The sequence below is a fragment of the Rhizobium sp. ZPR4 genome, from assembly GCF_040215725.1.
In the GTDB taxonomy this organism is placed as follows: Bacteria; Pseudomonadota; Alphaproteobacteria; order Rhizobiales; family Rhizobiaceae; genus Rhizobium; species Rhizobium rhizogenes_D.
This window is the reverse complement of record NZ_CP157967.1, coordinates 2707082-2762984: the sequence shown is the minus strand read 5'-3', so window position 1 is coordinate 2762984 and position 55903 is coordinate 2707082. Positions and strand designations below refer to the sequence as shown.

Annotated in this window: 57 protein-coding genes and 1 tRNA gene (2 of these 58 cut by a window edge); 34 read left to right on the top strand and 24 right to left on the bottom strand. The window is 60.2% G+C overall.

All coding sequences use genetic code 11. The annotated features are described in order from the left end of the window. From ABOK31_RS13535 to ABOK31_RS13495, 9 genes are all read left to right on the top strand, one after another. Positions 1 to 428, top strand: partial view of a UPF0262 family protein gene (locus ABOK31_RS13535; protein ID WP_174177096.1) — the 3' portion only. The gene continues 46 nt to the left of window position 1, outside the view; only the last 428 of its 474 coding nucleotides appear in the window; its start codon lies beyond the left edge, outside the window; its stop codon occupies positions 426 to 428. Positions 429 to 433: 5 nt separating this feature from the next. Next, positions 434 to 901 (top strand): low molecular weight phosphatase family protein, encoded by a 468-nt coding sequence (locus ABOK31_RS13530; protein ID WP_174177094.1) that lies wholly within the window; start codon positions 434 to 436, stop codon positions 899 to 901. Between the two features lie 143 nt (positions 902 to 1044). Continuing rightward, positions 1045 to 1263, top strand: coding sequence for a translation initiation factor IF-1 (gene infA / locus ABOK31_RS13525; RefSeq protein WP_004117876.1), 219 nt, complete (start codon positions 1045 to 1047; stop codon positions 1261 to 1263). 79 nt (positions 1264 to 1342) lie between these two features. Continuing rightward, positions 1343 to 1963 (top strand): Maf-like protein, encoded by a 621-nt coding sequence (locus ABOK31_RS13520; protein ID WP_349956354.1) that lies wholly within the window; start codon positions 1343 to 1345, stop codon positions 1961 to 1963. Positions 1964 to 1968: 5 nt separating this feature from the next. Then, the gene (gene yacG / locus ABOK31_RS13515; protein WP_075851761.1) at positions 1969 to 2184 is read left to right on the top strand and encodes a DNA gyrase inhibitor YacG; all 216 of its coding nucleotides are present in this window, start codon (positions 1969 to 1971) and stop codon (positions 2182 to 2184) included. Positions 2185 to 2380: 196 nt separating this feature from the next. Beyond that, positions 2381 to 2456 (top strand) — tRNA-Phe (locus tag ABOK31_RS13510). A gap of 337 nt (positions 2457 to 2793) precedes the next feature. Further along, the gene (locus ABOK31_RS13505; protein WP_174177088.1) at positions 2794 to 4740 is read left to right on the top strand and encodes a PrkA family serine protein kinase; all 1947 of its coding nucleotides are present in this window, start codon (positions 2794 to 2796) and stop codon (positions 4738 to 4740) included. 18 nt (positions 4741 to 4758) lie between these two features. Then, complete coding sequence (locus ABOK31_RS13500) at positions 4759 to 6030, top strand: YeaH/YhbH family protein (RefSeq protein ID WP_174177086.1); 1272 nt, start codon at positions 4759 to 4761, stop codon at positions 6028 to 6030. Then, positions 6030 to 7580, top strand: a complete 1551-nt coding sequence (locus ABOK31_RS13495) for a SpoVR family protein (RefSeq protein WP_349956353.1) — start codon at positions 6030 to 6032, stop codon at positions 7578 to 7580. Before ABOK31_RS13500 ends, ABOK31_RS13495 begins: the two co-directional genes overlap by 1 nt. Positions 7581 to 7583: 3 nt before the next feature. Here the strand turns inward: ABOK31_RS13495 and ABOK31_RS13490 are convergent, their stop codons facing one another. From ABOK31_RS13490 to ABOK31_RS13465, 6 genes are all read right to left on the bottom strand, one after another. Then, a complete protein-coding gene (locus ABOK31_RS13490; protein ID WP_349958949.1) occupies positions 7584 to 9035 on the bottom strand; it encodes a DHA2 family efflux MFS transporter permease subunit in 1452 nt (483 codons plus the stop codon). Positions 9036 to 9244: 209 nt separating this feature from the next. Further along, positions 9245 to 10123, bottom strand: a complete 879-nt coding sequence (locus tag ABOK31_RS13485) for a DUF6030 family protein (RefSeq protein ID WP_349956352.1) — start codon at positions 10121 to 10123, stop codon at positions 9245 to 9247. A 218-nt stretch (positions 10124 to 10341) separates the two neighbouring features. Next, complete coding sequence (locus ABOK31_RS13480) at positions 10342 to 11052, bottom strand: copper homeostasis protein CutC (protein WP_174177081.1); 711 nt, start codon at positions 11050 to 11052, stop codon at positions 10342 to 10344. Then, complete coding sequence (locus ABOK31_RS13475) at positions 11042 to 11968, bottom strand: ROK family protein (RefSeq protein WP_349956351.1); 927 nt, start codon at positions 11966 to 11968, stop codon at positions 11042 to 11044. The genes ABOK31_RS13480 and ABOK31_RS13475 overlap by 11 nt, the downstream gene beginning before the upstream one ends. A gap of 102 nt (positions 11969 to 12070) precedes the next feature. Beyond that, positions 12071 to 13423: an ATP-binding protein gene (locus ABOK31_RS13470; RefSeq protein ID WP_174177077.1), complete on the bottom strand. Its 1353-nt coding sequence runs from the start codon at positions 13421 to 13423 to the stop codon at positions 12071 to 12073. Continuing rightward, positions 13420 to 14079 (bottom strand): response regulator, encoded by a 660-nt coding sequence (locus ABOK31_RS13465; protein ID WP_174177075.1) that lies wholly within the window; start codon positions 14077 to 14079, stop codon positions 13420 to 13422. Before ABOK31_RS13465 ends, ABOK31_RS13470 begins: the two co-directional genes overlap by 4 nt. A 222-nt stretch (positions 14080 to 14301) precedes the next feature. Between ABOK31_RS13465 and ABOK31_RS13460 the strand changes: the two genes are divergently transcribed. The 9 genes from ABOK31_RS13460 to ABOK31_RS13420 all read left to right on the top strand — a co-directional run bounded on the left by ABOK31_RS13460 (position 14302) and on the right by ABOK31_RS13420 (position 24120). Then, on the top strand, positions 14302 to 14757 hold the full coding sequence (locus ABOK31_RS13460; protein WP_174177073.1) for an RbsD/FucU family protein: 456 nt from the start codon (positions 14302 to 14304) through the stop codon (positions 14755 to 14757). A 58-nt stretch (positions 14758 to 14815) separates the two neighbouring features. Beyond that, positions 14816 to 15769, top strand: coding sequence for a sugar-binding transcriptional regulator (locus tag ABOK31_RS13455; RefSeq protein WP_349956350.1), 954 nt, complete (start codon positions 14816 to 14818; stop codon positions 15767 to 15769). A gap of 146 nt (positions 15770 to 15915) precedes the next feature. Beyond that, on the top strand, positions 15916 to 17232 hold the full coding sequence (locus ABOK31_RS13450; protein ID WP_174177069.1) for a sugar ABC transporter substrate-binding protein: 1317 nt from the start codon (positions 15916 to 15918) through the stop codon (positions 17230 to 17232). A 147-nt stretch (positions 17233 to 17379) separates the two neighbouring features. Then, complete coding sequence (locus tag ABOK31_RS13445) at positions 17380 to 18252, top strand: sugar ABC transporter permease (RefSeq protein ID WP_174177067.1); 873 nt, start codon at positions 17380 to 17382, stop codon at positions 18250 to 18252. A gap of 1 nt (position 18253) precedes the next feature. Then, a complete protein-coding gene (locus tag ABOK31_RS13440) occupies positions 18254 to 19096 on the top strand; it encodes a carbohydrate ABC transporter permease (RefSeq protein ID WP_075851745.1) in 843 nt (280 codons plus the stop codon). Positions 19097 to 19107: 11 nt separating this feature from the next. Next, positions 19108 to 20112 carry an ABC transporter ATP-binding protein gene (locus ABOK31_RS13435; RefSeq protein ID WP_174177065.1) on the top strand — a complete coding sequence of 335 codons (1005 nt, stop codon included), beginning with the start codon at positions 19108 to 19110 and terminating at the stop codon, positions 20110 to 20112. A gap of 149 nt (positions 20113 to 20261) precedes the next feature. Then, positions 20262 to 21743: a mannitol dehydrogenase family protein gene (locus ABOK31_RS13430; protein WP_349956349.1), complete on the top strand. Its 1482-nt coding sequence runs from the start codon at positions 20262 to 20264 to the stop codon at positions 21741 to 21743. A gap of 98 nt (positions 21744 to 21841) precedes the next feature. After that, positions 21842 to 22516: an HAD family hydrolase gene (locus ABOK31_RS13425; protein WP_174177061.1), complete on the top strand. Its 675-nt coding sequence runs from the start codon at positions 21842 to 21844 to the stop codon at positions 22514 to 22516. A 20-nt stretch (positions 22517 to 22536) separates the two neighbouring features. After that, positions 22537 to 24120 (top strand): FGGY-family carbohydrate kinase, encoded by a 1584-nt coding sequence (locus ABOK31_RS13420; RefSeq protein WP_349956348.1) that lies wholly within the window; start codon positions 22537 to 22539, stop codon positions 24118 to 24120. Positions 24121 to 24125: 5 nt separating this feature from the next. On the opposite strand, the gene ABOK31_RS13415 is transcribed toward ABOK31_RS13420, so the two are convergent. After that, the gene (locus tag ABOK31_RS13415; protein WP_174177057.1) at positions 24126 to 24977 is read right to left on the bottom strand and encodes a MurR/RpiR family transcriptional regulator; all 852 of its coding nucleotides are present in this window, start codon (positions 24975 to 24977) and stop codon (positions 24126 to 24128) included. Positions 24978 to 25230: 253 nt separating this feature from the next. On the opposite strand from ABOK31_RS13415, the gene ABOK31_RS13410 reads away from it, so the two are divergent. After that, positions 25231 to 25953, top strand: a complete 723-nt coding sequence (locus tag ABOK31_RS13410; protein ID WP_349956347.1) for a sulfate transporter family protein — start codon at positions 25231 to 25233, stop codon at positions 25951 to 25953. On the opposite strand, the gene nth is transcribed toward ABOK31_RS13410, so the two are convergent. After that, positions 25950 to 26729 (bottom strand): endonuclease III, encoded by a 780-nt coding sequence (gene nth / locus ABOK31_RS13405; RefSeq protein ID WP_349956346.1) that lies wholly within the window; start codon positions 26727 to 26729, stop codon positions 25950 to 25952. The genes ABOK31_RS13410 and nth overlap by 4 nt on opposite strands. A gap of 22 nt (positions 26730 to 26751) precedes the next feature. Between nth and ABOK31_RS13400 the strand changes: the two genes are divergently transcribed. Next, positions 26752 to 27255, top strand: coding sequence for a DUF2244 domain-containing protein (locus ABOK31_RS13400; RefSeq protein ID WP_349956345.1), 504 nt, complete (start codon positions 26752 to 26754; stop codon positions 27253 to 27255). 111 nt (positions 27256 to 27366) lie between these two features. After that, a complete protein-coding gene (locus tag ABOK31_RS13395) occupies positions 27367 to 28239 on the top strand; it encodes a bifunctional helix-turn-helix domain-containing protein/methylated-DNA--[protein]-cysteine S-methyltransferase (RefSeq protein WP_349956344.1) in 873 nt (290 codons plus the stop codon). A 76-nt stretch (positions 28240 to 28315) separates the two neighbouring features. On the opposite strand, the gene ABOK31_RS13390 is transcribed toward ABOK31_RS13395, so the two are convergent. Continuing rightward, positions 28316 to 29305 (bottom strand): sugar-binding domain-containing protein, encoded by a 990-nt coding sequence (locus ABOK31_RS13390; protein WP_174177047.1) that lies wholly within the window; start codon positions 29303 to 29305, stop codon positions 28316 to 28318. Positions 29306 to 29808: 503 nt separating this feature from the next. Here ABOK31_RS13390 and tal point away from each other — a divergent pair. Then, on the top strand, positions 29809 to 30774 hold the full coding sequence (gene tal / locus ABOK31_RS13385; RefSeq protein WP_174177045.1) for a transaldolase: 966 nt from the start codon (positions 29809 to 29811) through the stop codon (positions 30772 to 30774). A gap of 120 nt (positions 30775 to 30894) precedes the next feature. Here the strand turns inward: tal and ABOK31_RS13380 are convergent, their stop codons facing one another. From ABOK31_RS13380 to ABOK31_RS13365, 4 genes are all read right to left on the bottom strand, one after another. After that, positions 30895 to 32052 carry a CaiB/BaiF CoA-transferase family protein gene (locus ABOK31_RS13380; RefSeq protein WP_174177043.1) on the bottom strand — a complete coding sequence of 386 codons (1158 nt, stop codon included), beginning with the start codon at positions 32050 to 32052 and terminating at the stop codon, positions 30895 to 30897. Between the two features lies 1 nt (position 32053). Continuing rightward, a complete protein-coding gene (locus ABOK31_RS13375; RefSeq protein ID WP_199088965.1) occupies positions 32054 to 32599 on the bottom strand; it encodes a MaoC family dehydratase in 546 nt (181 codons plus the stop codon). A 31-nt stretch (positions 32600 to 32630) separates the two neighbouring features. Continuing rightward, positions 32631 to 33467, bottom strand: coding sequence for an amidohydrolase (locus ABOK31_RS13370; protein ID WP_349956343.1), 837 nt, complete (start codon positions 33465 to 33467; stop codon positions 32631 to 32633). A gap of 65 nt (positions 33468 to 33532) precedes the next feature. Next, positions 33533 to 34324, bottom strand: a complete 792-nt coding sequence (locus ABOK31_RS13365) for an IclR family transcriptional regulator (protein WP_174177037.1) — start codon at positions 34322 to 34324, stop codon at positions 33533 to 33535. 179 nt (positions 34325 to 34503) lie between these two features. Between ABOK31_RS13365 and ABOK31_RS13360 the strand changes: the two genes are divergently transcribed. The 11 genes from ABOK31_RS13360 to ABOK31_RS13310 all read left to right on the top strand — a co-directional run bounded on the left by ABOK31_RS13360 (position 34504) and on the right by ABOK31_RS13310 (position 44625). Further along, complete coding sequence (locus ABOK31_RS13360) at positions 34504 to 35820, top strand: sugar ABC transporter substrate-binding protein (protein WP_174198180.1); 1317 nt, start codon at positions 34504 to 34506, stop codon at positions 35818 to 35820. A 185-nt stretch (positions 35821 to 36005) separates the two neighbouring features. Beyond that, positions 36006 to 36899, top strand: a complete 894-nt coding sequence (locus ABOK31_RS13355; protein ID WP_174177033.1) for a sugar ABC transporter permease — start codon at positions 36006 to 36008, stop codon at positions 36897 to 36899. A gap of 2 nt (positions 36900 to 36901) precedes the next feature. Continuing rightward, positions 36902 to 37768 carry a carbohydrate ABC transporter permease gene (locus tag ABOK31_RS13350; RefSeq protein ID WP_349956342.1) on the top strand — a complete coding sequence of 289 codons (867 nt, stop codon included), beginning with the start codon at positions 36902 to 36904 and terminating at the stop codon, positions 37766 to 37768. A 5-nt stretch (positions 37769 to 37773) separates the two neighbouring features. Beyond that, on the top strand, positions 37774 to 38871 hold the full coding sequence (gene ugpC, locus ABOK31_RS13345; RefSeq protein ID WP_349956341.1) for a sn-glycerol-3-phosphate ABC transporter ATP-binding protein UgpC: 1098 nt from the start codon (positions 37774 to 37776) through the stop codon (positions 38869 to 38871). A gap of 11 nt (positions 38872 to 38882) precedes the next feature. After that, positions 38883 to 39995: a mandelate racemase/muconate lactonizing enzyme family protein gene (locus ABOK31_RS13340; RefSeq protein WP_349956340.1), complete on the top strand. Its 1113-nt coding sequence runs from the start codon at positions 38883 to 38885 to the stop codon at positions 39993 to 39995. A gap of 13 nt (positions 39996 to 40008) precedes the next feature. Further along, on the top strand, positions 40009 to 40338 hold the full coding sequence (locus ABOK31_RS13335; RefSeq protein ID WP_174177025.1) for an L-rhamnose mutarotase: 330 nt from the start codon (positions 40009 to 40011) through the stop codon (positions 40336 to 40338). Next, positions 40331 to 41410 carry a Gfo/Idh/MocA family oxidoreductase gene (locus tag ABOK31_RS13330; protein WP_349956339.1) on the top strand — a complete coding sequence of 360 codons (1080 nt, stop codon included), beginning with the start codon at positions 40331 to 40333 and terminating at the stop codon, positions 41408 to 41410. Before ABOK31_RS13335 ends, ABOK31_RS13330 begins: the two co-directional genes overlap by 8 nt. 3 nt (positions 41411 to 41413) lie before the next feature. After that, positions 41414 to 41875 carry a MaoC/PaaZ C-terminal domain-containing protein gene (locus tag ABOK31_RS13325; protein ID WP_174177021.1) on the top strand — a complete coding sequence of 154 codons (462 nt, stop codon included), beginning with the start codon at positions 41414 to 41416 and terminating at the stop codon, positions 41873 to 41875. Then, entirely contained in the window at positions 41872 to 43005 is a 1134-nt protein-coding gene (locus ABOK31_RS13320) for an extracellular solute-binding protein (protein WP_349958947.1), read from the top strand. Before ABOK31_RS13325 ends, ABOK31_RS13320 begins: the two co-directional genes overlap by 4 nt. A 105-nt stretch (positions 43006 to 43110) precedes the next feature. Continuing rightward, the gene (locus ABOK31_RS13315) at positions 43111 to 43842 is read left to right on the top strand and encodes an SDR family oxidoreductase (protein ID WP_174177019.1); all 732 of its coding nucleotides are present in this window, start codon (positions 43111 to 43113) and stop codon (positions 43840 to 43842) included. Positions 43843 to 43950: 108 nt separating this feature from the next. Beyond that, positions 43951 to 44625 carry a DUF1345 domain-containing protein gene (locus tag ABOK31_RS13310; protein ID WP_234910317.1) on the top strand — a complete coding sequence of 225 codons (675 nt, stop codon included), beginning with the start codon at positions 43951 to 43953 and terminating at the stop codon, positions 44623 to 44625. 32 nt (positions 44626 to 44657) lie between these two features. On the opposite strand, the gene ABOK31_RS13305 is transcribed toward ABOK31_RS13310, so the two are convergent. From ABOK31_RS13305 to ABOK31_RS13265, 9 genes are all read right to left on the bottom strand, one after another. Continuing rightward, the gene (locus ABOK31_RS13305; RefSeq protein ID WP_075851721.1) at positions 44658 to 44831 is read right to left on the bottom strand and encodes a DUF1328 domain-containing protein; all 174 of its coding nucleotides are present in this window, start codon (positions 44829 to 44831) and stop codon (positions 44658 to 44660) included. Between the two features lie 360 nt (positions 44832 to 45191). Further along, positions 45192 to 46619, bottom strand: a complete 1428-nt coding sequence (locus ABOK31_RS13300) for a gamma-aminobutyraldehyde dehydrogenase (RefSeq protein WP_349956338.1) — start codon at positions 46617 to 46619, stop codon at positions 45192 to 45194. Positions 46620 to 46632: 13 nt separating this feature from the next. Continuing rightward, positions 46633 to 47448, bottom strand: a complete 816-nt coding sequence (locus ABOK31_RS13295) for an ABC transporter permease (RefSeq protein WP_349956337.1) — start codon at positions 47446 to 47448, stop codon at positions 46633 to 46635. Next, complete coding sequence (locus ABOK31_RS13290) at positions 47448 to 48056, bottom strand: hypothetical protein (RefSeq protein WP_349956336.1); 609 nt, start codon at positions 48054 to 48056, stop codon at positions 47448 to 47450. Before ABOK31_RS13290 ends, ABOK31_RS13295 begins: the two co-directional genes overlap by 1 nt. After that, positions 48046 to 49020 carry an ABC transporter permease gene (locus ABOK31_RS13285; protein ID WP_349956335.1) on the bottom strand — a complete coding sequence of 325 codons (975 nt, stop codon included), beginning with the start codon at positions 49018 to 49020 and terminating at the stop codon, positions 48046 to 48048. The genes ABOK31_RS13290 and ABOK31_RS13285 overlap by 11 nt, the downstream gene beginning before the upstream one ends. Then, entirely contained in the window at positions 49017 to 50003 is a 987-nt protein-coding gene (locus ABOK31_RS13280; protein WP_174177011.1) for an ABC transporter ATP-binding protein, read from the bottom strand. The genes ABOK31_RS13285 and ABOK31_RS13280 overlap by 4 nt, the downstream gene beginning before the upstream one ends. Positions 50004 to 50143: 140 nt before the next feature. Beyond that, positions 50144 to 51304: an ABC transporter substrate-binding protein gene (locus tag ABOK31_RS13275; protein WP_349956334.1), complete on the bottom strand. Its 1161-nt coding sequence runs from the start codon at positions 51302 to 51304 to the stop codon at positions 50144 to 50146. A 141-nt stretch (positions 51305 to 51445) separates the two neighbouring features. Beyond that, positions 51446 to 52066 carry a 3'-5' exonuclease gene (locus ABOK31_RS13270; RefSeq protein ID WP_349956333.1) on the bottom strand — a complete coding sequence of 207 codons (621 nt, stop codon included), beginning with the start codon at positions 52064 to 52066 and terminating at the stop codon, positions 51446 to 51448. 68 nt (positions 52067 to 52134) lie between these two features. Next, positions 52135 to 53043 carry a LysR substrate-binding domain-containing protein gene (locus ABOK31_RS13265; RefSeq protein WP_174177005.1) on the bottom strand — a complete coding sequence of 303 codons (909 nt, stop codon included), beginning with the start codon at positions 53041 to 53043 and terminating at the stop codon, positions 52135 to 52137. 195 nt (positions 53044 to 53238) lie between these two features. Here ABOK31_RS13265 and ABOK31_RS13260 point away from each other — a divergent pair, with 195 nt between their 5' ends. After that, positions 53239 to 54075: a hypothetical protein gene (locus ABOK31_RS13260; RefSeq protein WP_349956332.1), complete on the top strand. Its 837-nt coding sequence runs from the start codon at positions 53239 to 53241 to the stop codon at positions 54073 to 54075. A gap of 40 nt (positions 54076 to 54115) precedes the next feature. Here ABOK31_RS13260 and ABOK31_RS13255 read toward each other — a convergent pair whose 3' ends face one another. Together ABOK31_RS13255 and lysS are read right to left on the bottom strand one after the other, a co-directional pair. Continuing rightward, positions 54116 to 54400, bottom strand: coding sequence for a hypothetical protein (locus tag ABOK31_RS13255; protein WP_349956331.1), 285 nt, complete (start codon positions 54398 to 54400; stop codon positions 54116 to 54118). A 37-nt stretch (positions 54401 to 54437) separates the two neighbouring features. Next, positions 54438 to 55903 carry the 3' portion of a lysine--tRNA ligase gene (lysS, locus tag ABOK31_RS13250; protein WP_349956330.1) on the bottom strand. The gene runs 31 nt beyond the window's last position, so the window shows 1466 of its 1497 coding nt (coding positions 32–1497); its start codon lies off the right edge, out of view; it ends in the stop codon at positions 54438 to 54440.

Genomic DNA, 55903 nt, shown 5'->3' with positions numbered 1-55903 from the left:
CGATCGGCCGTTCGACGCCGGATGTCGAACATGAGCGCGCCGTCGCCATCTTCGACCTCATCGAGGAAAACAGCTTCACTCCCGTCGGGCATCAGGGCGGGCCTTATCTGCTCAATCTCTCGCTGGTCGAGCAGAAGCTGGTCTTCGACATCCGCATGGAAGATGGCGCCGTCGTCGCCACCCATATTCTGTCACTGACCCCGTTCCGCCGGATCGTGAAGGACTATTTCATGATCTGCGAGAGCTATTACGAGGCGATCCGTTCGGCCACACCCAGCCGCATCGAAGCGATCGACATGGGCCGGCGCGGCATCCACAACGAAGGCTCCCAGACGCTGATGGATCGGCTGAACGGCAAGATCAGCGTGGATTTCGATACGGCGCGCCGGCTCTTCACGCTCGTCTGCGTGCTCTACTGGCGCGGGTGACTGCCATGGAAGAGCCGCAGGCGATCGAGCACAACGGCAAATCCCCCGGCGCCATTCTTTTCATGTGCGGCCTCAATGCCATCCGTTCGCCCATGGCCGAGGCGATGGCGCGCAGCATGTTGCCGCAGGGCACCTATATCGCGTCAGCGGGCGTGCGGGCCGGCGAGCGCAATCCCTTCGTCGATGTGGTGCTCGCGGAAATCGGTTTGTCGCTCGGCCGTCGCCAGCCACAGACCCTGGAGGAGCTGGAGGATGATTTCTTCGATGTCATCATCACGCTGTCTCCCGAGGCGCATCACGCCGCCCTTGAATTGACGCGCGCAAATGCTGTCGACGTCATCTATTGGCCGACGATGGACCCCTCCGCGACGGATGGAACGCGCGAGCAGGTTCTGGATGCCTATCGCGGGGTGCGGGACTATCTTTTGGGCCTGATCGAGAGCAGGCTGGTGGAACATCGTGGCTCGCTTTAAGGCTGCGAATGAAACAAATGCAGAAACCCTTATCAACGAGGTTCACAAAACCGCGATGATTGTGTAGTTTCCGCGCAAATTTCCGGCGACCCCCGCTTTTTTGGCATGGGCGCCGACCCCAACCGACAGGAAAAGAAGCTTTAATGCCGAAAGAAGAAGTCCTCGAATTTCCCGGTGTCGTCACCGAACTCCTGCCGAACGCGACCTTTCGCGTGAAGCTGGAAAACGAGCACGAGATCATCGCCCACACCGCGGGCCGCATGCGCAAGAACCGCATCCGCGTTCTGGCGGGCGACAAGGTGCTGGTGGAAATGACCCCCTACGACCTGACGAAGGGCCGCATCACCTACCGTTTCAAGTAATCAGCCGCTCGCTAGAGCTGTTGATCTTAGGTCATGCTCTAGAGCCGGTTCTTATTTCCGCATGACAGGTCGAGGTCTGATGGCGTTGAAACACAAGCTGATACTGGCCTCCGGATCGCCGCGTCGTGTCGAGCTCCTGCATCAGTCAGGCATCGAACCGGCGCGTCTCATGCCGATGGATATCGACGAGACGCCGAAGAAGTCGGAGCACCCGCGCTCGCTGGCGCGGCGGCTTTCGGCTGAGAAAGGCGAAGCGGCCTTTGCGGCCATCAAGAGCGATGCTGCCTGGCAGGGCAGCTATATTCTCTCGGCCGATACGGTCGTCGCCGTCGGGCGGCGCATCCTGCCGAAGGCGGAGTTCGTCGATGAAGCCGCGGCGGCGTTGCATCTGCTCTCCGGCCGCGGCCATGTCGTCTATACCGGCATCTGCCTGATCACGCCGGATCGCAAGTTGCGCCAGAAGGTCGTCGAGACCAAGGTGCGCTTCAAGCGTCTGTCGAACCGCGACATCGAAATGTACCTCGCCTCCGGCCAGTGGCGCGGCAAGGCCGGAGCCTATGGTATTCAGGGGCTTGCCGGCTCCTTCGTGCAGAAACTTGTCGGTTCCTACACCAATGTCGTCGGATTGCCGCTTTATGAAACCATGCTGCTGCTTACGGGCGAGGGATTCGATGTCCACGCCGGATGGCAGGAAGGATAGTCGTCATGACGAAGGCTGAAGAGATCAAGGTCGGTTCGAAGGTCGAGCCGCTGCGCAAGACACGTCCCTGTCCGGAATGCGGCCGTCCTTCATTGCGTGAACACTATCCCTTCTGCTCGGATCGCTGCCGCTCCGTCGATCTCTCGCGGTGGCTCAACGGCTCCTACGCGATCCCCGTCACCGAGGACGAGACGAAGGCCGACGGTTCCGATCAGGACTGACAGTGGTTTTCCAAAGGGGCTCGCCCTTACGAACCCCTTAATTTTGTTCGCGAATTGGCAAAATTCGATTTCCTGTCAAAAAAGAGTCATTTGCGGCTGGACATGGCCGAACAAGATGCTATAACCCCGCTCGCTTCCGGGGCGAACCAACCGCCCAGCGCCTCTCAAGGCTCTTCCCTCGACGCGAAGCTCGGATGCCCAGATAGCTCAGTTGGTAGAGCAGCGGATTGAAAATCCGCGTGTCGCTGGTTCGATTCCGGCTCTGGGCACCATCTTTTCTCCCCAATCATGCGGACAATGAAGCTTAACGCCAGCTTCGATCGATACTCCGTCGAGATCGGGCATTCGCAGGAATGCGCGGTTAGTATGCTTATCCAAGTTGCACGCATCTGTGCGTGCGATACTTATGCACAACAATCTTATGGTTGTGTTTCATTAATTCGGTGCACGACCCCATCAAGATATTGATGACATTTGGAATCAAGCGTACGAATTATTGACAGATCACCTATTGATTCGAAGCGAGTCATACCGCACCTTAGATATAGCGGGATCAAGTGATCTCGTTAAGTCCAGCGTTTAATTGCAATAGCAAGCTAACGGGGCGCCATGTTAAACAACGATGTTCTATTCAACACATTCGCCCGTTCTTTCGAAGCACGGCGCGAAGTCGAGATGTCATTTTCCGAATACCTGGAAGGGTGCCGGGATGACCCGCTCATGTACGCCAATGCAGCGGAGCGGCTGCTTGCAGCGATGGGTGAACCCCTGCTGATCGATACGGCCAAGGACACCAGACTTGGGCGCATCTTCATGAACCGGACCATCCGGACTTATCCGGCTTTTGCGGGCTTTTTCGGCATGGAAGAGACGATCGAGCGTATCGTCGCCTTTTTCCGCCATGCGGCCCAGGGGCTGGAGGAACGCAAGCAGATCCTCTATCTGCTCGGGCCGGTCGGTGGCGGCAAGTCGTCGCTCGCTGAACGGTTGAAATCGTTGATGGAAGTCCATCCGATTCATGTGCTCAAGGCCGGCAACGAGCTGAGCCCGGTCTTCGAAAGTCCGCTCAGCCTGTTTGATCCCGTCACCATGGGGCCGATGATCGAGGAACGCTACGGCATTCCCCGCCGACGCCTGACGGGGCTCATGAGCCCCTGGTGCCTGAAGCGGCTGGAAGAGTTCGAAGGCGATATTTCCCGCTTCCGCGTCGTGCGGATTCAGCCTTCCAGGCTGCGGCAGATCGCCGTCGCCAAGACGGAACCCGGTGACGAGAACAATCAGGACATTTCCTCGCTGGTCGGCAAGGTGGATATCCGCAAGCTCGAAAGTCTCGCGCAGAACGATCCGGACGCCTACAGCTATTCCGGTGCACTCAATCGCGCCAACCAGGGCATTCTCGAATTCGTCGAAATGTTCAAGGCGCCGATCAAGATGCTGCATCCGCTGCTGACGGCGACGCAGGAAGGCAATTACATCGGTACGGAAAACATCGGTGCGATACCCTTCTCCGGTATCATCCTGGCTCACTCCAACGAGTCGGAATGGCAGACATTCAAGGCGAACAAGAACAACGAGGCATTCATCGACCGCATCTGCGTCGTGAAGGTGCCTTATTGCCTCAGGGTCACCGAAGAGCAGAAGATCTATGAGAAGCTGATCGAGGAATCCGAGCTCAGCGACGCGCCCTGCGCGCCGTCGACCCTGGAGACGCTCGCCCGCTTCACGGTTCTGACGCGGCTTTCCAAGCACGAGAATTCGACCGCTTTCTCCAAGCTTCGCGTCTATGACGGCGAGAGCCTGAAGGAGACCGATCCGAGAGCGCGCAGCGTGCAGGAATATCGCGATTCAGCCGGTGTCGACGAAGGCATGGATGGGGCTTCCACCCGTTTCGCCTTCAAGGTGCTGGCGGCGACCTTCAACTACGACACGACCGAGGTCGGCGCCGACCCGGTGCATCTGATGTACATGCTGGAGCAGTCGATCCGTCGGGAACAGCTGCCGCTTGAAACCGAAAAGCTCTATATCGAGTTTATTAAGAGCGAGCTGGCGCCGCGTTATGCGGAGTTCATCGGCAACGAAATCCAGAAGGCCTATCTGGAATCCTATGCGGATTACGGCCAGAACCTTTTCGATCGCTATGTCGACTATGCCGACGCCTGGATCGAGGATGTGGACTTCAAGGACCCGGATACGGGCCAGCTTCTCGACCGCGAGCTTCTGAACCAGGAGCTCACCAAGATCGAAAAGCCGGCCGGCATCGCCAATCCGAAGGATTTCCGCAACGAGATCGTCAAGTTCTGCTTGAGGGCGCGTGCAAGCCACGGCGGCAAGAACCCGTCCTGGACCAGCTACGAGAAGATTCGCGAAGTCATCGAGAAGCGGATGTTCTCCCAGGTCGAGGATCTTTTGCCGGTCATTTCCTTCGGGTCGAAGAAGGACGGCGAGTCCGAAAAGAAACATGGCGAATTCGTGGAGCGAATGGTTGCGCGGGGCTATACCGAGCGTCAGGTTCGGCGGCTTGTGGAATGGTACATGCGTGTGAAACAGGCGGGATGAGCCACCAAGGAAGAAGGAATGCACATTGTTGACAGACGCCTGAACCCAGGCGGAAAAAGTCTGGAAAATCGTCAACGATTTTTGCGAAGAGCAAAAGCGCTGGTGCAGAGAGCGGTCTATGAATCCTCTCAAAGTCGCGACATTCAGGACATTCTGAAGGGTGGCGAAATCAGCATTCCCCTAGATGGAACCGAGGAGCCTCGGTTCCATCGCGGCCCCGAGGGGCTGAAGGAGCATATTCTTCCCGGTAACAAGGACTTCATCGAAGGCGATGTGCTTCCCCGTCCCGAGGGCGGCGGCGGCAAGCCAAAGGCCGGCGGCGACGGCACTGGCGAGGATGCCTTCCGCTTCATCCTGACGCGGGACGAATTCCTCGATCTCTTCCTCGACGATCTCGAATTGCCCGATCTCGCCAAGCGTCGTCTGATTTCGGCAGACCAGATCAACCCGGTGCGCTCAGGCTATTCGGTCACGGGATCGCCCGCCAATCTTGCCATCAACCGCACGATGCGGCTTGCGATGATGCGCCGTGTCGCGCTGCATCGCCCGAAACCGGAAACGGTCGAAAAGCTCATCGAGGAGGCCGAGGAGTGCACGGACGAGAAGCGCCGGGCGCAGCTCGAAGATGAGATCAAGAGGCTGGAATCGAAGGTTCGGCGCATTCCCTATATCGACCCGATCGACATTCGCTATCGGCGTTTCGAAAACGAGCCGAAGCCGGTGGCGCAGGCCGTCATGTTCTGCCTGATGGATGTCTCCGGCTCGATGACGGAGCACATGAAGGATCTCGCCAAGCGCTTCTACATGCTGCTCTACATCTTCCTGACCCGGCAGTACCGCCGCGTCGAGATCGTCTTCATCCGGCATACCGACGTGGCGGAAGAGGTGGACGAGGAGACCTTCTTCCGCAGCCCGGCGACCGGCGGTACCCAGGTTTCGAGCGCGCTCGAGGCCATGCGGCGGATCGTGCGCGACCGTTTTCCGGCGTCCGACTGGAATATCTATGCGGCGCAGGCGTCGGACGGCGACAACGCCTATTCCGACAATGCGACGACGGCCGCGCTGATGACGAGCGAGATCCTGCCCGTCTGCCAGTATTTCGCCTATCTCGAAGTGGGGGAATCGCGCAGCGTCGCGATCTCGTCCGGCTCGGCGATCTGGTCGCTCTACGAGCGGCTGCAGGCGGGCTGGCCAGTGCTTTCCATGCGGCGTGTCAGCGATCGCAGCCAGATCTATCCGGTCTTCCACGATCTCTTCCAGCGCCGGACGGCGGAAACAAGGAGCGGATGATGGCAAAGAAGGCATCGATGGAGCGGCTTTTCGAAGGCGCGGACTGGGATTTCGCCACCATCCAACGAATTCACGATGCCTGCGAGAAGATCGCCATCAACGAGCTTGGTCTCGATGTCTATCCGAACCAGATCGAGATCATTACAGCCGAGCAGATGCTCGACGTCTATTCCTCGATCGGCATGCCGCTCTTTTACAAGCACTGGTCCTTCGGTAAGCATTTCGCCCATCACGAGGCCTTCTATCGCAAGGGCCTGCGCGGGCTCGCCTATGAGATCGTCATCAACAGCTCGCCCTGTATCTCCTATCTGATGGAGGAGAATAGCGCGACGATGCAGGCGTTGGTCATCGCGCATGCCGCCTTCGGCCACAATCACTTCTTCAAAAACAACTATCTCTTCAAGCTCTGGACCGATGCCGAAGGCATTCTCGACTACCTCAATTTCGCCAAGAGCTACATTGCGCGCTGCGAGGAGCGCTATGGCCACGCCGCTGTCGAGCGCACGCTGGATGCCGCGCATGCATTGATGTCGCATGGGGTTCACCGCTATGCTGGCAAGAAGACGCCGGATCTGCGCGATGAGGAAAAGCGCGAGCGCGAGCGGCGCGAATATGACGAGAAGATCTTCAACGATCTCTGGCGCACGGTTCCCACAGGGCACGGCAAGAAGACCCACGACCTCGATCTGGAGCGCCGGCGCGCGCTGGCCGGTCTGCCGCAGGAGAACATCCTTTATTTCCTGGAAAAGATGGCGCCGCGCCTGAAGCCCTGGCAGCGCGAGATCATCCGCATCGTGCGGCATGTGGCGCAGTATTTCTATCCGCAGAGCCAGACCAAGGTGATGAACGAGGGCACGGCGACCTATGTGCACTACCGCATCATGACGCGGCTGCACGAGCTTGGAGGCATCGGCGATGGCGATTTCCTGGAGTTCCTGAAATCGCATACCAACGTGGTGTTCCAGCCGACCTTCAACGATCCGCGCTATTCCGGCCTCAACCCTTATGCGATCGGTTTTGCCATGATGCAGGATATCGAGCGCATCGTAACGAAGCCGGAGGAGGAGGATCGCCAGTGGTTCCCGGATATTGCCGGCACCGGCGATGCCATGGCGGTGCTGCGTGATCTCTGGGCGAATTATCGTGACGAGAGTTTCGTCTCGCAATTCCTGAGCCCACACCTGATGCGCAAGGTGCGGATGTTCCAGCTGACCGATGATCCTGAGGAGGAAGAGGGGCTAAGGGTGGCCGCCATTCATGACGAGCGTGGCTACCGTCGCATCCGCCGGGAATTGTCGCGGCAATATGACGTCAGCTGGATCGACCCGCATATCGAGATCGTCGATGTCGACCTTGCCGGCGACAGGCGGCTTCTGCTGAAGCATACGGTGCTGAACGGCGCGATGCTCGATGACATGGATGCCAAGCGCGTGCTGCAGCATCTGGCCGATCTCTGGAGCTACGACGTGCTGATGCAGGAAGTCGACCGCTCCGGCACGGTGCTGCGCGATCATCTTGTCCATCCACGCGCCTCGGCGCTTGCGGCTTAGCCCTTATAACTGCTTTTTCGGCTGTCGCTGATGACGGCTCACTTGTGCGCCGTCCTCCGGCTGCAGCTTCAGGAAGCCGGGTATGCCGAGCAGTGGGATCACCGCCATCAGCAGGAAGGCCAGATGGAACTTGTCTGGCGTCAGCGGCGAGCCATCCAGCGTGACCAGACCAAGCAGCATGGCGGCGACCGAGATGCCAAAGCTGACGCTCAGTTGCTGCAGGACGCCGCCGAGACTGGTCGCGCGGCTGAGCTGGGCGGCCGGGGTATCGGAATAGGACAGAGTGTTTGACGTCATGAACTGTCCGGCCCGCGCCAGCCCGAAGATGAAGACGTAGACGATGATGAACCAGTGCGGGGTGTCGGGTGTGATCAGCGCGAAGCCGGCGACGACGGCGGCGCCGAACACGGCGCTCCAGGTCAGCAACCGGTCGAAGCCGTAGAGCTTCAGCAGCTTTGCCGAGACCGGGCGTACCGCGAGTGCGCTGAGAGCACTGACGAAGGTCAGCGTGCCCGAGACGATCGGGCTCAAGCCGAAGCCGACCTGCAGCATCAGCGGCAGCAGGAAGGGCACGCCGTTCAACCCGACGCGACAGATGCCGCCGGCAAGTGTGCCGATGCGGAAGGTGCGCAGCCTGAACAGTGTGAGATCGACGGCCGGCGATTCCGCCGTTTTCGCATAGCGGATGAAGCCGACCAGCAGCAGGCCGGCGGCGGCGAGCGTGAGAACGATCGCCCAGATCGGAATTGTCGGGCGGCCGATATTCTCGATGCCGTATTGCAGCAACACGCAACCGAGGCCGACCATGACGAAGCCTGGAAAATCGAATTTGATGGTCTCGTCGCGTTCGGTATCTTCGACATAGCGCAGTGCCATGGCCATGCCGATCAGGCCGAAGGGCAGGTTCACCCAGAAGATCCAGCGCCAGGAAAGATAGGTCGTCAGGAAGCCGCCGAGTACCGGCCCGATCACTGGCCCGATGACGGCGGGCAGGGTCATATAGGTCATGGCAGTCACGAGCTGGCTGCGGGGGAAGCTGCGGATGAGGATGAGGCGTCCAACAGGCGTCATCATTGCGCCGCCGAAACCCTGCAGCGCCCGCGTGGCAATGAGCATCGGCAGGCTGGTCGCCAGGCCGCAGAGGATCGAGCCGATCGTGAAGATGAAGAGGGAAAGCGCGAAGATGCGCCGGGCACCGAAGCGATCCGCGAACCAGCCGCTCACCGGAATGAACATTGCCAGCGTGAGAATATAGGTCGTGACGGCCAGGTTCATGCGCACCGGCGTCGTGCCGAGGCTCTTGGCGATATCGGGAACAGCGGTGATGAGGATGGTCGAATCCAGCTGTTCCATCAGGAAGGCGACGGCGACCACGGCGGGGATGATGTAGCGCAGGCGGGGGTTACGTTCGACCGCGAAAGTCTGGTCCCGCGGATTGGGATCTGTCGAATCCATGAAATGCAATGACTTTCCAACGCCCGGCTGGGGACCGGCGCGTTTGACGATTTGCATGAATCCCTTCGGAAACCGCCTCGTGCTCTCGGGAAACATGGTGCTGCCGGCCGGTGATCCGCCGACCCTCGGAATCGTCACCTATATGCGCACCATCGATGGCGCAGTGCAACAAAAACCAACCCGTCGACACTCTCGGTGGATTGGTGTTGCTAATTGGTCGAGGGCGGCGAAGGCAGCGTCCAGCGCGCCTTGTCGAAGACGATCGCGGTGCGGATCTGCTCCGGCGCCGTTCTCCGTAGTTCCAGCTGAAGGTTGAAATTGTTGTTGGCCTGGAATTCCTTGAAGAAGCTGAGCTTGGCGCCGAAAGCCTGCAGCGTCACGTCCTGCAATCTGCCGATGGCATCCAGCGCTGCCTGAAAGTCCAGCCAGTGTGTCTCGTTCAGCAACAGGACGACGGTGTCGACGAACGTGGCGGCGATCGCTTTGCCATCATCGTTGTCCGGCATGATGACCTTGATGCGGATTGTCTCGATTTCGCCAGATGGTTTGCCGCGGGCGATGATGAAGAAGGAGGCCGCCTTCGCATCGCCATAGGCGCCCTTCTGGATGGCATAGCTGCATTCCGATGTGCCTGCGCCCAATTCGCTTTGCCGCCACTCCCCGACAGGCAGGCCGAACTTCGCAAGGTCGGCACAAAGCGTCTCGCCGGATATACGCCAGCTGCGCACGAAGGCGCTCAGAAGCGCATCGACGGGCTCGTCGAGCAGATGGGATCTTTTCTTGATGGACGGTTTGGCAGTGACACTCGCCGGCCTGACGCGGACGTTCCTGGCTGCGGGGGCTGATGAGGTCGCCGCTGCCGGAGGCGCGGCCGTATGAGCTGGCTGTTGTTCCTGTAGCGGCGCAGCGGGTGCTGCTGCCTGCTGTTCCGGCTTCGGAAACAGATTGAGATGATAGCGGCTATCCAGCGCCCGCAGATTGCGCATATCGTTGGCAAGGAGCGCGGTTGCCAGGATGATCGAACCGATGACAACAGCTGCAATCCAAAAGACAGCCCTGCTTTTCTTGCGAGGTGGCGCCACCGACATGGTTCAGATCACAGCTACTCCCGAGGAAACACGCTTGCTGCAATAACTGTATGTTGCGCAGCCCGTTCATGGCTACAGCATATGCGTTTATGAACGATTGATCATTCTAATGTTTCTTTGTCAATTCATGATGTTGCCCAAAACGCATTGCGATCTTCGGCATCCGGTTGCCGCGTTCCGGACTTCCGGCTTTTTGCATGTCCTTGTCGCAGTCTGCTCTAGGCGAAATATGCCTTTAGCGCCCTGACGGTGGCGGCATCCGTGCGACGGACCGATGGCGGCGAGAAGCCGAGGGCAATGACGCGCGCATCCGTCTCGGAGGCGGACGCGGAGCAGGAGGCATGGATCTCGCTGATCTGCAGGCGCGGCCATAGCTGGCCGACCGTCGCCAGCGTCACGCCGGAGCCGGGCATGATGGAGATGCGACCGGCGGCGGCTGTAATGGCCTGTTCGAGCATGGCAACGCCTTCGGCCGCAGTCCTTGCACCGCCGGACGTCAGGATGCGCTCGAAGCCGAGGGAGATAGCGGCATCGACGGCTTCCTCGACGTCGGGCACGAGATCGAAGGCGCGGTGCAGCGTCTTGCCGAGATCTTTCGCATGGGCGGTGAGGGCGGCGAGTGCGTCGACGTCCAGTCGGCCGTCCGGCAGGGAAGCGCCGAGCACGACACCCGGCAATCCGGCGGCTCGTGCCACATCGATGTCGCGCTTCATGATATCGAGCTCATCGGCTGAATAGACGAAGCTGCCGGCACGCGGGCGGATGATGGCATAGGCTGGGAGAGGCATCTTCGCCGCGGCGGCCATCAATCCGGCGCTCGGCGTCAATCCGCCAAGAGGAAGCGCGCTGCAAAGCTCGATACGGTCGCCGCCGCCCTCGAAGGCGGCCTTGAGGCCGGCAATGTCCTCGACGCAGACCTCAAGCAGCATGGGTGCGCTCTCCGGCATATTGCAGGCCGAGCAGGGCGGCGCCGATGAGGCCCGGTTCCAGTTTGCACTGGCTGGGGACGACGAGCGGCCGGCCGAATTTGCGCAGGATGCGGGTGCACACCGCCTCGTCCAGCCGCGCCAGGAGCGGCTCGACGTTGGAAAGGCCACCGCCGACCGGCACGATCGTTGCGCCGGTTATGTTGACGGTGAGGGCAAGTGGCGAGGCGACTAGATCCACCATGACCTCGATCGTGCGCTCGGCGCGGTCTTCGCCTTTCAGCCATTGGCTGATGATCTCTTCGCTGGAGAGCTCCAATCCATGAAGCGTCTTGTGCAGGCGTTCGATGCCGCGCGCGCCGCCGACGGTATCGACGCAGCCCTTCTGGCCGCAGCCGCAGGCGTAGGCGGGAATGGCGACCGGCGGATTGCCGGCAAAGGAAGCGATGATGGGACCGTGGCCCCATTCCCCCGCAAAACCGCCGGCTGCGTTGACCAGCCGGCCATCCGCGACCAGGCCGCCGCCGACGCCGGTGCCGAGAATGGCACCGAAGACGATGCGATGGCCGCGGCCCGCGCCGGACATGGCCTCGGCCATGGCGAAGCAATCGGCATCGTTGGCGATCAGCACGGGGTAGCCGAGTTCCGCTTCCAGGTCGGCCGCGAGATGCCGGCCGTGAATGCAGGGAATATTGGCGCAAGTCAGCGCCTGCGTATCGGGGTCGACGACGCCGGCGATGGAGAAGGAGAGGCAATCCGGCTTTTCGCCTGCTTCGGCAATCACCTCGCGCAAGGCAACGACGAAGTCGGCGAAATCATGCCTGGGCGTCGGGCGCCGCGCCAGCGGCACGATATCCGTCATGGAGCGGGCAATACCGCCTTTGATGGCGCTGCCGCCAATGTCGAAGGAAACGATCATGGATACCGACCTGCTGCAAACATGGCGCACTTGCTCGCACCCTTTGCCGGTCTTTGCAAGATCAATCCTCCGCGAGGCCAATCCCTGACAGGCAGCGCCTCGTCACCCGGATGGCAGGGTGATCCTGGCCTCAAAGCCATCGGTCCTGCCGGTCGCCGGCGACAGTAGATCGAGATGCCCGCCGATCTGGCCGACGATGCGCTCGACGATCGAAAGTCCGAGACCGGAGCCTGCCGCTTTCGTCTTGCCGCGCCAGAAGCGCTTCTTCAGGCCGGCAAGGTCATTTGCGGAAAGCACGGTGCCGCCATTGATGACGCGGACGGTGCGGTCGTCGATGCTGACGGTCACCTCGTCATCGGCCGGGCCGTGGATCAAGGCGTTTTCGATAAGATTGCGCATGACGATCGCAAAAGCGTCGATATCGACGTTGCGGATCAGTTTCTCTGCCGTTTCGTTCTCCAGAAAAACTCGACCCGCCGTGCCGGTATCTCGATCGTAGTCTCCGATGACCGTTTCGATGACGGCCACGAGGTCGGCGGGTTTGTCGCCCGCGCCGATCCCGGCCTGCGCACGGGAAAGCTGCAGCAGCTTTTCCGCCAGCCGGCCGAGATTGGAGAGCGACGTCTCGATACGGCCGGCGCGTTCCGTCAATTGCCCCTGCGGCAGTTCGGCGATCAGCCTCTGGGTCTGCGCAAGAGCGCCCGCAATCGGGGTGCGCAGCTCATGGGCGCTGTTGGCGGTGAATTCGCGTTCGGCTTCCAGTGCCAGGCGCAGGCGCTCCAGCAGCAAATTGACGGAGCGGGCGATCGGCTGCAGTTCGAGCGGCAGCGTCTCGCTCACGAGCGGCGCCATGTTGCCGCCATCCTTGGTGGCGATCTGCGAGCGCAGTCGGTCGATCGGCCGCAGCGATCGGCCAACGATGACGCCGATGGCAATGATGCTGGCGGGAATGAGCGCCAGCAGCGGCCAGAGCAGGGCAACGCCGCTTTCGCGCGATGCCTCGCGGCGGTTCTTGAAGGCATCGGCGACGTGCAGGAAGATCGTGCCGTCGGCCGAGGACTCGGTATAGATCCGGTATCTTGAGGTGTTATGAAAGCCGATCTTCAGCGGCACGTCATAGGCGGTTGCCGGGGCGTCGTGGGAATGCAGGATGACCTTACCGTTCGCATCGAGCACCTGGTAGGTCAGATATTCGCGGTTCAGCCCCTTGTTGAGCTCTTCCAGGCTCTGTGGATCGCCGGAATGGTCGCGGTTGGCGAGATCGTCGAGCACCAGCGGCAGCAGACGCTCGGCGGTTTCCTGCAATGCGCCGTCGAAGGTTTCCGAGAGTTCCTTGTTGACAACATAGACACCGATGCCGACCGCGATCAGCCAGAAGACGACGACGGTGCCGGTGAGCGCAGTGATCAGGCGCCGGGTGATGCTGGCGCGGCTGGGCTCCTGGTGTTCGGTCATCGCTCACCCAGGCAATAGCCGACGCCGCGCGCCGTCTTTATGCGATCCTTGCCGATCTTCTTGCGCAGGCGGCTGACATAGACCTCCACCGTGTTGCTCTCGATTTCGGAGCCGAAGGCGTAGAGTGCCTCTTCTATCTTGTCCTTCGATACGATGGCGCCGGGCCTTGTAATCAGCAGGTCGAGCACGGCCCATTCTCGTCCCGTCAAAATCACGTCCTTGCCCGCCAGCTTGACGCGGCGCTGCGGCTGGTCGATTTCGAGGTCGTCAAAGCGGAGCGTCGGCTGTGGACTGCCGGCATAGCGCCGAGCGACCGCCAGGATACGAGCCGTAAGTTCGCCGAGGTTGAACGGTTTGACGAGATAGTCGTCGGCGCCGCTGTTCAGGCCTTCGATACGGTCGGAGATCTGGTCGCGAGCCGTCAGGATGATGACGGGCGTTTCGTCGGGCTTGCGGCGCAGCCGCTTGAGAAAATCGATGCCGCTGCCATCCGGAAGTTGCAGATCCAGCAGGATGAGGCCGTATTGCACGGCGCTGGTGACCTCCTCGGCATCGGTCAGGTTCTTGACCCAATCCACGGCATGAGGCCCCGCCGCGATATGGTCGCGAACCGCGCTGCCGATCGTGTCGTCGTCCTCCACCACAAGAATGCGCACCTGCACCTCTCAACCGTTGAACGTACCTCAGTTAATGCCGACGAACCTATCGGGTCAATAACGGCTGAAATAAGCCGCGGCTGGATGCACAGTTCATCGTCAGTCTACCCGCCGAAAACGTTCCCGGCGCCTATGGACAGACAGGAACGCGATGGTTACTTGTTTGCGCGGAGAACGAAGCGGCCCGGGATGGCCGCCACAGGCTATCGGAGGATCTCGGTCATGCTGAAGGGAATTTCGCCGCTGTTGAATGCGGACGTGCTCTATGCGCTGAAATCGATGGGGCATGGCGACATGCTTGTCGTCGTCGACACGAATTTCCCGGCGGAGGCCATTGCGAGCCAGACCGTCCTGGGCGAAGTGCTGCGCATCGACAATGTGTCCGCCGCCGACGCGGTCGCGGCGATATTGTCGCTGATGCCGCTCGATACCTTCATCGACGATGCGGCGACGCGCATGGAAGTGGTTGGCTCGCCGGAAGAGGTGCCGCAGGTCCAGCAGGAAGTTCAGGCCGTGATCGACAAGGCCGAGGGCAAGCATTGGCCGTTGACGCCGGTCGAGCGTTTTGCCTTCTACGAGCGCGCCAAGGATGCCTTTTGCGTTGTTCAGACCGGCGAGCGCCGCTTCTACGGCTGTTTCACCTTGACCAAGGGCGTCATCCCGCCGGAAGCTGAGTGATCCGGCACGGATAGTCCGGATCTCCCGGGCAAGGGTGCTGTTTCGGTAAAGGAAGGCGATGGCGAAGAAGCTGGATTCCCAAGGGCGGCTTGATGATGCGGCGCGGGCCGGATGGCTCTACTACGTCGCCGGCCGGACGCAGGACGAAATCGCCGTCACGATGGGAATATCCCGGCAATCGGCTCAGCGTCTGGTGTCACTGGCCGTTGCCGAGCGGCTGATCAAGGTCCGGCTGGATCACCCGATCGCCGCCTGTCTGGAATATGCGGCAGAGCTCAAGAAGAAGTTCAGCTTGCGCCATGTCGATATCGTGCCGAGCGATCCCGACAGCACCTCCTCCACCATTGGCATCGCCGAAGCGGGCGCCGCCGAAATCGAGCGCTGGCTGCGACGGGCCGACCCCATCGTGCTGGCGATCGGCACGGGGCGCACGCTGAAAGCCGCGGTCGATCAGTTGCCGGCGATCGAATGTCTGCAGCATCGGGTGGTGTCGCTGACGGGCAATATTGGCCCCGACGGTTCGGCCGCCTATTACAATGTCATCTTCAGCATGGCCGATGTGGTTAAGGCGCGGCATTTTCCCATGCCGCTGCCGGTGCTGGTGTCTTCCGCGGAGGAACGTGAGCTGCTGCATGCGCAGGCATTGGTGCGCTCGACACTCGATATCAGCGCGCAGGCCGATGTGACTTTCGTCGGCATCGGCGAGATGGGCGTCGAGGCGCCGCTCTGCCTCGACGGCTTCCTCGAAAGAGACGAGATGCTGGCATTGATGGATCGAGGCGCTGCCGGCGAGATCTGCGGCTGGGTTTTCGACGGCAATGGCAAGCTTATGCCCGATGATGTCAATGAGCGCGTCGCCAGTGCGCCTCTGCCGTCGCGGGACACCTGCACCGTCATCGGAATCGCCAAGGGACGACGCAAATTCCAGGCGATCAAGGCAGCCATCGTCGGACGGCAGATCAATGGTTTGATCACCGACGAGGCAGTTGCCGAATTTTTGCTCAAGGCTTGAGCAAAAAATTTAACCCATAGAAACAAAAGGATAGGTTGCTTGCTCGGCAATGCAGCAACGAATCTGCATTGACATTTTGTCGCAAGAAGTGAGTAATTGCCCACGAGCAAAGCGAATGCTCATTTTTAATCTTCTGGGAGGAAGATATGAAATTGAAAACTTTACTGCTGGGCGCCTGCTCGGCTCTGATGTTTGCCGGCCTGGCGTCCGCCGAAACCCTCACGATTGCTACGGTCAACAACGGCGACATGGTCCGTATGCAGAAGCTTACGGACGATTTCAAAGCCAAGAACCCCGGTATCGATCTGCAATGGGTCACGCTTGAAGAAAACGTATTGCGCCAGAAGGTTACGACCGACATCGCTACCAAGGCCGGCCAGTACGACGTGCTGACCATCGGCACCTATGAAGTGCCGATCTGGAGCAAGCTCGGCTGGCTTGCGTCGCTCGACAAGCTTTCCGCCGACAAGGACTATGACGTGAATGACCTTCTCCCGGCCATTCGCAGCGGTCTGACGACCGACGGCAAGCTCTATGCAGCGCCGTTCTATGGCGAAAGCTCGATGGTGATGTACCGCAAGGACCTGTTCGACAAGGCCGGCCTGAAGATGCCGGATGCGCCGACCTGGGACTTCATCGCCGATGCTGCCCGCAAGATCACCGACAAGGACCATGAAGTCTACGGCATCTGCCTTCGCGGCAAGGCAGGCTGGGGCGAGAACATGGCGTTCCTGACGGCGATGTCGAATTCGTTCGGCGCCCGCTGGTTCGATGAAAAGTGGAAGGCACAGTTCGACCAGCCGGAATGGAAGGACACGCTCGACTTCTACGTCAAGCTGATGAAGGATGCCGGCCCTCCGGGTGCCTCCTCCAACGGCTTCAACGAGAACCTGGCTCTGTTCCAGTCCGGCAAGTGCGGCATGTGGATCGATGCGACGGTTGCAGCCTCCTTCGTCTCCGATCCGAAGGAATCGAAGGTCGCCGACAAGGTCGGCTTCGCCCTGGCGCCGGATAAGGGCCTCGGCAAGCGCGGCAACTGGCTCTGGGCATGGAACCTCGCGATCCCTGCTTCCTCGAAGAAGACCGAAGCCGCAGAGAAGTTCATCTCCTGGGCAACCAGCAAGGAATACACCAACCTTGTCGCACAAAAGGAAGGCTGGCTGAACGCACCTCCCGGCACCCGCACCTCGCTCTATGCGAATGCGGACTACCAGAAGGCAGCGCCTTTCGCCAAGATGACGCTCGACTCGATCAACTCGGCCGATCCGACGCATCCGACTGTAAAGCCGGTTCCCTATGTCGGCGTGCAGTTCGTTGCTATCCCTGAATTCCAGGGTATCGGTACGGCTGTCGGCCAGCAGTTCTCGGCTGCTCTTGCCGGCCAGATCTCGGTCGATCAGGCGCTCAAGGCCGCACAGCAGCTGACCACCCGCGAAATGACGAAGGCCGGCTATCCGAAGTAAGGGCCTTCGAAGCTAAGGAAAGCAGCGCCCCCTCTCGAGCACTGCTTTCCCCTAGGCCGCCGAGCGCCGAACTGCCCTTGGCGGCCCTTTTCGTTTCAGCCGGTCCACGGCCACCTCTCCCGCTTGAAAGATAGGTTGGTACTTGCCATGGCAACGTTGCACACCCGTTCCACCGCACGCGTCATGATGGCGCCTTCGGTTCTGCTCCTCTTCGCGTGGATGATCGTCCCGCTCGTGATGACGATCTATTTCTCGACGCTGAACTACAATCTGCTGAATCCCGGTACGCATGATTTCATCGGGTTTCTCAACTACGAATACTTCATCAGCGACCCGGCCTTCCTGAGCTCGCTGATCGTGACGCTGCTGCTTGTCGGCGGGGCGTTGCTGATTACCGTAGTCGGCGGCATTGCACTCGCTCTCCTTCTTGATCAGCCGATCTTCGGCCAGGGCATCGTGCGCATGCTGGTGCTTGCGCCCTTCTTCGTGATGCCGACGGTCGCAGCCCTCATCTGGAAGCATATGTTCATGAACCCGGTGAACGGGCTTCTGGCACATCTCTTCCGGTTCTTCGGGCTTGATCCGCTGACCTGGCTGGAGACGGTTCCGCTTCTGTCGATCATCATCATCATCGCCTGGCAGTGGCTGCCTTTCGCGACCCTCATCCTGCTGACGGCCCTGCAGTCGCTGGATGAGGAGCAGAAGGAAGCTGCCGAGATGGATGGCGCCGGACCGGTTTCGAAGTTCATCCACATCATCCTGCCGCATCTGGCGCGCGCCATTACAGTCGTGATCCTGATCGAGACGATCTTCATGCTGTCGGCCTTCGCCGAGATCCTCGTCACCACCAACGGCGGACCGGGCACGGCGACGACCAACCTCACTTATCTCGTCTATTCGCAGATCGTTCTGTCACAGGACGTCGGCGGCGCATCTGCAGGCGGCATCATCGCCGTCATCCTCGCCAATATCGTCGCTATCTTCCTGATGCGCGCAGTCGGCAAGAATCTGGAGGCTTGAGATGGCACGCAAAGTCACCACGCAACGCAAGATCGTCGTATCGATCGCCGCCTGGATCGTGGCAATCCTCATCTTCTTCCCGATCCTGTGGACGATCCTGACGAGCTTCAAGACGGAAGGCGATGCCATCGCCTCGCCGCCGCAGTTCCTCTTCTTCCACTGGACGCTGGAGAATTACTTCGAGGTGCAGTCGCGCTCGGATTACTTCCTCCACTTCGGCAACTCGGTCATCATCGCCTTCGGTTCGACCATTCTCGGTCTGCTCGTAGCGGTGCCTGCCGCCTGGGCCATGGCATTCTCGCCGACCAAGCGGACCAAGGACGTCCTGATGTGGATGCTGTCGACGAAGATGATGCCGCCGGTCGGCGCCTTCATCCCGATCTACCTGCTGTTCCAGAGTTTCGGCCTTCTGAACAACCAGTTCGCCAGCCGGGTGGGCATGGTCGTCGTGCTGATGCTCATCAACCTGCCGATCATCGTCTGGATGCTCTACACCTACTTCAAGGAAATTCCCGGCGAGATCCTCGAAGCAGCCCGCATGGACGGTGCGACGCTTGCCAAGGAGATCATCTACGTGCTGACGCCGATGGCGATCCCCGGCCTTGCCTCGACGATGCTGCTCAACATCATCCTCGCCTGGAACGAGGCTTTCTGGACGCTCAATCTCTCCGCGGTAGACGCGGCGCCGCTGAGCACCTTCATCGCCTCCTATTCCAGCCCGGAGGGCCTGTTCTATGCCAAGCTTTCGGCGGCATCGACCATGGCGATCGCTCCGATCCTGATCCTCGGCTGGTTCAGCCAGAAGCAACTCGTTCGCGGCCTGACCTTCGGCGCGGTTAAGTAAGGAAGAGAAACATGGGTAGCATTGTTCTCAAACAAGTCTCCAAGGTCTTCGGCGAAGCCAAGGTCATCCCTTCCATCGATCTTGAGATCGATAATGGCGAGTTCGTCGTCTTCGTCGGCCCGTCCGGCTGTGGCAAGTCCACGCTGCTGCGCCTGATCGCCGGCCTCGAAGACGTCTCCGGCGGCCAGATCATGATCGACGGCAAGGACGGCACCAATCTGAAGCCGTCCGAGCGCGGCCTTGCCATGGTGTTCCAGTCCTATGCGCTCTATCCGCATATGAGCGTGCGTAAGAACATCGCCTTTCCGCTGAAGATGGCGAACATGCCGCAGGCGGAGATCGACAAGAAGGTGGCGGATGCCGCGCGTGTCCTCAATCTGACGGATTATCTGGAGCGTAAGCCACGTCAGCTTTCGGGCGGTCAGCGCCAGCGTGTCGCTATCGGCCGCGCCATTGTGCGCCAGCCGGCAGCCTTCCTCTTCGACGAGCCTTTGTCGAACCTCGATGCGGCGCTGCGCGTCAACATGCGTCTCGAGATCAGCGAGCTGCACCAGCAGTTGAAGACGACGATGGTCTATGTGACGCACGATCAGGTCGAGGCCATGACCATGGCCGACAAGATCGTTGTGCTCAATCGCGGCAATATCGAGCAGGTCGGCTCGCCTCTGGAGCTCTATCGCAGCCCGCGCAACCTCTTCGTCGCCGGCTTTATCGGCTCGCCGAAGATGAATTTCGTCAAGGGCGCCTATGCTCAGACCCTCGGCGCCGACACGATCGGCGTGCGGCCCGAGCATGTGCTGCTGTCGACCACGTCGGGCGACTGGCAGGGCAAGGTGACTGTCGCCGAACATCTCGGTTCCGACACCTTCCTGCATATCGATGTCGACGGCATCGGCACGGTGACGGCGCGCGGCTCGGGCGATTTCCCGGCCCGAGCCGGAGAGACCGTGTATCTGACGCCGGACAAGACGCATATTCACCGGTTCAACGCCGAGGGGCTGGCGATCTCAGCCTAAAAGCCAAGGTCGTGCGCGCTTGAGCGGGCACGGCCAACGCATCTCTTCCGGTTCGTATCCATCGATCTGCGTGGACCGGCCGAGCATACCCGCCGGTGCGGGTTTCCCCAGCCGCCCGGAGCTAAAGACCTTTCAGAAGGACCAGAGACATGACGTGCAAATTATCGCTCGCAACTCTCCAGCAGGCGGCTGCAAACGCGGCTATTCCTGCTTACGATCCGAAGTCGCTTTCGGCGGGCATCGTGCATTTCGGTGTCGGCAATTTCCATCGCGCCCATCAGGCTGTTTATCTCGACGATCTCTTCAATGCCGGTCAGAACCATGATTGGGCAATCATCGGTGCGGGCGTGCTGCCGTCCGATGCCGCCATGCGGGAAAAACTTGCCTCTCAGGATTTTCTGACGACCGTCGTCGAGCAGGACAATAATCGCACGGCAGCGCGCGTGACCGCGCCCATGGTCGACATCCTGCCTGTTGGCGATGCCAAGGCCATCATCGCCAAGCTCGCCGACCCGACGATCCGCATCGTTTCGATGACGATCACCGAGGGTGGCTATTTCATCGATGCTTCGGGCAAGTTCAATCCCGCTCACCTGGCGATATCAGCAGACGGGCAGAACCCGGATGCGCCGAAGACTGTGTTCGGCCTGATCGTCGCCGGTCTCAAGGCACGACGCGCCGCCGGCCTGCAGCCTTTCACGGTCATGTCCTGCGACAACATTCCCCACAATGGCGGCGTCACCAAAGCTGCTGTCGTCGGTACGGCAAAGCTGTCCGACCCGGCCTTTGCCGACTGGATCGCCACGAACGTCGCCTTCCCGAACGGCATGGTCGACCGCATCACGCCGGCAACGGGCGCGCGTGAAATCGATCTGCTGAAGGAAGTTTTCGATATCGAAGACAACTGGCCGGTCTATTGCGAAGAATTCAAGCAGTGGGTGCTGGAGGACAATTTCCCCGCAGGCCGTCCGGCATTGGAAAAGGTCGGCGTGACCTTCGTGCCCGACGTCACGCCCTATGAGCACATGAAGATCCGCATCCTCAATGGCGGCCATGCGGCGATCGCCTATCCGGCCGCACTGATGGACATTCATTTCGTGCATGAAGCCATGGAAGAGCCGCTGATCCGCGCCTTCCTTGCCAAGCTCGAAAACGAAGAGATCATCCCCGTCATCCCACCGGTGCCGAACACGGTGCTTGCCGATTACTTCAAGCTGATCGAGCGGCGTTTCTCCAATCCGAAGATCGCCGACACCATCCCGCGCCTTGCGCAGGACGGCTCGAACCGCCAGCCGAAGTTCATCCTGCCGTCGACGGCCGATCGTCTTCGCCGCGGCGAGGATATTGTCGGCCTCGCGCTGGTTTCGGCGCTGTGGTGCCGCTACTTCGCCGGCAAGAGCGATAGCGGCAAGGATATCGTCTTCAACGATGCCAGCGCCGACCGGCTGCATGACGCTGCCCTCAAGGCGAAGGACGATCCGAATGCCTTCCTCGTCTTCGACGACATCTTTGGCGATGTCGCCAAGTCGGATCTTTTCCGCAAGCGCTTCGCGCATGCACTGAAAACGCTGTGGGAAAAGGGTACCCGCGTCACCCTGCAGCTATACTTGGACAACAAACTCGCGGAATAATTTTCAAACGGCCGGACTTCTCCTGTTCCGGCCGTTTTCCATTGCTGCGCCGATCAATCGGGCGGCGGGACAACAACGGAATTCAGGTTGGATCTGTGATGACGGGTGCGGAAACAGGGCTCGTAATCTTCGATTGCGATGGTGTGCTTGTCGACAGCGAGCCGCTGTCGGTCAGCGTGCTCATCCAGGCGATGCACGATGTCGGCGTCGAGATGAGCGAAGAGGATGTCTACAGCCGCTTCCTCGGCAAGAGCCTTGCGACGCTTGTCGATACGATGCAGACGGAATTCGATGTCTTCATCGATCAGGCATTTCTCGATCGCATCCGTAACGATCTCTACGAACGCTTCAAGCATGAATTGAAGCCGATCGACGGCATTGGCGCGACGCTGGATGCGCTTTCGCTGCCGCGCTGCGTCGCCTCGTCGAGCCAGCTGGAGCGCATCCGCCTCTCGCTCGGCGTGACCGGACTGCTGGACAGGCTCGAGCCGAATATCTTTAGCGCCAGCATGGTGAAACGCGGCAAGCCGGCGCCGGATCTCTTCCTCTATGCCGCTGAAAAAATGGGTGTGCCGCCGAAGGATTGCATCGTCGTCGAAGACAGTCCGGCGGGCATCACGGCGGCGCGCGCGGCCGGCATGACGGTCTTCGCCTTCACCGGCGGTTCGCATGCGCATTCGCCGAGCTACCGGGCAGAATTGGAGCAGCTTTCTCCGGAAGTCGTGTTTGACGCGATGCCGGAATTGATACAACTTGTCCGCAACATGAGATAAGTGGTCGGGACCTCTTTTGCATGCGTGATCACGTGGTTGCGGTCGATATCGGCACAGGCAGCGCGCGCGCCGGTGTCTTCACGGCGAGCGGCTCACTGCTGGGGAAAAGCGAACATCCGATCTTGATGAATCGCCCGCGTGAAAACCACGCCGAGCATGATTCCGAAGATATTTGGGCCGCTGTCTGCATCGCCGTTCGCGCCGCTGTGAAAGCGTCTGGCGTCAATTCATCCGTCATCGGTGCCATCGGCTTCGACGCCACCTGTTCGCTCGTCGTGCGTGATCGCGCTGGCAGGCAGCTCACCGTTTCCACCGGCGGCGAAAAGAGGTTCGATACCATCGTCTGGCTCGATCATCGGGCGCTGGCCGAGGCGGATTACTGCACCGCGACGCGTCATGCCGTTCTTGAATATTCCGGTGAGTTCATGTCGCCGGAAATGGAAATGCCGAAGCTGATGTGGCTGAAGGAGAACCTGCCGGAAAGCTGGGCCGAGGCCGGCTACTTTTTCGACCTCGCCGATTTCATGACCTGGAAGGCGACCGGTTCGCTTGCGCGGTCGCGCTCGACGCTGGTGGCGAAATGGAATTACCTCGCGCATCGCGAGCCGGGCTGGCAGGCCGATTTTCTCAACGTGATCGGCCTTGGCGATCTGCGCGAGCGCGGCAGCCTGCCCGAGGATAGCGTTGCGGTCGGCAGGAGCATCGGCACCTTGACGGCCGAGGCCGCCGATGCCTTGGGGCTGGACCGCGCTTGCCATGTAGGGGCGGGCATGATCGACGCCTATGCGGGCGCGCTCGGCGCGCTTGCTGCCCATGCCGGCGATGCCGACATGCTGGAGCATCAACTGGCACTGATTGCTGGAACCTCGAGCTGTGTGGTTTCCTTTGCGCGCGAGCGCAAACGCAGCACCGGGATGTGGGGTCCTTATTACGAGGCCGTCTTTCCGGACATGTGGCTTGCCGAAGCTGGACAGTCGGCCACAGGCGCGCTTCTCGACCATATCGTCAGCATGCATGCGGCCGGCGGGCCGCCGACGGCGGCGTTGCACGACCGTATCGTGCGGCGGATCGCGGAGCTGAGGCTTGCGGAAGGTGATTCCCTTGGCGGGCGTATCCATGTGCTGCCCGATTTTCACGGCAATCGTTCGCCGCTTGCTGATCCGCACGCGTTGGGTGTCATCAGCGGCATGACGCTGGATGCGTCCTTCGATGGTCTTTGCCGGCTATATTGGCGCACCAGCGTCGGCATTGCACTCGGCATTCGCCATATCCTCGAGCGGATGCGGGATTACGGCTACGTCCCTGACACGCTGCATGTCGCCGGCGGCCATGTGAAGAATTCGGTGCTGATGGAGCTCTATTCCGACGTTACCGGCTGTAAGGTCGTGATCCCGAAGATGAACGAGACGGTGCTGCTCGGCACGGCGATTGCCGCCTCCGTCTCCTGCGGTCTCCATGAAAGCCTGGGTGCTGCCGGCGCCGCGATGTACCCGGGCGGTCACGAGCGGCTGCCGAATGCCGAAAAGAAAGAAATCTACGATCGCGATTACCGGCGCTTCCTCGCCATGTATCGCCATCGCGCGGAACTGGACGCCATGGAATAGGCGGCTTACCGGAGCGGCGCCTGCGCGAACATGCCTTGAAGCTCTTCTATGCGGCGCGTCCTCATTTCCGCCGTTTCACCCGCGGCGTGAGCGACTGAAATCGCCAGATATTCCAGCAGTGCCATTATGGCTGAAAGGTTTTCGCGGCTATTGGCGCGTTGCGGCGGCAGGGACAGCGTGATGTTTGCGAATTCATGTGCCCATTCCGTGAATTGGCCGGTTACCAGCAATACCTTGCAGCCCGCGCGACGAGCCGAGCGAGCCAGAAGGCGCGATGCGACGAAACTCGGGGAGTCGATGACAACGAGCAGTCCATCCTCGGACGGTTCACCGAACAGCTCGATATAGCTGCCATTGGCGCCGTCGAGGAAAAGGACCTGATCACGGGCAAAGGTCAGGCGGTCGCGGAAATAGCGGCCGATCCCCGCGAGACTGGGGTGGGAGGTGATGAAGACATTTCCGCAGGACAGAATTGTCGCAACCGCGTCGTGCCATTGCGGCTGGCCGGCGAGGTTGTAGATATGCTGCAGCATCTCGACCTGTTCGGCAATCTGCGTTGCAAGCGGACGGCCCTCGCTCGCGTCTTTCTGAAGCTGCTCGAGAATATTGGGCAATTGCGACGAGAGGCTGGGCGCATTTTCCTTGAGGTGCACCTTTATCCCATCCAGACCGTGGTAGCCGAGCGACCGTAGAAACCGTCCTACCGTCATTGGGCTCAGTTCCAGCCTGTCGGCAACGGAGGAAGCCGTCTCGAACGGTAGTTCATTCAGATGCTCGGAGAAATACTTAGCAATTCTTCGTTCGGCCGGAGTGCCGATCTTTATATATTGTCTAAGTTTCTGACTAAGGTCTTCCAAATTTTGCGCCTCTTTGATGGTCTTTTCGATGTTCTATCGCACCAATTTCTATGTCAATTGGTCATTCAATTTTGATCGGGTCGCCGATCTTGTTGCGGTTGTTGTTCTTAATGTGGCGTACAGAATATATTAGTGCAAACTGTATTACAATAATTCAAATTTTTAATTGACACATTCATATATCTGCACGGGATATTGATATCGATGCAACTGCTTCTTAAGTGTCCGGTTACCACCAAAAGAGGTAGACCGAATGATTGGCCTTGCTGCTCGCCTCTCCCTAGAAAATCTCTTTGCGCCGGAGACGCGCAAGGTTTTCTGGAAGGTTCTGGGCCTCACATTGCTGGCGCTTCTCGTGCTCTGGTTCGTCCTGCGAGGCGCCTTCAATTCCTTCGTATTGCCTTGGCTGCAGGGCTTCATGCCGTCCACCTCGGATTGGACGGGCTGGCTTACGCTCTTCCTTGCCATCTTCGCCGGCATCGCATTGGCGCTGGCGATGGCGCTGCTGATTTCACCGGTCACGGCGCTGATCGCCGGGCTCTTTCTCGATGATGTCGCTGAAGTTGTAGAAAAGCGCGACTATCCAGGCGATGCGCCCGGGACGGCGATGCCGATCGCCGCGGCGATGAAAAGCTCCGTGCGGTTTCTCGGCGTCGTCATCGTCGGCAATATCGTGGCGTTGTTTCTGCTGTTCATTCCGGGCGTCAATCTGATCGCCTTCTTTCTGGTGAACGGCTATCTGCTCGGCCGGGAATTCTTCGAATTCGCCGCCATGCGTTTCCGCTCACCGGACGAGGCGCGGGAGTTCCGCGTCAAGCACGCTTTCACGGTCTTTCTGGCCGGCCTGGTGATTGCTGCCTTTCTGGCAATCCCGCTGCTAAACCTGCTGACGCCGCTGTTTGCTGCCGGCATGATGGTGCATCTGCACAAGCTGATCTCGCACAAGGAAGCGAGCCTGCGGCTGCGACAAGCTTAGCCTGCCGCTTCCGCCCCGATGATCTGTGACGGCAGTTCGACCAGGGGAGCGGGGATGTCCCACGTCTTTTCCGGCGAGCGACAGAGGTCGGCGATCACGCAGCGCTCACATTCGGGCTTGCGCGCCTTGCAGCAGTAGCGCCCGTGCAGGATCAGCCAATGGTGGGCATGGTAGAGATATTGGTCGGGGATGATCTGCATCAGCCGCTGCTCGACTTCGTCCGGCGTCTTGCCGGGTGCCAGCAGCAGCCGGTTGGCGATGCGGAAGATGTGCGTGTCGACGGCCATCGTCGCCTGGCCGAAGGCCATGGAAAGCACCACATTGGCGGTCTTTCGGCCGACGCCGGGCAGGGTTATCAGCTCCTCGCGCGTCCGCGGCACCTCGCCGCCGAAATCGGTAATCAGCTTTTCCGATAGCGCCACGACGTTCTTCGCCTTGTTGCGGTAAAGGCCGATCGTCTTGATATATTCGCGAATGCGCTCCTCGCCGAGATCGAGCATCTTCTGCGGGGTATCAGCGACGGCGAAGAGCGCGCGCGTCGCCTTGTTGACGCCGGCATCGGTCGCTTGCGCTGAAAGTGCCACCGCAACGACGAGCGTGAAGGGATTGACGTGTTCCAGCTCACCCTTCGGCTCCGGCCGCTGGATGGAGAAGCGCCGGAAGATCTCTTCCAGGTCCGCCTTGGAATAGAGGCTCTTGGCGGCCGGCTTGCGGCCTGCGGTCGCATTTGACTTTTTCACGGTTTGGGCGCTGGATTTGATCTTTGGATTTGTCATAAACGACCTATACTCAAGTCCTATGACGGAACGCAACGCCGATACGGCTGCAGACGGCAACAGGCCGGTCTTTGCCGCCGAATTGTTTCCCCATCGCTCGCTGCCGCGAAAGGGGTTCAGGGTTATGCTGGCTTTGGCCGGCACCTTCTGCCTCTTCTACAGCATTTTTTTCGTCACGCGGGGCGCTTGGCCGATCGGTATCTTTTTTGGCGCCGATTTCTTCCTGCTCTATGGCGCTTTCTGGCTGAATTACCGGTCAGGCCGCGTGCGGGAAGAGGTGACGGTATCGCGAACCAATGTCTCCATCCGCAAATTCTCGCCGACGGGGCGGATGGTGGAACATGATTTCAATCCGTTCTGGACGCGGTTCCTGGTTCGCCGCCACCGCGAGATTGGCGTCGTCTCCATGCATGTCCGCGACAGAAGCCATGATACCGACGTCGGCTCCTTCCTCAATCCGGAGGATCGCGAGAGCTTTGCCAAGGCGTTCAAGCGGGCATTGGCGAGTGTGACGCAGCGGATATGAGCCGCTTGCCCCGATCGGCGACATCACATTTTAGCAGAGAGGCCACATGCGCAAGAAACGGGTGGTTTTAGCCCTGTTGCCGTGGTTTTCTCCTTTCCAAGGAGAAAGATCATGAATGCGATTGCACAGCTGAAGAAAGACATCACTCCTGAAGGTCAGGACTACGAGACCGTGCGGGAGGTCATCGAACTCATCACCGAGGAATATCGCGATCAGCCGTCGCTGGAGATGCTTGCCGATCGGCTCGGCCAGTCGCCGACCCAATTGCAGAAGACGTTTACGCGCTGGGCTGGTCTGTCGCCCAAGGCGTTCCTGCAGGCTGTCACGCTCGATCATGCCAAGCGGCTCCTGCGCAAGGAGGATCTGCCGCTCTTGGAGACGTCCTTCGAGGTCGGCCTTTCCGGCCCGAGCCGGCTGCACGATCTCTTCGTGACGCATGAGGCGATGTCTCCCGGTGAATGGAAGGCGAGGGGCAGCGGCCTTGTCATGCGCTATGCGTTTCATATCTCGCCCTTCGGCCTCGCCTTGATCATGGTCACGGATCGCGGTCTTGCGGGTCTCGCCTTCAGCGATACCGGCAATGAAAAGGCCTGCCTGGCGGATATGACCTGCCGCTGGCCCAATGCCGAATTCATCGAGGACCCGCATGCGACGGCGCCTTACGCGGCGCGTATCTTCGAGCGGTCCAACTGGTCGAGCGATCAGCCCTTGCGCGTCGTGCTGATCGGCTCGGATTTCCAGCTGCGTGTCTGGGAAAGCCTCTTGAAGATCCCCATGGGCCGCGCGGTAACCTATTCCGACATCGCCAAGGATATCGGCCAGCCGACGGCGATGCGGGCAGTCGGCGCAGCGGTCGGCCGCAATCCGATCTCTTTCGTCGTGCCGTGCCATCGTGCGCTTGGAAAGAATGGACAGCTCACCGGCTATCACTGGGGGCTGACGCGCAAACGGGCGATGCTGGGTTGGGAAGCGGGGGATGCTTGAGGGATTGCTGCAATAGGCTTTGAGTCTTTGGAGGGTGCGCACGTTCAGCGGATTCGACGCCGACGATGGGGCGCCTTCAAGCCGCCTTCGCCAAAGCCATCTGCAGCAGCGCCTTGGCAGCACTTTCATCGGTGATCAAAGTATTGCAGCCGATGCGCTTGATGGTGGCGCTGATCGCCTGGGCGCGGTGGGCGCCGCCGGAGGAGATCACGATGTGCTTGGCTTTCTTCAGCGTATCGAGATCGACGGACATGACCCGCTTGTTGATGGGGTGATCGACGGAATTGCCCTCGGCGTCGAGGAAGTTGAACATGGTGTCGCAGACGCAGCCCATTTCAATCAGCTCTTCCAGCTCGCGCTTCGAGATGAAGCCTTCCGACAGTGAGGTCGATTGCGGGCCGATGTCGCCGCAGCTGACGATGGCGAGGTCGAGGTTTTCCGCCAGCCGGTAGATGGCTTCCAGCCCGCATTTTTCGATGAGATTGCGCTTGGTCTCGACGGAGTCGACGAGCAGCGGTGCGAGGAACATATAGCATTCGGCGCCGAGCTGGCTTGCCAGACGCCACGTATAGTCGATCGGGTTGGTCTGGTGGACGGCAACGATGCCGCCGAGCAGGGAGACCACCTTGCAATTGTCGCGGCGGGTCGGGCGGAAGCTTGCGAGCGAAGCGGTCATTGTCCGGCCCCAACCGACGCCGATCGTATAGTTGTCGGGGATGGCTTCCGTCAGGAACTGGCCGAGCGCCAGGCCGACGCTCTTTGCCTGGGCGTTCACATTGCCGCCGGCCGGCTCGGGAACGACGATCGCTTCATCGAGTCCATAGGTGCGCTCGAGCTTGATCGCCAGTTCCACGCAGTCATCTATGCCTTCGGTAATCCAGATCTGCACCTCGGCACGACGCATCGCCTCATCCAGCAGGCGGATGACAGTGGTGCGGCTGATGCCGAGCTGCTCGGCGACATCCTTCTGCGTCAGGCCCTGGTTGTAATAGAGCCAGGCGGCGCGAAGCCTCAGGGACGAGGTCTCCGAATAGGCGGTATGTGTTCCGCGTCTCAGTTTGGCCACAGGTCCTCCGGCAAGATTGTCGCACGCGTCATTTAACGTCATGATCCGCCTCAGAGCGAAATGTGGCTATGGCGGATGACAGGAGCAGGCGAGATCGGCTCTTCTGCTGCCGATATTCTATGACATGAAACTTATGTCAATCGAATTGCACAAATGTCCTTGACTTTTCGGTGCGAGATTGCTGATAGTCGGTGCTGAGGAATTCGGTCTTGTCCAGTCGAGGAGGACAATGTGCGAGTGCTGCTGAGAGCAAGTGCCAGGCCGGACAGGGAGCCATATAGGGCGCCCGATGCCGGTGGAAAGCTTGTTTTCGGAAGGTTGTCTCCTCATCGCTCGGCCGTTCACCGGAAATGGAACTTTCGCTCTTTTTATCCCGTTACCGAAACATAGGAGAAGGAAGGCTGCGCTCCCCCTGACGCCTTCGGTCCCGTCCGACGAAAAGACCGGATCTGCCGCCCGATATCTCCCACCCAGATGGGCCTCATTCAACAAGGATACCTGTTATGACTTCCAAGCTTGATCAACTCCGCGCCATGACGACGGTCGTGGCCGATACCGGCGATATCGAGGCAGTCGCTCGCCTGAAGCCGGTGGATTGCACCACCAACCCGACGATCGTGTTGAAGGCGCTCGGTACGCCGATGTTCGCCGACGCGATCAAGGAAGCCGTCGCCTGGGGCAAGAAGCAGGGCGGTGCCTCCGAAGCCATCGTTGCTGCCGTTGCCGACCGTCTGGCAATCTCCGTCGGCGCAGCGCTTTCCGGTCTCGTTCCGGGCCGTGTCTCGACCGAAGTCGACGCCGACCTCTCGTTCAACACCGAAGCCTCGCTCGCCAAGGCCCGCGCCATCATCGCCTCCTATAAGGAACGCGGCATCGAGCGCGACCGTATCCTCATCAAGCTTGCTTCCACCTGGGAAGGCATCCGTGCCGCCGAAGTGTTGCAGAAGGAAGGCATCGACTGTAATCTGACGCTGCTCTTCAGCAAGGCCCAGGCGATCGCCTGCGCTGACGCCAAGGCATTCCTGATCTCGCCCTTCGTCGGCCGTATCCTCGACTGGTACAAGAAGTCGACCGGCAAGGACTACACGGCCGAGGAAGATCCGGGCGTCATCTCCGTTCGCGACATCTACCACTACTACAAGGCCAACGACATCAAGACGATCGTCATGGGCGCCTCCTTCCGTAACACTGGCGAAATCGAAGCGCTGGCCGGCTGCGACCGCCTGACGATCAGCCCGAACCTGCTCGACGATCTTTCCAAGGACGAAGGCAAGCTGGAGCGCAAGCTCTCGCCGGAGTCCAAGGGTTCCGTCGAAAAGATCGCCGTCGACGAGAAGACCTTCCGCTGGATGATGAACGAAGACGCAATGGCAACCGAGAAGCTTTCCGAAGGCATCCGCGCCTTCGCCAAGGACCTCGGCACGCTGCGCGCCATGGTCAGCAAGGAACTGCAGCTCGCTGCTGCTTGAAGGTGAGATTGGCTCTCTCTTTGGGGAGTTATGATTTGAGAGGGGTGTCGCAGGGATGCGGCGCCCTTTTTGTTTTGGGTGATAGGTGGAGACTTTGAGTTTGCCGCCAGAGGGGGAAACCTACGTCAGAAACTCCGCCCTGACCTTCTCCGACTGCCCACCGATGGTCGGCGCCGCTATCCCATTCCTCGCACGGATGCCATTCACTCGGATCGGGCTTGCCGTCGTGCGCACGGAGGTGCCGTCGTCGCGTGTCACCGTCTGCAGCATGTCGAGCTTACGGAAGGCAGCACTCTGTAGCAGTTTCGGCCAATCCAGTACCTCGGCCGCCCAGATATCGGCGGGCTCGAGGATGGCGAGCCATTCGCGAACGGTTTTCTCCCGCAGCCGGCTCGCGATCATGGTCTTGATTTCGTCGCGACGCTGGAAGGCGTCATCAGGCGTGTAGTTGACGAGCGCCGGCAGGTCGAGCAGCGGTGCGAGTTTTTCCAACGGCATCATCGCCAGCGCCAGCCAGCCATCGGCGCAGCGATAGACGCCGTAGGGGGCGGCGAGATAGGCGTGGGCATTGCGCACGGCGGATTTCTGCGGCAAGCGGCCGCCGTCATTCAGGTGCGTGGTCAGCACCTCGAACTGGAAATCGACCATCGCTTCCAGCAGGCTCGTTTCCACATGCACGCCGTGCCCGGTCACGCTGCGCCGTACGAGCCCGGCCAGGATTGCCTGGACGAGGAGATTGCCGGCCAGCATGTCGGCGACGGCAAGCCCGAAGGGCACAGGCCCGTCATCGGCCTCGCCGTTCAGCCACATGACGCCGGAGCGGGCCTGGGCCAGCAGATCCTGCCCGGGGAATTGGCGCCATTCGTTATCGGGGCCGTATCCGGTGATGCTGCCATAGACGATGCGCGGGTTGATCGCGGCAACGGAGGTGTAGTCGAGGCCAAGCCGTTCGATGACGCCGGGGCGAAAATTCTGGATGATGACGTCGGCCTTGGCGATCAGCGTGCGCAGTTCCTGTAGATCGCTCGCATCCTTCATGTTGAGGGCAAAGCTCTCCTTGCCGCGATTGATGGCGTGAAAGAGCGTGGAATCGCCACCGATCTCGGTATCGCTGAGATAGAGCCGGCGGCAGAGATCGCCGCCGTCAGGCCGCTCGATCTTGATGACGCGCGCGCCAAGGTCGCCGAGGCGCAGGGCGGCCATCGGGCCGGCAAGAAACTGGCTCATATCCAGCACGATAATGCCGGAGAGCAGGCCCTCTTCGTTATCTTTGGTCATGTCAGACTTTCAGCGGCGGCGCATCCGCCGGCCGGCCGTTCTTGTAGCGCACCGTCTGGATATGCTCGCAATAGAGCACCAATTCGCCTTCGCCCTTGAAGACTTCATAAGATGAGCGGATCAGGCCAAGCTCGGCATATTTCGGCTGTTTATCCAGATTGGTGCGGATGGTGTAGATCGTCTCACCGATGAAGGTGGGCTTGATGAAGCGCAGCTTGTCGTAGCCATAGGAGAAGGCGTTGACGCAATTCGTGGCGACAAGCCCGAGGCCGGCGGAAAAGACGAAGGCGCCGGCAACCAGCCGCTTGCCGAACAGCCCTTCGGTTTCGGCGAAGATCTGGTCGCTGACGTATGGGTGCATGTCGAGCACCAGCGCGTTGAACTGCTGGGATTCACCTTCGGAAATCGTGCGACGCAGCGAGCGGATCTTGTGGCCGATCTCGAAATCCTCGTAGAACCAGTTTTCCGCGTTCCAGACGGGGATCTCGGCGTGATCGGCCGGCATGGTTTTCGGATGGGTGCTGGATACGCCGACGGTGGCGGTCATGGCATTCACTTTCGATGGAAAACCTCCGGTTTCAGAGAGACCAGAGGCGCTTGGCATTCAGGTGATAGAGGCTGTTGCGTTCGTCTGCACTTACGCCTTGCATCAGCGCATGAGTGGCGGCGACCCAGGTGGAGAGATTGCCGCCGAGCGTGCAGACCGGCCAATCGCTGCCCCAGATGACGCGATCCCAGCCGAAGCTTGCGATGCAATGTTCGACGAAGGGACGCAGCGTTTCCGGCGACCAGCTGTCCGGGTCCGCATAGGCGACGACGCCAGAAATCTTCACCATGACATTGGGCCGTATCGCAACCTCCTTGATCCCCGCCGACCAGCTTTCGCTCAAGCCGTCCTTCACGGCCGGCACGCCGCAATGGTCGAGGATGAAGCGGACGTTGGGATTGAGGTCGGCGAGTGCGATTGCCTTGGATATTTGGTGCGGCAGGACGCAGAGATCGAAGGTGAGGCGGGTATCGGCGAGCCGCTTCAGGTTCTCGCGAAACAGCGCGCCTTCAGAGACATCGTCAGGCACGACATGCAGCACCCGTCGGAAACCTTTAACGAAGGGATCGGCAAGCACGCGCTCGAGATAGGCGGGAAAACTTGTGCTTTCAGGACGGCAGGCGGCGATGGCACCTCTCAGCAGGTTGCCGGGTTCGTGGCTCAAGCCTTTGACGTATTCGGTTTCCCGCTCGATATCGTCTTCGGTGACATCGACTTCCATGTGAAGCGTATCGGTGATCCCAAGACGCTTGGCTTCGCGTGCATAGTCTTCGTAGAGGCTGTCGCGATTGAGTGCGCCGGCGTCGGCCAGCCAGGGATAGGCGAGCTTTTTCCGGTCGACGATGTGCAGATGGCTGTCGAAAAGCATGGTGTTCCTCCCATACCTGCTTGCCCAACATATACTCACATAAGAATAGTTTATTCAAATAAAAATTATAGCTCGGCTTTATCGACCGTGCCGGCCACCGTTTCGGAGATCTCCTTGGCCGCTTCCCTTACATATTCGACCACCTGTTCGCGCGTCGGTGCCTTCGAGTTCACAGGCTCGATATAGGGGCAGGTCAGCGCCGCCAGCGCATTGCCGTCCATCGCCAGCACGGGCGCGGAGATATTGTGGACGCCGCTCGTCTGCAGGCTGCTCATGGTTTCGAAGCCCTTTTCGCGGATGGCCGAGAGCTTCTCTTCGAGATCGGCGGGCGGTTCTTCCGGGTCTTGCTCCTGGCGTCTCTGCTCGTTGATCATCATCTGGCGCTGCTTGGCATCCTTGAATGCCAGGAGAATGTGGCCGGAGCCGGTATTGTAGAGATTGATCTGCGCGCCGACGCGGATGGAAATGCCCCAATAGGTCGGTGAATCCTGCTGGGCGATGACGACGACCGAGCCGCGGTCGTAGATCGCCAGATGGCACGCCTGCTCGGCGCGGTTGGAGAATTCGCGCATCAGCGGCGTGGCGAAGGAGACAAGGCGGCGAACTGGCGCATGATAATGCGCGAGGCCGAAGAGCTTCAGCGTCAGATAGAAGCGGTCGCCGTCCTGTCGCTGCACATAGCCGCGTCGCACCAGGCGGTCGAGCATGCGATAGAATTCGTTGGGGCTCTTGTTGAGTGCCTTGGCGATTTCGGCCTGCGTCAGGCCGCCATCGATCGTTGCCAGCAGCTCCAAAATGTCAAGCCCCTTGTCCAGCGCCGGCGCGCGGTAGCGATCACTGTCGTCTTCTATGCTCATTAACAAGTCCCCGTGCGAAGAAATATGAATCATCATTCATATATGAATGAAGGCATTTTACAAGCGCGCGATCACGGCTTGACGGCCAATGAATAAGATGTTTACTTATAAATCATTGATCCATATTTGGGTCTAGAGGGCAATCGGACAAGGGGTCCGAGCTTAAGGGAGGAAGTTCGATGAGGAATTGGAGGGCCGGTCTTGTTGCCGGCACGATGGCATTGCTTGCCGGCACAGCGGTTTTCGCCGCCGATCTGCCGGGCAAATTTCCGGGTGTGACGATCGACGCCAAGCTCATCGGCGGTCAGCAATATGAGCCGCTCTACGCGCGTATTGCCGAGTGGGAGAAGGAAACCGGCGCCAAGGTCAACATTCTGTCTAAGAAGAACCACTTCGAGCTCGACAAGGAAATCAAGTCGGACATGGCCTCGGGTAGCATCTCCTGGTGCGTCGGTTCGAACCATTCGTCCTTCGCGCCGCAATATCCTGACCTCTACACCGATCTTTCGAAGCTGCTGCCCAAGGAAGAAATCGCCCAGTTCGTTGATTCCACAATTCAGGCCTCGACCATCGATGGCCGTCTGATCATGCTGCCGCGCGCTCAGTTCGACGTTTCGGCGCTCTACTATCAGAAGAGCCTCTATAATGATGAGGCCAAGAAGACGGCGTTCAAGGCGAAATATGGCTACGATCTGGCGCCGCCGAAGACCTGGAAGGAAGTCTCCGATCAGGCGATCTTCTTCTCGAACCCGCCGAATTTCTTCGGCACGCAGTTCCCCGGCAAGGAAGAGGCCATCAACGGCCGCTTCTATGAAATGCTGGTTGCCGAAGGCGGCGAATATCTCGACAAGGACGGCAAGCCTGCCTTCAATTCCGAAGCCGGCGTGCGTGCGCTCGACTGGTTCGTCAACATGTACAAGGCCAAGGCCGTTCCGGCCGGCACGACCAACTACCTGTGGGACGATCTCGGCGCTGGTTTTGCTTCCGGCTCGATCGCGCTCGATCTCGACTGGCCGGGCTGGGCGACCTATTTCAACGATCCGAAATCCTCGAAGATCGCCGGCAATGTCGGCGTCGTCGTGCAGCCCGTCGGCTCGTCGGGCAAGCACACCGGCTGGTCCGGCCATCACGGCTTCTCGGTCACCGAATCCTGCGCCCACAAGGATGCGGCCGCTTCGCTCGTCTGGTTCCTGACCAACGACGATTCACAGAAGCTCGAAGCCGCCAACGGCACGCTGCCGACCCGCAAGGCGGTCTGGGATTGGGATATCCAGCAGGCTGCTTCCGACCCTTACAAGAAGGAAGTGCTGAGCACCTTCCAGGAATCGATGAAGTACGCCTTCCCGGTTCCGCGCACGCCGCAATGGATCGAGATTTCCAACGTCGTCTATCCTGAACTTCAGGCCGCCATTCTCGGCGACAAGACCTCCAAGCAGGCGCTTGATGCTGCTGCCCAGAAGGCAACCGATGTCCTGAAGGATGCCGGCGCGCTCTAAGCGATGCAATCGAAGTCCCGCGCTTCCAGGAGCGCGGGACTTTCCAAAATTGACTTCGAGAATCGCTTTTGATCGGCACCGCGAGGCGTCATCGGCGCTGCCGGCTTTGTGCCGGGTCTCGTCCCAAGCAATCCATTCCACGCAGTCCGGGCCACGCTGCCGAGGAATGCCGACAGGTGCAAACCATGCTCAAGAGAATATCTCCACCGGTCCTGCTTCTTCTTCCGGCGATCATCGTCCTTGTGGCGGTGGTTCTGTTTCCGCTGCTTCTCTCCTTCTATTCCAGCTTCACGCCATTTCGCCTGACTAGGCCGGCCACACTGTTCACCTTCATCGGCCTGCGCAACTACATGCGCATCCTGACGGATCCGGTGTTTCTGGCCGCTTTCGTCCGCACCGTGGTGCTGCTGACGATCGCGCTCAATCTGGAAATGCTGCTTGGTCTCGGACTGGCTTTGCTGGTCAACAAGGCGACGCATGGCAAGCGCGTGCTGCGCACGCTGATGATGTTTCCGATGATGTTCTCGCCTGTCCTCGTCGGCTTCCAGTTCAAATTCATGTTCAACGACAATGTCGGCATCATCAACAATGCCCTGCAATCCCTCGGCATTACGGAAACGGCCATACCCTGGCTGATCGACGGCAATCTGGCGCTGTTCTCCATCGTGATCGCCGAAGTCTGGTCTTCGACTTCGGTCTTTGCCATCCTCATTCTCGCAGGCCTGCTCGCGATGCCGCAGGAGCCGGTCGAGGCCGCCAAGGTCGATGGCTGCACCAGCTGGCAGACCTTCCGCTACGTCACCTGGCCGTTCCTGATGCCCTTTGCCTTCATCGCCATGACGATCCGTTCGCTCGACGTCGCCCGCGCCTATGACATCGTCAAGATCATGACGGATGGCGGGCCGGCACGGCGCACGGAGCTGATCTGGACGCTGGTCGGGCGCACCGCCTATGCCGATGCGCAGATGGGTCTCGCCAACGCCATGGCCTATGTCTCGATCATCCTGTCGATCGCTTTCACAGTCTATTTCTTCCGTAAGCTGGCGCTTGCCCGCACCCAGATCGGAGCGGAGTGGTAATCATGGATCGCAACGCTCAACAACGCCTGCAGCGCCGCCTGTGGAAAGTCGCCTATCTTATCGGCCTTTTCCTCGCGATGCTCATCATCTGCCTGCCCGGCTTCTGGATCGTTATCAGCTCGCTGCGCCCGACCGTGGAGATCATGGCAAAGCCGGCGGTCTGGATCCCGCAGGAGCTGTCACTGGAAGCTTATCGCGCCATGTTCAGCGGCGTGGGGCAGGGCGGCATTCCCGTTTGGGACTATTTCCGCAATTCGCTGATCATCTCCATCACCTCGACGGCCATTGCGCTCGTCATCGGCATGTCCGGGGGCTATGCCTTCGCCCGCTTCCGTTTCGCAGGTAAGTCGGCCGTGTTCCTCGGGCTGATGCTGACGCGCTCCGTGCCCGGCGTGGCGCTCTCATTGCCGCTGTTCATGGTCTATGCGCGGCTCGGGATCATCGACACGCATTTCGGCCTGATCCTCACCTATGTCGCGCTGAACGTGCCCTTCACCATCTGGCTGATCGACGGCTTCTTCCGGCAGGTGCCGAAGGATCTGGCCGAAGCCGCGCAGATCGACGGCTGCAATCGCTGGCAGGCCTTCTGGCAGGTGGAATTCCCGCTTGCCGGCCCCGGTATCGCATCCGCCGGCATTTTCGCCTTCCTCACCTGCTGGAATGAATATGCACTGGCCTCGCAGCTGACGCGTTCCGTCGATTCCAAGACGCTGCCCGTCGGTCTGCTCGACTATACGGCCGAGTTCACCATCGACTGGCGCGGCATGTGCGCGCTGGCTGTTGTCATGATCGTTCCCGCGCTCGCTCTCACTTTCATCATTCAGAAGCATCTGGTGTCGGGTCTGACATTCGGTGCGGTCAAAGGTTGATCTCAATGGCTCAGGTTTCCCTTAAAAAACTCGTCAAGCGCTATGGTGCGCTGGAAATCGTCCACGGGATCGATCTCGACATCGCGGACAAGGAGTTCATCGCGCTCGTCGGCCCCTCCGGCTGCGGCAAGTCGACGACGCTGCGCATGATCGCCGGCCTGGAGGATGTCTCAGACGGCACGATCGAGATCGGCGATACCGTCGTCAACGACCTGCCACCGCGCGATCGCAACATCTCGATGGTATTCCAGTCCTATGCGCTCTATCCGCATATGACCGTGCGCGAGAACATGGGCTTCTCCTTGAAGATCGCCAAGCAGCCGCAGGCTGAGATCGACAAGCGGGTCAATGAAGCAGCGGCCATCTTGAGCCTCGAAGCCCTGATGGATCGTCGTCCGGCGCAGCTTTCCGGCGGTCAGCGTCAGCGCGTCGCCATGGGCCGCGCCATCGTCCGCCAGCCGGAGGTCTTCCTCTTCGACGAGCCGCTGTCGAACCTCGACGCCAAGCTGCGCACACAGATGCGCACCGAGATCAAGAAGCTGCATGCCAAGGTGCAGTCGACGGTGGTTTACGTCACGCACGACCAGGTCGAGGCCATGACGCTTGCCGACCGCATCGTCATCATGCGCGATGGTTATATCGAACAGGTTGGCACACCGGACGAAGTGTTCAAGCGGCCCGCCACGCGCTTTGTCGCCGGTTTCATCGGTTCGCCGCCGATGAACATCGAGGAGGCGACGCTGAAATCAGGCGAACTCATCTTCAAGAATGGCGACCGTCTGCCGCTGCCGGGCCAATTTGCCGGCAAGGTCAGGGAAGGCGAGACGGTCGCTTTCGGTCTCCGGCCCGACGACATCTTCCCCACCGGTCACGGCCTGCATTCGGGCGCGGAATCCGCCGTCTACGAACTGACACTGCCCGTCGCCATCACCGAACCGCTCGGCAATGAAACGCTTGTCTTCGTCGAATTTGCCGGGCGCGAATGGGTGACGCGCATGCTCAATCCGCGCGCGCTGAAGAGCGGCGAACAGCTGAAGATGAGCTTCGACCTTAGTCAGGCGCATCTCTTCTCCGTCGAAACCGGCAAGAGCCTCGCAAACTAAGGAATCGCTCCGTGGCCCGTATCGAGAAAATTGAATTGCGGATGGTCGATCTGCCGCCGAAGGTGAAGCGGACGGATGCGATCCAGAGCTTCGTCAGCCAGGAGACGCCGATCGTCACCATCACCGACAGCGACGGCGCTGTCGGCACCGGCTATAGCTATACGATCGGCACCGGCGGCTCCTCCGTCATGCGGCTGCTCTCCGACCATCTGGTGCCGCTTTTGATCGGTGAGGATGCCGACTGCATCGAGGCAATCTGGCATAGACTGGAATTCGCCACGCATGCGACGACCATCGGTCCCATTACGGCGCTGGCCCTTGCGGCGGTCGACACCGCACTTTGGGACCTGCGGGCCAAGAAGCAGAACCTGCCGCTCTGGAAGCTTGCTGGGGGCGCTAGGGATCGTTGCCCGCTCTACACGACGGAAGGCGGCTGGCTGCATATTGAGAAGGAAGCACTGGTCGAGGACGCGCTGCAGGCGAAGGCCAAGGGTTTTTCCGGCTCGAAGGTGAAGATCGGCAAGCCGCATGGCTCGGAGGATTACGACCGATTGGCCGCGATGCGTCTGGCGCTCGGTTCCGGCTTCGAGATCATGACCGACTGCAATCAGGGCTTTACCGTCGACGAGGCGATCCGCCGGGCGGCCCGCCTGAAAGAGCTCGACCTCGCCTGGATCGAGGAGCCGCTGCCGGCTGATGATCTCGACGGCCATATCCGGCTGACCCGATCGACACCGACGCCGATCGCGGTTGGCGAATCCATGTATTCGATCCGGTATTTCCGCGAATACATGCAGAAGGGCGCCTGCTCGATCGTGCAGGTGGACGTCGCCCGCATCGGCGGCATCACGCCCTGGCTGAAGGTAGCGCATGCGGCCGAGGCCTTCGATATTCCGGTCTGCCCGCACTTCCTGATGGAGCTGCATGTCAGCCTCACCTGCGCCGTGCCGAACGGCAAATACGTTGAATACATTCCACAGCTCGACGACCTCACGACGAAGGGCATGGAGATCGTCGACGGCAAGGCACTTGCGCCTTTGGAGCCCGGCATCGGCATCGCCTGGGACTGGGAAGCGGTGAAGGCGCGCTCGATCGGCGAATTTACCCGGGAAATCCACGGCTGAGGAGGAACGGACCATGCAGCGGATGGGAATGGTGATCGGCCTGGAGCCGGCCAAGATCGCGGAATACAAGGCGCTTCACGCGGCCGTCTGGCCCGAGATCCTCGCACTGATCTCCGAATGCAACGTCACCAACTATTCGATCTTCCTGAAGGAGCCGGAAAACCTGCTCTTCGGCTATTGGGAATATGTCGGCACGGACTTCGAGGCCGACATGCGCAAGATGGCCGCGAGCCCGAAGAACCAGGAATGGTGGTCCGTCTGCATGCCTTGCCAGAAGCCGCTCGAAACCCGCAAGGAGGGCGAGTGGTGGGCCATGATGGAAGAGGTTTTTCATCATGGGTGAGGCTTTCGACCCCAAATCCCTTCGCCAATGGTGGCCGAAGCCGTCGAAGCCGCGTCCGATCGTGATCTTCGGCGCCGGCAGCATCGTCGGTGACGCGCATCTGCCGGCTTACAGGCAAGGCGGTTTTCCAGTCGCTGGTCTCTACGATCCGAATGCCGAGAAAGCGGCGGCGCTTGCCACTCAATGGGGCATTCGCGCCTTCGCCTCCGAGGCAGAGGCACTTGCCGTCGAAGACGCAATCTTCGATCTTGCGACGCCGCCGGCTGTACATGCTGCGATCCTGTCGAAACTGCCGCGCGGCTCCTTCGCGCTGATCCAGAAGCCGATGGGCAGCGATCTCACAGGCGCTTCTGAAATTCTGCGGGTCTGCCGTGAGCGTGACATCAAGGCGGCCGTCAATTTCCAACTCCGCTTCGCACCGATGATGCTGGCGCTTTATGATGCCGTGAACAAAGGCTATCTCGGCGATGTCGTCGATTTCGATGCCTGGCTGGCGCTCGCCACGCCCTGGAGGCTCTGGCCCTTCCTGAAAGGCCTGCCGCGGATCGAGATCGCCATGCACTCGATCCACTATCTCGATTTCATTCGCGGACTGCTCGGCAATCCGCAAGGGGTCCATGCCAAGACCATCGGCCATCCCAATCATGATGTCGCGCAGACCCGAACGGCGGCGATCCTCGATTATGGCGACAAGGTCCGCTGTGTGCTCTCGGTCAATCACGACCATGATTTCGGCCGCAAGTTCCAGGCCTGCGAGTTTCGCATTGCCGGCACCAAGGGTGCTGCCTACGTCAAGCTCGGGGTCAATCTCGACTATCCCAGTGGCGAGCCGGACGAGCTTTGGATACGTCCCGAGGGTGGCAGCGATTGGGTCGAGGTGAAGCTCGAGGGTGCCTGGTTCCCGGACGCCTTCGTCAACCGCATGGCCAACCTGCAGCGCTTCGCATCCGGCGAGGATCACGAGTTGATCGGCTCCGTTGAGGATGCCTGGCAGACGATGGCGCTTGTCGAGGCCGCTTATCAGTCGAGCGCCGCACCGGCGACGCCGATCGCAGAACTTCCAAAGGCTTGAGGAATGGCAGAGCAAACGATCTATTTCGAAGACTACGAACTCGGTCATGTCAGGGTGACCACGGGACGGACGATTACCGAGACCGATTTCGTTGTCCATGCGGGTCACACCGGTGATTTCTTCCCGCATCATATGGACGCGGAATTCGCCAAGACCTTGCCCGGCGGCCAGCGCATCGCGCATGGCACGATGATCTTTGCGCTCGGCGTCGGGCTCACGGCCTCGCTGATCAATCCCGTCGCTTTTTCCTATGGTTACGATCGGCTTCGTTTCGTCCGCCCGGTGCATATCGGCGATACGATCCGCACGCGCGTCACCGTTTCGGCGAAAGAGGATGATCCGAAGCGACCGACAGCCGGTCGCGTTGTCGAGCGCTGTGAGGTGCTGAACCAGCGAGACGAGGTCGTGCTTGCTGCGGATCACATCCTGGTCGTCGAGCGCAAACCGGCTGCGGAGAAGGCATAATGATAAAGCTTAAGGGAATGACCTGGTCGCATCCGCGCGGCTACGATCCGATGATTGCCTGCTCGAAGCAATGGCAGGAACAGACCGGCGTCGAGATCAGCTGGGAAAAGCGCTCGCTGCAGGATTTCGAGACCTTTCCGGTGGAAGAGCTCGCCGCGCAATACGACCTCATCGTCATCGATCACCCGCATGTCGGCCAGATTACGCGTGAAGACTGCCTGTTGCCGCTCGATGATCCCTCGCATGCGCAGGAAATCGCAGCGATCGCAGCCGGAACCGTCGGTCAGTCCTATCCGAGCTACAATTGGCAGGGCCGTCAATGGGCCTTTCCGCTCGACGCGGCGACGCAGGTGCAGGCCTATCGGCCCGACCGCCTGAGCGCGCCGGTCACAGATCTTGCCGAGTTCGTTGCGCTCGCTCTGGAAGGCAAGGCGATCCTGCCGATGCGGCCGCCGCATTCGCTGATGACCTTCATCTCGCTGGCGGCGCATCTCGGCACCCCCTGCAGCGTCGAAGGCCCGGATTTCATCGCCAAAGCCGATAGCGAAGCGGTGCTCGACTGGATGGCGCGGCTCGTCTCGGGAATGGATGCCAGCTGCTATGAGATGGACCCGATCGCCGTGCTCGATCTGCTGGGGCAAAAGGACAGCCCCTATGTGGCGTCCCCGTTCCTCTACGGCTACGTGAATTATTCCTTTGCCGGATTCAGACCGGCGCGTATCGCCTTTGCCGATATGCCCGTCATCGGCGGCCGCGCCCCGATCGGCTCGGCGCTTGGCGGCACCGGCATTGCCGTCTCGGCGCGCACGCAGGCCCCGGAAGAGGCGAAAGCCTTTGCCCGTTGGATCGCGGGCGGGCCGGTGCAGGCAGGCATTTATGCAAGCGGAAACGGACAATCGGGTCATGCCGACGCCTGGGTCAGCGATGCGGTCAATAAGCCGGCGCTCGATTTCTACCGCAACACGCGCGCGACGCTCGAAGGCGCTTATGTGCGGCCGCGCCACGACGGCTACATGGCATTTCAAAGCGACGCATCCGAGGTGATTAGCGATGGACTGCGAACCGGCGAGCGGCATACAGTCCTTATCGACAAGCTCAACCGCCGCTTCGCGCAGTCCTTTGAGGCGTAGGAGAGGTTGGGCCAACTAATTGTTATTGCATGATCTTATCCGAAGCGCCGGCTATGCAACCGGCCGGATGGATGGGATCATAGTCCCGAGGAAAGGATCAGGATTATGGGTCACGGGTTGGAAGGCAGGAAGGTCGTCATCACGGCGGCGGGGCAGGGCATCGGCCGGGCATCGGCAGAGCGCTTCATCTCGCTTGGCGCGCATGTCTACGCCACCGACATTAACGAGCAGACGCTCTCGACGCTGGATGGCGCCACCAAGCATGTGTTGAATGTGCTCGACAGCGCCGCCGTCAAGGCCTACGCCGAAGAGATTGGCCCGATCGACGTGCTCTTCAATTGCGCCGGCTTCGTGCATTCGGGCACCATCCTCGACTGCGAAGAGAAGGATTGGGATTTTTCCTTCAACCTCAATGCCAAGGCGATGTACACGACCTGCCGCACCTTCCTGCCGGGCATGCTGGAGAAGGGCAAGGGCTCGATCGTCAACATGGCCTCGGTCGCTTCCAGCGTGAAGGGCGTGCCCAATCGCTTTGCCTATTGCGCATCCAAGGCCGCCGTCATCGGGCTCACCAAGTCGATCGCCGCCGATTTCGTTGCCAAGGGTATCCGCGCCAACGCTATTTGCCCCGGCACGGTCGACAGCCCCTCGCTGCATGAGCGGCTGCGCGCAACCGGCGACTACGACAAGGCGATGAAGGACTTCATTGCTCGTCAGCCGATGGGCCGCATCGCGACCGCCGAAGAGATTGCCGCGTTGGTGACTTATCTTGCCGGCGACGAAGCGGGTTTCACAACCGGCCAGACCCACGTCATCGACGGCGGCTGGACGGGCTGAGGGTTCATTTTCTCGATCGGAGGCTCCGTATTGCGGGGCCTCCTTTTATTTGCCACTCTCGTCGGCGAAGCGTTGTTTTGTAAGACGATTTGCGATCGGGAGAGCGGCATGGATGCGCAGGGACATTTGCATCATTCCAGATGGCTCGTATTGTGGCGCAAGCACCATGTCATCGTGATTTCGGTGCTGGCCGGCGTCGCCGTCTTTTTGCTGCTGACATCCAGGGATTTCAATACCGGCAATCTGTTGGTCGCCTGGGATACGACTGCGGTCGTCTATATCGTCTACAGCCTCTTCAGGATGCTGACGGCCGACCCGCAGCGAATCCGCAAGCGCTCCGCCGATCTCGATTTTTCGGATGGCTTCCTGCTGTTTCTATCGATTGCTGCCGCTCTTGCCAGCATCGGCGGCATTGCGCTGGATCTGCTTGGCGTCAAGGATGCCTCACCCGAAGTCGCGTTCTACCGCGTGATGATGGCGATCGTGACGATCCTGATATCCTGGACCTTCCTCCACACGCTGTTCACCATTCACTATGCGCACCGGTTCTACAGCATTCCGGGCAAGGGGCAGGGACTGAAATTTGCCGAGCCTTTGGAGGAGCCGATCTACTGGGACTTCCTCTACTTCTCCTTCACCATCGGTGTGGCGGCGCAGACGGCCGATATCGGCATTTCCACGGTATCGATGCGTAAGCTCGCGCTTCTGCACGCGATCCTGTCGTTCCTGTTCAATACGACGATCCTGGCGCTTGCCATAAACGTCGGGGCGAGCCTGATCTAGGCCCGCCCCTTCGACAGTCGTGGCTTATACCGTTACATGACCGCATTGCCGGCCATGACGGCCAGGATCAGGAACACCAGGAAGATGATCAGGAAGATGGCGAAGAGAACGCGCGCAATGGTTGCGGTCGCCGCGGACACGCCTGAAAAGCCGAAAAAGCCGCTGATCAGCGAAATCACAAAGAAAATGAGAGCCCATTTCAGCATTAGCAATCTCCTCTGCGTTGTACTTCATAAAGACGCGGGAGGAGGGTGAATTGTTCCGAAGGCGTTTCGGTTTTGGCGAGTTGCCGGTCTTTGGTGGATGCTGTGGCGGGTGTGGAGAGCGAGGATACCCCCTCTGTCACTTCGTGACATCTCCCCCACAAGGGGGGAGATTGGTAACCCGCTGTGACCTCTCACATCTAAACTGGCATTGCACCTGCTGAAGTTAAGGCTGATTGTCTTTTGCAGGCTAGGCGGCATACCCCCAACGATCTCCCCCATGTGGGGGAGATGTCCCGATAGGGACAGAGGGAGGTACAGCGGTGCGGCAAACTCAAGAGAGCTGGTTTACCCCAACCCCTCTTACCCGTGATTGATCATCACATGCCGCACGGCGGTATAATCTTCGATAGCGTAGACTGACATATCCTTGCCGTAGCCGGATTGCTTCAGGCCGCCATGCGGCATTTCGTTGACCAGCATGAAGTGGGTGTTGATCCAGGTGCAGCCATATTGCAGCCGGGCTGCTGTCTGCATGCCACGGCTGATGTCCTTGGTCCAGACCGAGGAGGCGAGGCCGTAGTCGCTGTCATTCGCCCAGGTGACGGCATCGTCGGGGTTGGTGAAGCGTGTTACGGAGACGACGGGGCCGAAGACTTCGCGGCGCACGATCTCGTCGTCTTGCGTGGCGCCGGCGACGATGGTCGGCGCATAGAAGAAGCCACGCTCGCCGGAAATCTTGCCGCCTGTCGTGATTTCCATGTGCTTGTGTTCGGCGGCACGGGTGACGAAACTTTCGACGCGGTCGCGCTGGCGCTTGGAGATCAGCGGGCCGATCTCGTTCTCGGTATCGTCGGCGAGATTGAACTTGATGCTGGACACGGCCGAGGTGAGATCGGCGACGAAATTGTCGTAGACCTTGGCGTCGGCATAGATGCGGCAGGCGGCGGTGCAGTCCTGGCCGGCATTGTAGTAGCCGAAGGTGCGGATGCCTGACACGACGGCGTCGATATCGGCATCGTCGAAGACGATGACGGGGGCCTTGCCTCCGAGTTCGAGGTGCGTGCGCTTGACCGTCTTGGCGGCGGCGGCCAGCACCTTCTTGCCGGTCGCGACATCGCCGGTGATGGAGACCATGCTGATCTTCGGGTGGTTGATCAGCGCGTTGCCGACACTCTCGCCGCGGCCGAGGATAACGTTGACGACGCCTTCCGGCAGGACATCCGCCAAAAGCTTCGCCATCTTCAAGGCGGTTAGCGGCGTCTGTTCGGAGGGTTTGAAGACGACAGTGTTGCCGCCGGCAATCGCCGGTGCCAATTTCCAGGCCATCATCATCAGCGGATAGTTCCAGGGCGCGATGGAGCCGACGATGCCGATCGGGTCGCGGCGGATCATCGAGGTGTGGCCAGGCAGATATTCGCCGGCGACCGGGCCGTGCAGGTTGCGCACCGCGCCGGCAAAGAAGCGGTAGCAGTCGACGATTGCGGGGATTTCGTCGTTAAGGACCGCATTGATAGGCTTGCCGCAGTTCAGCGCTTCCAGGGCAGCGAAGCCTTCTGCATCGCGCTCGATGGCGTCGGCGATTTTCAGGAGATAGCTCGAGCGCTGACTTGGCGTCGTCTGCGACCAGCTCGTAAAGGCCTTTTCCGCAGCGTCAACGGCGGCGTCGATCTGGCCGAGCGACGCCTCCGGCAGGTCGACCACTTTCTCGCCGGTCTTCGGATTGAGCACATGCTCTTCCGTTTCCGTGCCGGCTTCAAAGCGGGAGCCGATCAGCATTTGGGTATCCATTATTCTCTCCCTTTCATTTGCCGCCGCCGGCGATCTGGTCGCCGTCGCGGGTAAGATAGTAGGCTGCCAGGATCGGCAGGAAGGTGACAAGCACGACGACCATGGCGACGACATTGGTCACGGGTCGTTGGCGCGGGCGAATGAGCTCCTCCAGCATCCAGATCGGCAAGGTCATCTGCTGGCCGCCGGTGAAGGTGGTGACGATGACCTCGTCAAAGGACAGAGCGAAGGCAAGCATGCCGCCGGCAAGCAGCGCCGTGCCGATGTTCGGCAGCACGACATGGCGAAAGGTCTGAAAGCCATCGGCGCCGAGATCCATCGATGCCTCGATGAGTGAACCGGAGGTGCGACGGAAGCGGGCGACGGCATTGTTATAAACAACCACAACGCAGAAGGTGGCATGGCCGAGAACGATCGTCCAGACCGAGAAGGGGATATCGAGCAGGCTGAAGGCAGAGCGCAGCGCAATACCGGTGATGATGCCGGGCAGCGCGATCGGCAAGATCACAAGCAGCGAGATCGCCTCGCGGCCGAAGAACTTCGTCTGGCTGACTGCGGCGGCGCAGAGCGTGCCGAGGATCAAGGCGATGATGGTGGCGATGATTGCGACCTGAACGGACAACGCCAGTGCTGACCAGACATCCGGCCTGTTCCAGGCAATGCCGAACCATTGCAGGGTCAAGTCCGGTGGCGGCCACTGATAGCTCTTTTCCTCCGTGGTGAAGGCGTAGACGAAGATCAGGAGGATCGGCAGATGCAGGAAGAGCAAGCCGCCGGCGGCTGCGATCTTCAGGGGGAAGGAGGCGCGTTGGCCACGATCAGAGCGCATTACTTTTCCCACCCAAATCGGGCAGTGCCATTAGACACTGCAACTGCGGTTTCATTTTCATATTCATTGAGTGTTTGGGTAAGTTGTTCTGAGGTAGGGCGTGGTAAACCATAGCGGCCACACATGAGATCGAATTGCGGCTTTAGCCTATCCTCAAGCTTGTGAGCGCGTTGCCGCACCTCCTGCAATTTGAATAGCAACAGCCATCCTCGATCGTCGCTTTTGAAGTAGACTATCTCGTCGCGAAAAAAATGATGAGCAAAGTAGTCCCTCTCTGCCTTCATTTTAGCGATTTCGCCAAAATCAGTAGCCAGCTCCGGGATGTCTCTTATAGTTTTAATTAAGTTTCCTAGAGAAAGCGATTTTGCCTTCTCATAGTTTCGGTCAAAAGCATCTTCCCACTCCGTTCGGCTACGAAGGGAATTATTTCGAATTGCTTTCCCCATCGCGTCAAAAACGGCAAAATTTATTAAGGAATGTTCGACCAGTGCGAACGTAAAAAATAGCAGGCCAAAGTGCGCGTAGAGTTCTTTTTCTATTATTATTGACGCATCCGCGAGTTCTGGAAACTCTTCGATAAGCTCAACAAACCTTGGATCAGAGCGCATCGAAAGCTCCCTGCTTTTTGGCGATCCAGAGATAGATGGCCATGATGACGATCGGCACGACCGAGAAGGCGGCGGCGAGCGGCACGTTGCCGGCGGTTCCCTGTTGTGCGTAGACGGCCTGGCCGATGAAGAGGCGCGAGGAGCCGATGATCTGCGGGATGATGTAATCGCCTAAGGTCAGCGAGAAGGTGAAGATGGAGCCGGCGACCACACCCGGCAAAGCGAGCGGCAGAAGTACCGTGCGGAAGGTCTGGTTTGGCGTCGCGCCGAGATCGGACGAGGCTTCGAGCAGGTTTGACGGCACGCGCTCGAGGGCGGCCTGCGTCGGCAGGATCATATAGGGCAGCCAGATATAGACGAAGACGAGGAAGGTGCCGATATAGCTCACCGACAGCGAGTTGCCGCCGATGATGGGCAGGGCAAGCACGCCGTCGAGCAGCCAGCCGAGATGCAGCTTGTCGAAGATCCAGGTGAGGATGCCCTCCTTGGCGAGGATCAGCTTCCAGGCATAGACCTTCACCAGATAGCTCGACCAGAGCGGCAGCATGATGCCGAGATAGAACAGCGCCTTCCATTTGCCCTGCGCATAGCGCGCCGCGTAATAGGCGATGGGAAAGGCGACGAAGGCGGAGGCGAAGGTGACGAGAGCGGCCATGACGACCGTGCGCACGATGATATCGAAATTGGCTGTGTTCAGCAGCTGCGCATAGGTCGAGAGGGTGAACTGGTAGTTCACCATTCCCGAGAAATCGTCGATCGAGAAGAAGCTCTGCAGCAGCAACGCGATCAGCGAGCCGATATAGATGATGCCGAGCCAGAGCAGCGGCGGCGTCAGCATCAGGAACAGCAGCAGCTTCGGGCGGCGCCAGAAGAGATCGGAAAGGCGGCCGAAGAAACCGCCGCGGCGCGGCAGGATCGAGGCCGGCGCCTGGCTCGACGAGGCGGGGAAGGCGGCGGCGTTCATGCGGCGTCGTCCATATAGTGGACATCTGCCGGCAGCCATGCGAGGCGGACGGATGTGCCTGAAACCGGAGCTAACTGCCCGGCGGGTACCGTCACATGCAGGCGGGTGCCATTTGTCTCCACCGAGAGGCGGGTGGCCGCGCCGAGGAAGCTCGTTGCCTTGACCGTCGCCGCGACGCCGCTCTCTTCGGTCAGGCGGATGGCCTCGGGGCGCAGGCTTGCCCAGCGCCGTTCGCCGCCAAGCGACGACATGGTTTCCGGGGCGATGACGTTGGAGGAGCCGACGAAGTCGGCGACGAAGCGTGTCTTTGGCCGCTGATAGATATCGTGTGGTGTGCCCTGCTGGACGATGCGGCCATCGTTGAAGACGGCGACGCGATCGGCCATGGACAGAGCCTCGCCCTGATCGTGGGTGACGAAGACGAAGGTGATGCCGAGCGCGCGCTGCAGGCTCTTCAATTCCTCCTGCATCTGCTCGCGCAGTTTGAGGTCGAGAGCGCCGAGTGGCTCATCAAGCAGCAGCACCTTGGGCTTGTTGACCAGCGCTCGGGCCAACGCCACGCGCTGGCGCTGGCCGCCGGAGAGCTGGCCGGGGCGGCGGGCGCCGTAGCCCGGCAGCTTCACCAACTCCAGCGCCTGTTCGGCGGCGCGCAGGCGCTCGACCTTGCCGACGCCTTTGACCATCAGACCATAGGCGACGTTGTCGAGGATATTGAGATGCGGAAACAGGGCGTAATCCTGGAAGACGGTGTTGACGTTGCGCCTATAGGGCGGGACGCCTTCGGCAGTCTCGCCGAAGATCTCGATATGGCCGCCGGTGGGCTGCTCGAAGCCGGCGATCAGCCTGAGGCAGGTGGTCTTGCCGGAACCGGAAGGGCCGAGCATGGCGAAGAATTCGCCGGGCGCGATTTCCAGATCGACGCGGTCCACAGCGCGGACCTGGCCGAAATGGCGCGACACCTGCTGGAAACGAACGGCGTTCATTGGTTTCTCCAGGGATATGCAGTGGTGTTTGATATCATGCCAGCCAAACCGACCAGGGCAAGTTTGCGGCGGAACCAACCCTCAAGGGGCCGGCGGGATCGCCGCTCCGCATTCGGAGCGGCGAAGGCCGATGCGGTTCGTTATCTGCCGCCGATCACGCCGATATAGTCGGAGACCCAGCGATGATAGGGCACACATTCGCTCTGGGTGCTGCATTTCGCGACAGGCGTCTTCCAGAAGCGGATTTTGTCGAAGTGGTCGTAGCCGTTGGTCGCGCAACCGCTGTCGGTCAGCAGCTCATTGCCCTTGCAGGCTGCGGGAACCGAGGGCACGGCACCGAACCAGGCGGCGGCATCGCCCTGGACCTTTGCCTGCAGTGAATGTTCCATCCACATATAGGCGCAGTTCGGATGCTCGCTGTCGGCATGCAGCATGGTGGTATCGGCCCAGCCCGTCGTTCCCTCATCCGGGAAGGTGGAGGCGATCTTCTGCTTGTCGGCCTGCAGGAGGTTGACCTGGAACGGCCAGGAGCCGGAGGCAACGACGCCTTCGTTCTTGAAGTCGTCGGTTTGGATCATCGCGTCATGCCAGTAGCGGCTGACGATCTTGCGCTGGCCGCGCAGCAGTTCCAGAGCCGCCTTGTACTGGTCTTCGTTGAGTTCGTAAGGGTCCTTGATACCCAGCTCCGGCTTGTGCGCCATGAGGTAGAGGGCAGCATCGGCAATATAGATCGGGCCGTCATAGGCCTGCACGCGGCCCTTGTTCGACTTGCCGTCGGGCAGGGTCATCTCTTCGAAAACGATGTTCCAGCTCTTCGGCGCCTGACCCTTGAAGGCATCGGTGTTGTACATCAGCACGTTCGGCCCCCAGAGATAGGGCACGCCATAGTGGACGCCGTTGACCGTGTGCCAAGGGGCATTCTTCAGGCGTTCGTCAAGGTTCTTCCAGCTCGGGATCAGATCGGTATTGATCGGCTGGACGCGCTTGCCGGCCACGAGACGCAGCGATGCGTCGCCGGAAGCGGTGACGAGATCGAAGCCGCCCTCGTTCATCAGGGCGACCATTTCGTCCGATGTTGCCGCGGTCTTGACGCTGACCTTGCAGCCGGTCTCCTTTTCGAAGCCCGTGACCCAATCGTAATTCTTGTCGCTTTCGCCGCGCTCGATATAGCCGGCCCATGCGACAATGCTGACGGCACCTTCACCCTTGCCGAGCGTCTTCAACGGCTCGGCAGCAATGATCTGCGTGGCGAAACTTAAGCATGCGAGTGCGGCCGTGCATGATTTCAGCAGATGCTTCATCGGACTCTCCCGGTTTTTGAGCCTTGATCGTGTGGAGCCAGTGGCTGGCTTCCTGTTCCCGGAAGAAAAGGTGACGCGATTTCGCCGTATTCGCAAATTCATTTATCAGAAAGACGATATCGGAAATTCCGATTCCTAACCTTATGTGCGGGCGAGATCGAAAACCTCTGGCCGCAGATTTCCAGCCAGCATGAGGTGTTGCAGCGTGTAGGAAATGGAAAGGGCATCATCGAGCGCATCATGGCCCTTAAGGGGTGGATGCTGCACGCCATAGTAGAGGGAAAGCTCGTTGCTTGGCGTCTTCGCCAGATCCTCGACAGGCATTCCCGCTGCCAGCAGAAGCTTGACGGCATTGTCGAAGCGGTGCGCCGGAATTGGGGGCTGGATACCGGCGACATAGCAGCTGATCGCCATCATGTTTAGCTCGTCCTTGCCCCACGACCAGAGGCGGGCACCATCCGAAAAACGATCCAGCCCGGTGAGCGCATCCTGCAAGGAAACACCCTCAGATCTTATGCTTTCCTCGGTGATGCCGGTGAGGGTGGTGAAGAATGGGTCGAGCTTATATTGATCGCCGAACCTGTCGATCGGGCGAACATAGGCCTTGTAGCTGTCCAGGATCGCGAAATCACCTTCGAGGCCGAGCCTGACGGCCCCGATTTGCGCGACGACCGGATCGGGATCATGGGCGGCACACCAGAGGCGGCGCTGCGATCCTTCGAGACAAAGGAATTCGCAGTCGAATATGATTGCGGTCTTCATGCTTCGCTCTCCATTTGCGGCAATCCTCGATTGTATTCGACTCGATTGGGGCGGAAGGGCGCTTTCTGCTATCGCTGCCGCCCCGAACGCATGCTTTCGGCGACGCCGACGAAGTCGCGGGCCGCCTGCGGCAGGCTCGATCCCTTGCGCCAGACCATGCCGACCTGTACCACAGGAAGCGAGCCGGAGACGTCGCGGCTTTCGATGCGGTCGCCTTCCAGCGACCAGGGACGATAGACGAGATCCGGCAGCAGCGCGACGCCGGCACCAGTCGCAACCAGGCTGCGCACCGCCTCCACCGATCGCGTGCGGAAGGCAACGTGTGGGCGGGCGCCAAGGGCGGTCAAAAGCTTGCCGGTGTTTTCCTCGATTTCGTCGATGGTCAGCATGATCAGCGGTTCGCGGCTGATGTCGGCGACGCTGATGATATCGGCCGAGACGAGCGGATGGCCCATCGGTAGCCAGAGGCGATAGGGCGAGGTCTCGAGAATCTCGGCCTGCAAGGCCATGCGGTCGCGCAGATTGGAAATGACCATGACGGCGACGTCGAGCTCACCACCAACCAGAAGATGTTCCAGATAGCCGCCATTGTCCTCTATGGCGCTGACTTCGACGCCGGGGCAGGCGCGGCGGTAACGTGCCAGAAGATCGGATAGCACATAGCCGGCGACGAGCGATGTCACGCCGATATTCAGCGTGCCGCCAGACTCATTTTGTTTGCCGGAAAAGCTGGTGCGGGCGTCGGAAACGGTTGCCAGGATCTTCGTTGCGTGGCGCAGGAACTGGTGGCCGTTATGGGTGATGGACAGCCCGCGCGGATGGCGGTCGAACAGCTCGACACCAAGGTCGCTTTCAAGTTCCTTGAGGGCTTCGGTCACAGAGGATTGCGAGATGGACAGGTTCTGCGCAGCGCGCGTCACCGAGCCCTGTTCCGCCACGGCGACGAAGTATTGCAGCTGTCTCAAGGTGAAGGCCATGCCAAGGTTAGAGCATGTTCGCGGCAGGGAAGGCAAGCGCCCGTCATAGGTGTGAAAGTTTGGACCTTTTTTGGTAACGATGTCTAGGACAGCACAACTTTCACCTCAGTTTTAAGTATTCCGAAACGCCAATTCCCTAACGTGAGGGTTGATCATTTTTGTCGGCTTGGAGTGGTCTATGCTGGAGCAGTTGGCGTGAGCGCCTTACTGCACATTTTCCGGATACCCCGGAAGTTTGTCGTCATGATCGGCGGAGTGGCCTTTCTCATAGGCTGCTCCGGCGTATTGGCGCTTTATATCGGTAAGGACAGGCTGCTCGGTCTCGCCTCCGCATCTCCCAACGGGCTTCAATGCACCGACGTCAATCTCGTCACGATCCGCAAGGACAACCGTTTCTGGGTTCGCAAATATATTCGCACCGAGCCGACCGATGGGCTGACGCGGGTCAGGACTGCGCTTCGGGTTGCCAAGGCTGTCTATCAGGAACAGAAACCGGATCTCGTTCAGGTTGTGGTTCTCGACAAGAATGGACCGACGCTGCGTTCCGATCTGCGCGGCCGGGCGCTTGGCGCCGACGTCGTCTATGTGGCTCATCCCGACAGGCTTGTCGATGGTAGCTCCGAGGCACCGCTGACGGCACGCTACTACGATGGCGGTGCGAGCAATGCCGGCCTGTTTTATGGCGAGCAGATCAACATGATGCCGCAGGATATCGATGCGGCGATCGCCGGGTTGAAGAATCTAACCGACTGCGACAATGCGCTGGCGGCAGACAATGGCGGCGACGCCAAGAAGGACAAGATGAAGGCGGCGATCGCCGCGGAAGAGAAGGCTGCCGCAAATCAGGCGGAGGTCCACGATGCCAAGCCGCAGTTGCCGGAACCGAAATCGACCGGCAATGTGCAGCCGGGCTATGATGCAAACGGTGATTTCATCGGAGCCGATGCGGGGACCAAGCGAAAAAGCCCGTCACCGGGATTGGATCCGACCATGACGGGCGCTGCCGACCGCCGCTCGCCCGTCACCAACTGATCAGGACCGGCTTTGCATCATCGGGCGGGAAGGCAAGGCCTCATTCCGCCAGATGCTTCTCGCCGATAGCTTGATAAAGCGCGAATAGCGCCTCATGAACTTCGCCCGCAAGGCGGTAGAAGTCGGGGTTCGCCAGGATTGCGGGGTGCTGCAGCAGCTGGTCGTCGGTCATGTCGAGCATGATCGACGCCGTGTGCATCGCCTCGTGGCAACCGAACGTTCCCGGCGCATATTGCGAGAGATCGACGTCGCCAAGCTCGGCAAGATCGGCCAGCCGCTGATGTTCGCTGTCGGCGTCTGCGGCCAATATCTCTTTATCCGTCATGATACGCACCTTTGGTGTTCGAAGGACCGGATCGGTCTCAATCCGCCTTGTTGCGGCGTGCCGGGAAGAGGATGATGTCGCGAATGGACGGCGAATTGGTCAACAGCATGATGAGGCGGTCCACACCGATGCCGAGACCGCCCGCCGGCGGCATGCCCTGATCGATCGCGTCGAGGAATTCCTCGTCGAGTTCCTTCTGCTTTTCGCCGCGCGCATGCGCCTGCTCGAGCTGCTCGACCATGCGGGCGCGCTGCTCTTCCGGATCGTTGAGTTCCGAGAAGGCGTTGCCGAGTTCCCAGGCGTTGCAATAGGTCTCGAAACGCTCGACGAGGCGCGGCTCGCCCGGCACTTCCTTGGCGAAGGGCGAGATGTCCTTCGGGAAATGCGTGACATGCGCCGGCTGGATCAGCGTGCCCTCGACCTTCTCTTCGAAGATGAAAGCGAGGCATTCGCCCCAGGTCGCATCCTTCTCGACGGCGAAGCCGGCCGCCTTGGAGGCAGCACGGGCTTCTTCGTCGGTCTTGATCGCCAGGAAATCGATGCCGGTCGCTTCCTTGACGGCGTCGGGCATCGGCACGCGGCGGAACGGACCCTTGAAAGAGATCTGCTTGTCGCCGAAGGCGAATTCCGTGCTGCCGTGGATCGACATGGCGAGCGTCGAGAACAACCGCTCGACGAGGTCCATGATGTCCTCGTAGTCGGCATAGGCCCAATAACACTCCATCATGGTGAATTCGGGATTGTGCCGGGTGGAGACGCCTTCGTTGCGGAAGTTGCGGTTGATCTCGAACACCTTGTCGGTGAGACCGGATACCAGCGTGCGCTTCAGGAACAGTTCCGGCGCGATGCGCAGGTACATGTCGAGCTTCAGCGTGTTGTGATGCGTCTTGAACGGCTCGGCGGTGGCGCCGCCATAGACCGAATGCAGCATCGGCGTCTCGACTTCCATGAAGCCGTCATTTTCCATGAAGCGGCGGATACCGGAGACGATGCGGCTGCGCTGCTGAAAGCGGAGCTTCGATTCCTCGTTGGTCATGATGTCGAGATGGCGCTTGCGGTAGCGCAGCTCGATGTCGGACAGGCCGTGCCACTTTTCCGGCATCGGCAGCAGAGACTTGGTCAGCATGGTGATCTGCTGTGCGTTGATGGTCAGTTCGCCACGCTTGGTGCGGCGAACGACGCCGGTGACGCCGATGATATCGCCGATGTCGATCATGGGCAGCAGGGCGCGGGCCTCTTCGCCGGTCACATCCTTGTGGCTGAAGATCTGGATCTTGGCCGAGGCGTCGTGGAGATCCATGAACATGCCGGAATTGCGCGAGGAGTAGACGCGGCCAGCAACGGTGACGACGTCGGCGGTCTCCGTATCCGGCTCCAGGCCCTCGTATTTCGCGGCCAGTTCGGCATTGGTCATGGTCCGGTGGAAATGCGCCGGATAGACGTCGCCGATCTGCTCGCGCAGCAGCTTCAGCTTCTGCGCGCGAACTTCCGTTGCGTCGGAGG

Excerpts from the sequence above, each read along its gene's own strand:
- ABOK31_RS13435 (WP_174177065.1), top strand. The coding sequence starts at position 19,108 with ATGGGTAGCATTGTTCTCAAACAAGTCTCCAAGGTCTTCGGCGAAGCC.
- ABOK31_RS13440 (WP_075851745.1), top strand. The coding sequence starts at position 18,254 with ATGGCACGCAAAGTCACCACGCAACGCAAGATCGTCGTATCGATCGCC.
- ABOK31_RS13330 (WP_349956339.1), top strand. The coding sequence starts at position 40,331 with ATGGGTGAGGCTTTCGACCCCAAATCCCTTCGCCAATGGTGGCCGAAG.
- ABOK31_RS13285 (WP_349956335.1), bottom strand. The coding sequence starts at position 49,020 with ATGAACGCCGCCGCCTTCCCCGCCTCGTCGAGCCAGGCGCCGGCCTCG.
- ABOK31_RS13460 (WP_174177073.1), top strand. The coding sequence starts at position 14,302 with ATGCTGAAGGGAATTTCGCCGCTGTTGAATGCGGACGTGCTCTATGCG.
- ABOK31_RS13370 (WP_349956343.1), bottom strand. The coding sequence starts at position 33,467 with ATGCTTTTCGACAGCCATCTGCACATCGTCGACCGGAAAAAGCTCGCC.
- ABOK31_RS13315 (WP_174177019.1), top strand. The coding sequence starts at position 43,111 with ATGGGTCACGGGTTGGAAGGCAGGAAGGTCGTCATCACGGCGGCGGGG.
- ABOK31_RS13295 (WP_349956337.1), bottom strand. The coding sequence starts at position 47,448 with ATGCGCTCTGATCGTGGCCAACGCGCCTCCTTCCCCCTGAAGATCGCA.
- yacG (WP_075851761.1), top strand. The coding sequence starts at position 1,969 with ATGACGAAGGCTGAAGAGATCAAGGTCGGTTCGAAGGTCGAGCCGCTG.
- ABOK31_RS13325 (WP_174177021.1), top strand. The coding sequence starts at position 41,414 with ATGGCAGAGCAAACGATCTATTTCGAAGACTACGAACTCGGTCATGTC.
- ABOK31_RS13305 (WP_075851721.1), bottom strand. The coding sequence starts at position 44,831 with ATGCTGAAATGGGCTCTCATTTTCTTTGTGATTTCGCTGATCAGCGGC.
- ABOK31_RS13450 (WP_174177069.1), top strand. The coding sequence starts at position 15,916 with ATGAAATTGAAAACTTTACTGCTGGGCGCCTGCTCGGCTCTGATGTTT.
- ABOK31_RS13300 (WP_349956338.1), bottom strand. The coding sequence starts at position 46,619 with ATGGATACCCAAATGCTGATCGGCTCCCGCTTTGAAGCCGGCACGGAA.
- ABOK31_RS13430 (WP_349956349.1), top strand. The coding sequence starts at position 20,262 with ATGACGTGCAAATTATCGCTCGCAACTCTCCAGCAGGCGGCTGCAAAC.
- ABOK31_RS13485 (WP_349956352.1), bottom strand. The coding sequence starts at position 10,123 with ATGTCGGTGGCGCCACCTCGCAAGAAAAGCAGGGCTGTCTTTTGGATT.
- ugpC (WP_349956341.1), top strand. The coding sequence starts at position 37,774 with ATGGCTCAGGTTTCCCTTAAAAAACTCGTCAAGCGCTATGGTGCGCTG.
- ABOK31_RS13280 (WP_174177011.1), bottom strand. The coding sequence starts at position 50,003 with ATGAACGCCGTTCGTTTCCAGCAGGTGTCGCGCCATTTCGGCCAGGTC.
- ABOK31_RS13310 (WP_234910317.1), top strand. The coding sequence starts at position 43,951 with ATGGATGCGCAGGGACATTTGCATCATTCCAGATGGCTCGTATTGTGG.
- tal (WP_174177045.1), top strand. The coding sequence starts at position 29,809 with ATGACTTCCAAGCTTGATCAACTCCGCGCCATGACGACGGTCGTGGCC.
- ABOK31_RS13410 (WP_349956347.1), top strand. The coding sequence starts at position 25,231 with ATGATTGGCCTTGCTGCTCGCCTCTCCCTAGAAAATCTCTTTGCGCCG.
- ABOK31_RS13365 (WP_174177037.1), bottom strand. The coding sequence starts at position 34,324 with ATGAGCATAGAAGACGACAGTGATCGCTACCGCGCGCCGGCGCTGGAC.
- ABOK31_RS13530 (WP_174177094.1), top strand. The coding sequence starts at position 434 with ATGGAAGAGCCGCAGGCGATCGAGCACAACGGCAAATCCCCCGGCGCC.
- ABOK31_RS13455 (WP_349956350.1), top strand. The coding sequence starts at position 14,816 with ATGGCGAAGAAGCTGGATTCCCAAGGGCGGCTTGATGATGCGGCGCGG.
- ABOK31_RS13500 (WP_174177086.1), top strand. The coding sequence starts at position 4,759 with ATGCACATTGTTGACAGACGCCTGAACCCAGGCGGAAAAAGTCTGGAA.
- ABOK31_RS13375 (WP_199088965.1), bottom strand. The coding sequence starts at position 32,599 with ATGACCGCCACCGTCGGCGTATCCAGCACCCATCCGAAAACCATGCCG.
- ABOK31_RS13275 (WP_349956334.1), bottom strand. The coding sequence starts at position 51,304 with ATGAAGCATCTGCTGAAATCATGCACGGCCGCACTCGCATGCTTAAGT.
- ABOK31_RS13505 (WP_174177088.1), top strand. The coding sequence starts at position 2,794 with ATGTTAAACAACGATGTTCTATTCAACACATTCGCCCGTTCTTTCGAA.
- ABOK31_RS13425 (WP_174177061.1), top strand. The coding sequence starts at position 21,842 with ATGACGGGTGCGGAAACAGGGCTCGTAATCTTCGATTGCGATGGTGTG.
- ABOK31_RS13420 (WP_349956348.1), top strand. The coding sequence starts at position 22,537 with ATGCGTGATCACGTGGTTGCGGTCGATATCGGCACAGGCAGCGCGCGC.
- ABOK31_RS13395 (WP_349956344.1), top strand. The coding sequence starts at position 27,367 with ATGAATGCGATTGCACAGCTGAAGAAAGACATCACTCCTGAAGGTCAG.
- ABOK31_RS13520 (WP_349956354.1), top strand. The coding sequence starts at position 1,343 with ATGGCGTTGAAACACAAGCTGATACTGGCCTCCGGATCGCCGCGTCGT.
- ABOK31_RS13335 (WP_174177025.1), top strand. The coding sequence starts at position 40,009 with ATGCAGCGGATGGGAATGGTGATCGGCCTGGAGCCGGCCAAGATCGCG.
- ABOK31_RS13495 (WP_349956353.1), top strand. The coding sequence starts at position 6,030 with ATGGCAAAGAAGGCATCGATGGAGCGGCTTTTCGAAGGCGCGGACTGG.
- ABOK31_RS13470 (WP_174177077.1), bottom strand. The coding sequence starts at position 13,423 with ATGACCGAACACCAGGAGCCCAGCCGCGCCAGCATCACCCGGCGCCTG.
- ABOK31_RS13270 (WP_349956333.1), bottom strand. The coding sequence starts at position 52,066 with ATGAAGACCGCAATCATATTCGACTGCGAATTCCTTTGTCTCGAAGGA.
- nth (WP_349956346.1), bottom strand. The coding sequence starts at position 26,729 with ATGACAAATCCAAAGATCAAATCCAGCGCCCAAACCGTGAAAAAGTCA.
- ABOK31_RS13350 (WP_349956342.1), top strand. The coding sequence starts at position 36,902 with ATGGATCGCAACGCTCAACAACGCCTGCAGCGCCGCCTGTGGAAAGTC.
- ABOK31_RS13480 (WP_174177081.1), bottom strand. The coding sequence starts at position 11,052 with ATGCTGCTTGAGGTCTGCGTCGAGGACATTGCCGGCCTCAAGGCCGCC.
- infA (WP_004117876.1), top strand. The coding sequence starts at position 1,045 with ATGCCGAAAGAAGAAGTCCTCGAATTTCCCGGTGTCGTCACCGAACTC.
- ABOK31_RS13255 (WP_349956331.1), bottom strand. The coding sequence starts at position 54,400 with ATGACGGATAAAGAGATATTGGCCGCAGACGCCGACAGCGAACATCAG.
- ABOK31_RS13400 (WP_349956345.1), top strand. The coding sequence starts at position 26,752 with ATGACGGAACGCAACGCCGATACGGCTGCAGACGGCAACAGGCCGGTC.
- ABOK31_RS13290 (WP_349956336.1), bottom strand. The coding sequence starts at position 48,056 with ATGCGCTCTGATCCAAGGTTTGTTGAGCTTATCGAAGAGTTTCCAGAA.
- ABOK31_RS13380 (WP_174177043.1), bottom strand. The coding sequence starts at position 32,052 with ATGACCAAAGATAACGAAGAGGGCCTGCTCTCCGGCATTATCGTGCTG.
- ABOK31_RS13445 (WP_174177067.1), top strand. The coding sequence starts at position 17,380 with ATGGCAACGTTGCACACCCGTTCCACCGCACGCGTCATGATGGCGCCT.
- ABOK31_RS13360 (WP_174198180.1), top strand. The coding sequence starts at position 34,504 with ATGAGGAATTGGAGGGCCGGTCTTGTTGCCGGCACGATGGCATTGCTT.
- ABOK31_RS13475 (WP_349956351.1), bottom strand. The coding sequence starts at position 11,968 with ATGATCGTTTCCTTCGACATTGGCGGCAGCGCCATCAAAGGCGGTATT.
- ABOK31_RS13265 (WP_174177005.1), bottom strand. The coding sequence starts at position 53,043 with ATGGCCTTCACCTTGAGACAGCTGCAATACTTCGTCGCCGTGGCGGAA.
- ABOK31_RS13355 (WP_174177033.1), top strand. The coding sequence starts at position 36,006 with ATGCTCAAGAGAATATCTCCACCGGTCCTGCTTCTTCTTCCGGCGATC.
- ABOK31_RS13490 (WP_349958949.1), bottom strand. The coding sequence starts at position 9,035 with ATGGATTCGACAGATCCCAATCCGCGGGACCAGACTTTCGCGGTCGAA.